The sequence below is a fragment of the Streptosporangium sp. NPDC051022 genome, assembly GCF_040683035.1.
GTDB lineage: Bacteria > Actinomycetota > Actinomycetes > Streptosporangiales > Streptosporangiaceae > Streptosporangium.
Map to the genome: position 1 here is coordinate 267455 of NZ_JBFBCF010000005.1, position 56478 is coordinate 323932.

At 70.7% G+C, this 56478-nt stretch carries 53 protein-coding genes and 1 pseudogene (2 of these 54 only partly in view); 18 read left to right on the forward strand and 36 right to left on the reverse strand.

Annotated features, from left to right (window positions below; all coding sequences use genetic code 11):
- A protein-coding gene (gene fahA, locus AB0N02_RS12375; RefSeq protein WP_363945240.1) for a fumarylacetoacetase crosses the window boundary here: on the forward strand, positions 1–1129 show its 3' portion. The gene continues 8 nt to the left of window position 1, outside the view; the window shows 1129 of its 1137 coding nt (coding positions 9–1137); its start codon lies off the left edge, out of view; its stop codon occupies positions 1127–1129.
- 58 nt (positions 1130–1187) lie between these two features.
- Here fahA and AB0N02_RS12380 read toward each other — a convergent pair whose 3' ends face one another.
- Both AB0N02_RS12380 and AB0N02_RS12385 read right to left on the reverse strand, forming a co-directional pair.
- The gene (locus AB0N02_RS12380; protein WP_363945241.1) at positions 1188–1517 is read right to left on the reverse strand and encodes a hypothetical protein; all 330 of its coding nucleotides are present in this window, start codon (positions 1515–1517) and stop codon (positions 1188–1190) included.
- Positions 1518–1657: 140 nt separating this feature from the next.
- Positions 1658–3325: an ATP-binding cassette domain-containing protein gene (locus tag AB0N02_RS12385; protein ID WP_363945242.1), complete on the reverse strand. Its 1668-nt coding sequence runs from the start codon at positions 3323–3325 to the stop codon at positions 1658–1660.
- Between the two features lie 91 nt (positions 3326–3416).
- Here AB0N02_RS12385 and AB0N02_RS12390 point away from each other — a divergent pair, with 91 nt between their 5' ends.
- The 6 genes and pseudogenes from AB0N02_RS12390 to AB0N02_RS12415 all read left to right on the forward strand — a co-directional run.
- Positions 3417–4214: a TetR/AcrR family transcriptional regulator gene (locus AB0N02_RS12390; RefSeq protein WP_363945244.1), complete on the forward strand. Its 798-nt coding sequence runs from the start codon at positions 3417–3419 to the stop codon at positions 4212–4214.
- A gap of 299 nt (positions 4215–4513) precedes the next feature.
- Positions 4514–4948, forward strand: coding sequence for an NfeD family protein (locus AB0N02_RS12395; protein WP_363945246.1), 435 nt, complete (start codon positions 4514–4516; stop codon positions 4946–4948).
- Between the two features lie 2 nt (positions 4949–4950).
- The gene (locus AB0N02_RS12400; protein WP_363945247.1) at positions 4951–6054 is read left to right on the forward strand and encodes an SPFH domain-containing protein; all 1104 of its coding nucleotides are present in this window, start codon (positions 4951–4953) and stop codon (positions 6052–6054) included.
- A gap of 210 nt (positions 6055–6264) precedes the next feature.
- Entirely contained in the window at positions 6265–7293 is a 1029-nt protein-coding gene (gene tdh, locus AB0N02_RS12405; protein ID WP_363945249.1) for an L-threonine 3-dehydrogenase, read from the forward strand.
- On the forward strand, positions 7293–8465 hold the full coding sequence (locus AB0N02_RS12410; protein ID WP_363945251.1) for a glycine C-acetyltransferase: 1173 nt from the start codon (positions 7293–7295) through the stop codon (positions 8463–8465). Before tdh ends, AB0N02_RS12410 begins: the two co-directional genes overlap by 1 nt.
- Before the next feature lie 18 nt (positions 8466–8483).
- Positions 8484–8603, forward strand: a pseudogene (locus AB0N02_RS12415) (LysR family transcriptional regulator); the annotation flags it as partial.
- Between the two features lie 64 nt (positions 8604–8667).
- Here AB0N02_RS12415 and AB0N02_RS12420 read toward each other — a convergent pair.
- From AB0N02_RS12420 to AB0N02_RS12485, 14 genes are all read right to left on the reverse strand, one after another.
- The gene (locus AB0N02_RS12420; protein WP_363945253.1) at positions 8668–9378 is read right to left on the reverse strand and encodes an IclR family transcriptional regulator C-terminal domain-containing protein; all 711 of its coding nucleotides are present in this window, start codon (positions 9376–9378) and stop codon (positions 8668–8670) included.
- Positions 9379–9634: 256 nt separating this feature from the next.
- A complete protein-coding gene (locus AB0N02_RS12425; RefSeq protein ID WP_363945254.1) occupies positions 9635–10771 on the reverse strand; it encodes an ABC transporter substrate-binding protein in 1137 nt (378 codons plus the stop codon).
- Positions 10772–10846: 75 nt separating this feature from the next.
- The gene (locus AB0N02_RS12430; RefSeq protein WP_363945256.1) at positions 10847–11701 is read right to left on the reverse strand and encodes an ABC transporter permease; all 855 of its coding nucleotides are present in this window, start codon (positions 11699–11701) and stop codon (positions 10847–10849) included.
- Between the two features lie 3 nt (positions 11702–11704).
- Complete coding sequence (locus AB0N02_RS12435) at positions 11705–12496, reverse strand: ABC transporter ATP-binding protein (protein WP_363945257.1); 792 nt, start codon at positions 12494–12496, stop codon at positions 11705–11707.
- Between the two features lie 92 nt (positions 12497–12588).
- Positions 12589–13677 carry a Gfo/Idh/MocA family oxidoreductase gene (locus tag AB0N02_RS12440; protein WP_363945259.1) on the reverse strand — a complete coding sequence of 363 codons (1089 nt, stop codon included), beginning with the start codon at positions 13675–13677 and terminating at the stop codon, positions 12589–12591.
- Between the two features lie 79 nt (positions 13678–13756).
- Positions 13757–15049: an acetyl-CoA hydrolase/transferase C-terminal domain-containing protein gene (locus AB0N02_RS12445; protein WP_363945261.1), complete on the reverse strand. Its 1293-nt coding sequence runs from the start codon at positions 15047–15049 to the stop codon at positions 13757–13759.
- Positions 15046–16191, reverse strand: a complete 1146-nt coding sequence (locus AB0N02_RS12450) for an NAD(P)-dependent oxidoreductase (RefSeq protein WP_363945263.1) — start codon at positions 16189–16191, stop codon at positions 15046–15048. Before AB0N02_RS12450 ends, AB0N02_RS12445 begins: the two co-directional genes overlap by 4 nt.
- Complete coding sequence (locus AB0N02_RS12455; RefSeq protein WP_363945265.1) at positions 16188–17000, reverse strand: enoyl-CoA hydratase-related protein; 813 nt, start codon at positions 16998–17000, stop codon at positions 16188–16190. Before AB0N02_RS12455 ends, AB0N02_RS12450 begins: the two co-directional genes overlap by 4 nt.
- Before the next feature lie 20 nt (positions 17001–17020).
- Positions 17021–18544, reverse strand: coding sequence for an AMP-binding protein (locus AB0N02_RS12460; protein ID WP_363945267.1), 1524 nt, complete (start codon positions 18542–18544; stop codon positions 17021–17023).
- A 14-nt stretch (positions 18545–18558) separates the two neighbouring features.
- On the reverse strand, positions 18559–19995 hold the full coding sequence (locus tag AB0N02_RS12465) for an aldehyde dehydrogenase family protein (RefSeq protein WP_363945269.1): 1437 nt from the start codon (positions 19993–19995) through the stop codon (positions 18559–18561).
- A 72-nt stretch (positions 19996–20067) separates the two neighbouring features.
- A complete protein-coding gene (locus AB0N02_RS12470; RefSeq protein ID WP_363945271.1) occupies positions 20068–20883 on the reverse strand; it encodes an SDR family oxidoreductase in 816 nt (271 codons plus the stop codon).
- 2 nt (positions 20884–20885) lie between these two features.
- The gene (locus tag AB0N02_RS12475) at positions 20886–21320 is read right to left on the reverse strand and encodes an OB-fold domain-containing protein (RefSeq protein ID WP_363945273.1); all 435 of its coding nucleotides are present in this window, start codon (positions 21318–21320) and stop codon (positions 20886–20888) included.
- Complete coding sequence (locus AB0N02_RS12480; RefSeq protein ID WP_363945275.1) at positions 21317–22501, reverse strand: thiolase family protein; 1185 nt, start codon at positions 22499–22501, stop codon at positions 21317–21319. Before AB0N02_RS12480 ends, AB0N02_RS12475 begins: the two co-directional genes overlap by 4 nt.
- Positions 22494–24683 (reverse strand): CoA transferase, encoded by a 2190-nt coding sequence (locus tag AB0N02_RS12485; RefSeq protein ID WP_363945277.1) that lies wholly within the window; start codon positions 24681–24683, stop codon positions 22494–22496. Before AB0N02_RS12485 ends, AB0N02_RS12480 begins: the two co-directional genes overlap by 8 nt.
- Before the next feature lie 231 nt (positions 24684–24914).
- Between AB0N02_RS12485 and AB0N02_RS12490 the strand changes: the two genes are divergently transcribed.
- Together AB0N02_RS12490 and AB0N02_RS12495 are read left to right on the forward strand one after the other, a co-directional pair.
- Positions 24915–25823: a LysR family transcriptional regulator gene (locus AB0N02_RS12490; RefSeq protein WP_363945278.1), complete on the forward strand. Its 909-nt coding sequence runs from the start codon at positions 24915–24917 to the stop codon at positions 25821–25823.
- Positions 25824–26041: 218 nt separating this feature from the next.
- Positions 26042–26428 carry a hypothetical protein gene (locus AB0N02_RS12495; protein WP_363945280.1) on the forward strand — a complete coding sequence of 129 codons (387 nt, stop codon included), beginning with the start codon at positions 26042–26044 and terminating at the stop codon, positions 26426–26428.
- A gap of 444 nt (positions 26429–26872) precedes the next feature.
- Here the strand turns inward: AB0N02_RS12495 and AB0N02_RS12500 are convergent, their stop codons facing one another.
- Positions 26873–27604, reverse strand: coding sequence for a hypothetical protein (locus AB0N02_RS12500; RefSeq protein WP_363945281.1), 732 nt, complete (start codon positions 27602–27604; stop codon positions 26873–26875).
- A gap of 125 nt (positions 27605–27729) precedes the next feature.
- Positions 27730–28515, reverse strand: coding sequence for an FAD-dependent thymidylate synthase (gene thyX / locus AB0N02_RS12505; protein WP_363945283.1), 786 nt, complete (start codon positions 28513–28515; stop codon positions 27730–27732).
- Positions 28516–28814: 299 nt separating this feature from the next.
- On the opposite strand from thyX, the gene AB0N02_RS12510 reads away from it, so the two are divergent.
- A complete protein-coding gene (locus AB0N02_RS12510; RefSeq protein ID WP_363945284.1) occupies positions 28815–29186 on the forward strand; it encodes a hypothetical protein in 372 nt (123 codons plus the stop codon).
- Between the two features lie 132 nt (positions 29187–29318).
- On the opposite strand, the gene AB0N02_RS12515 is transcribed toward AB0N02_RS12510, so the two are convergent.
- Positions 29319–29996, reverse strand: coding sequence for an ATP-binding protein (locus AB0N02_RS12515; protein WP_363945285.1), 678 nt, complete (start codon positions 29994–29996; stop codon positions 29319–29321).
- Positions 29997–30256: 260 nt separating this feature from the next.
- On the opposite strand from AB0N02_RS12515, the gene AB0N02_RS12520 reads away from it, so the two are divergent.
- Together AB0N02_RS12520 and AB0N02_RS12525 are read left to right on the forward strand one after the other, a co-directional pair.
- Positions 30257–31111, forward strand: a complete 855-nt coding sequence (locus AB0N02_RS12520) for a helix-turn-helix transcriptional regulator (RefSeq protein WP_363945421.1) — start codon at positions 30257–30259, stop codon at positions 31109–31111.
- Entirely contained in the window at positions 31099–31311 is a 213-nt protein-coding gene (locus tag AB0N02_RS12525; RefSeq protein WP_363945287.1) for a DUF397 domain-containing protein, read from the forward strand. The genes AB0N02_RS12520 and AB0N02_RS12525 overlap by 13 nt, the downstream gene beginning before the upstream one ends.
- Before the next feature lie 267 nt (positions 31312–31578).
- Here AB0N02_RS12525 and AB0N02_RS12530 read toward each other — a convergent pair whose 3' ends face one another.
- Complete coding sequence (locus AB0N02_RS12530; protein WP_363945289.1) at positions 31579–31896, reverse strand: hypothetical protein; 318 nt, start codon at positions 31894–31896, stop codon at positions 31579–31581.
- A gap of 586 nt (positions 31897–32482) precedes the next feature.
- On the opposite strand from AB0N02_RS12530, the gene AB0N02_RS12535 reads away from it, so the two are divergent.
- The gene (locus AB0N02_RS12535; protein ID WP_363945291.1) at positions 32483–32695 is read left to right on the forward strand and encodes a DUF397 domain-containing protein; all 213 of its coding nucleotides are present in this window, start codon (positions 32483–32485) and stop codon (positions 32693–32695) included.
- Positions 32696–32780: 85 nt separating this feature from the next.
- Complete coding sequence (locus AB0N02_RS12540; protein ID WP_363945293.1) at positions 32781–32948, forward strand: hypothetical protein; 168 nt, start codon at positions 32781–32783, stop codon at positions 32946–32948.
- Between the two features lie 482 nt (positions 32949–33430).
- Here the strand turns inward: AB0N02_RS12540 and AB0N02_RS12545 are convergent, their stop codons facing one another.
- Together AB0N02_RS12545 and AB0N02_RS12550 are read right to left on the reverse strand one after the other, a co-directional pair.
- The gene (locus AB0N02_RS12545) at positions 33431–33880 is read right to left on the reverse strand and encodes a hypothetical protein (RefSeq protein ID WP_363945294.1); all 450 of its coding nucleotides are present in this window, start codon (positions 33878–33880) and stop codon (positions 33431–33433) included.
- Positions 33870–34739: a hypothetical protein gene (locus tag AB0N02_RS12550; RefSeq protein WP_363945296.1), complete on the reverse strand. Its 870-nt coding sequence runs from the start codon at positions 34737–34739 to the stop codon at positions 33870–33872. Before AB0N02_RS12550 ends, AB0N02_RS12545 begins: the two co-directional genes overlap by 11 nt.
- 72 nt (positions 34740–34811) lie before the next feature.
- Between AB0N02_RS12550 and AB0N02_RS12555 the strand changes: the two genes are divergently transcribed.
- A complete protein-coding gene (locus tag AB0N02_RS12555; RefSeq protein ID WP_363945298.1) occupies positions 34812–35024 on the forward strand; it encodes a DUF397 domain-containing protein in 213 nt (70 codons plus the stop codon).
- Positions 35025–35100: 76 nt separating this feature from the next.
- On the opposite strand, the gene AB0N02_RS12560 is transcribed toward AB0N02_RS12555, so the two are convergent.
- Positions 35101–35568 (reverse strand): hypothetical protein, encoded by a 468-nt coding sequence (locus AB0N02_RS12560; RefSeq protein WP_363945299.1) that lies wholly within the window; start codon positions 35566–35568, stop codon positions 35101–35103.
- A 512-nt stretch (positions 35569–36080) separates the two neighbouring features.
- Between AB0N02_RS12560 and AB0N02_RS12565 the strand changes: the two genes are divergently transcribed.
- Positions 36081–37073, forward strand: coding sequence for a winged helix-turn-helix domain-containing protein (locus AB0N02_RS12565; RefSeq protein ID WP_363945301.1), 993 nt, complete (start codon positions 36081–36083; stop codon positions 37071–37073).
- Between the two features lie 138 nt (positions 37074–37211).
- Here AB0N02_RS12565 and AB0N02_RS12570 read toward each other — a convergent pair whose 3' ends face one another.
- The 3 genes from AB0N02_RS12570 to AB0N02_RS12580 form a co-directional block, all read right to left on the reverse strand.
- Positions 37212–37904 (reverse strand): GPP34 family phosphoprotein, encoded by a 693-nt coding sequence (locus AB0N02_RS12570; RefSeq protein WP_363945303.1) that lies wholly within the window; start codon positions 37902–37904, stop codon positions 37212–37214.
- Positions 37905–38129: 225 nt separating this feature from the next.
- Positions 38130–38435 (reverse strand): hypothetical protein, encoded by a 306-nt coding sequence (locus AB0N02_RS12575; protein ID WP_363945305.1) that lies wholly within the window; start codon positions 38433–38435, stop codon positions 38130–38132.
- Between the two features lie 304 nt (positions 38436–38739).
- The gene (locus AB0N02_RS12580; RefSeq protein ID WP_363945307.1) at positions 38740–39348 is read right to left on the reverse strand and encodes a TetR/AcrR family transcriptional regulator; all 609 of its coding nucleotides are present in this window, start codon (positions 39346–39348) and stop codon (positions 38740–38742) included.
- 134 nt (positions 39349–39482) lie between these two features.
- Here AB0N02_RS12580 and AB0N02_RS12585 point away from each other — a divergent pair, with 134 nt between their 5' ends.
- Entirely contained in the window at positions 39483–40337 is an 855-nt protein-coding gene (locus tag AB0N02_RS12585) for an SDR family oxidoreductase (RefSeq protein WP_363945309.1), read from the forward strand.
- Between the two features lie 87 nt (positions 40338–40424).
- On the opposite strand, the gene AB0N02_RS12590 is transcribed toward AB0N02_RS12585, so the two are convergent.
- The 10 genes from AB0N02_RS12590 to AB0N02_RS12635 form a co-directional block, all read right to left on the reverse strand.
- Positions 40425–41312 (reverse strand): hypothetical protein, encoded by an 888-nt coding sequence (locus AB0N02_RS12590; protein WP_363945310.1) that lies wholly within the window; start codon positions 41310–41312, stop codon positions 40425–40427.
- 234 nt (positions 41313–41546) lie between these two features.
- Entirely contained in the window at positions 41547–42209 is a 663-nt protein-coding gene (locus tag AB0N02_RS12595) for a hemerythrin domain-containing protein (protein WP_363945312.1), read from the reverse strand.
- A 224-nt stretch (positions 42210–42433) separates the two neighbouring features.
- Positions 42434–46048 carry a WD40 repeat domain-containing serine/threonine-protein kinase gene (locus tag AB0N02_RS12600; protein ID WP_363945314.1) on the reverse strand — a complete coding sequence of 1205 codons (3615 nt, stop codon included), beginning with the start codon at positions 46046–46048 and terminating at the stop codon, positions 42434–42436.
- A 275-nt stretch (positions 46049–46323) separates the two neighbouring features.
- Positions 46324–48324, reverse strand: a complete 2001-nt coding sequence (locus AB0N02_RS12605) for a GTPase (protein ID WP_363945316.1) — start codon at positions 48322–48324, stop codon at positions 46324–46326.
- Positions 48321–50225: an ABC transporter gene (locus tag AB0N02_RS12610; protein WP_363945318.1), complete on the reverse strand. Its 1905-nt coding sequence runs from the start codon at positions 50223–50225 to the stop codon at positions 48321–48323. Before AB0N02_RS12610 ends, AB0N02_RS12605 begins: the two co-directional genes overlap by 4 nt.
- Before the next feature lie 259 nt (positions 50226–50484).
- Positions 50485–51156: a response regulator transcription factor gene (locus tag AB0N02_RS12615; protein ID WP_363945320.1), complete on the reverse strand. Its 672-nt coding sequence runs from the start codon at positions 51154–51156 to the stop codon at positions 50485–50487.
- A 98-nt stretch (positions 51157–51254) separates the two neighbouring features.
- Positions 51255–51887 carry a hypothetical protein gene (locus AB0N02_RS12620; protein WP_363945322.1) on the reverse strand — a complete coding sequence of 211 codons (633 nt, stop codon included), beginning with the start codon at positions 51885–51887 and terminating at the stop codon, positions 51255–51257.
- Between the two features lie 27 nt (positions 51888–51914).
- Positions 51915–53168: an ABC transporter permease gene (locus AB0N02_RS12625; RefSeq protein ID WP_363945324.1), complete on the reverse strand. Its 1254-nt coding sequence runs from the start codon at positions 53166–53168 to the stop codon at positions 51915–51917.
- On the reverse strand, positions 53165–54001 hold the full coding sequence (locus tag AB0N02_RS12630; protein WP_363945325.1) for an ABC transporter ATP-binding protein: 837 nt from the start codon (positions 53999–54001) through the stop codon (positions 53165–53167). The genes AB0N02_RS12625 and AB0N02_RS12630 overlap by 4 nt, the downstream gene beginning before the upstream one ends.
- Positions 53998–55194: a biotin/lipoyl-binding protein gene (locus tag AB0N02_RS12635; protein WP_363945326.1), complete on the reverse strand. Its 1197-nt coding sequence runs from the start codon at positions 55192–55194 to the stop codon at positions 53998–54000. Before AB0N02_RS12635 ends, AB0N02_RS12630 begins: the two co-directional genes overlap by 4 nt.
- 145 nt (positions 55195–55339) lie before the next feature.
- On the opposite strand from AB0N02_RS12635, the gene AB0N02_RS12640 reads away from it, so the two are divergent.
- A protein-coding gene (locus AB0N02_RS12640; protein WP_363945327.1) for an efflux RND transporter periplasmic adaptor subunit crosses the window boundary here: on the forward strand, positions 55340–56478 show its 5' portion. The gene runs 862 nt beyond the window's last position; only the first 1139 of its 2001 coding nucleotides appear in the window; its start codon is at positions 55340–55342; its stop codon lies off the right edge, out of view.

Here is a 56478-nt window from a genome sequence, read left to right on the forward strand (position 1 = left end):
GGGCCTTGAACACCTGCCGTACGGGGTCTTCTCCCGGCACGAGGGTGAGACCCCGCGCGTCGGCGTGCGGTACGGCGACCACGTCGTCGACCTGGCCGGCGCCCTGCACGACGAGGTGTTCGCGACCGGCTCGCTCAACGCCTTCATGGCCAGGGGCGCGACCGCCTGGCGGGACACCCGGGCGGTGATCCAGAACAAGCTGAGCACCGACAGCAGCGCCGTCGAACCGCACCTCGTCCCGCTGGACCAGGTCACGCTGCACCTGCCGATCGAGGTGGCCGACTACGTCGACTTCTACTGTTCGCTGGAGCACGCCTCCAACCTGGGCCGGATGTTCCGGCCCGACGAGGAGCCGCTGAAGCCGAACTGGCGGCACCTTCCCGTGGGCTACCACGGCAGGGCCGGGACGGTCGTCGTCTCGGGCACCCCGGTGGTCCGGCCGTCCGGGCAGCGCGGCGCCGGGGTCTTCGGCCCCTCCGCCAAGCTCGACATCGAGGCGGAGCTGGGGTTCGTGGTCGGCGCGCCGACCGGTCTCGGCGAGCGGGCGGGCCGGTTCGAGGACCACGTGTTCGGCGTGACGCTCGTCAACGACTGGAGCGCCCGGGACATCCAGGCGTGGGAGTACGTCCCGCTCGGCCCCTTCCTCGGCAAGTCCTTCGCCACCTCGATCTCACCGTGGATCACCCCGCTCGCCGCCCTGTCCGAGGCCCGCGTGCCGGGCAGGGAGCAGGAGCCGGAGCCGCTCGACTATCTGCGGCGGCGGGAGCCGTGGGGGCTCGACCTGACGCTGGAGGTCGCGCTGAACGGGGAGGTCGTCTCGCGGCCGCCGTACCGGAACATGTACTGGACCCCCGAGCAGATGCTCGCCCACATGACCGTCAACGGCGCGAGCCTGCGCGTCGGGGACCTGTACGCCAGCGGCACGATCTCCGGCGCGGAGCCGGACCAGCGGGGCTCGCTGATCGAGCTGACCTGGAACGGCTCCGAGCCGCTCAAGCTGCCCGACGGCTCCGCCAGGGCCTTCCTGGAGGACGGCGACACGGTCACGATCACCGCCACGGCTCCCGGCCCCGGCGGGACGGTGATCACCCTAGGTGAGGTCTCGGGCACCGTACTGCCCGCCCGTTAGACCGCCGTCACGGCGTGGCACGCCTGTCCGGAAACCCCGGACGGGCGTGCCCGCCTGATCAGACGTCGGGGTCGAACCTGACGGAGTGCGCGAAGGGCGGCAGGTCGAACGCCGGGCCCGGCGACAGGAACACGAAGGGGCGGTGGCAGGTGGCGTCGCTGTAGAGGATCGCCGTGACGACGGCGCCGTTGTACACGGGCTTGAACCCTTCGCCCTGCTCGCCGGTCAGGTCGTAGCAACGCCGCTCCTCCGGGCTCTCCAGCGTCTTCCTCTCCCCGGACTGGAGGTAGACGAAACCGCTCTCGACGGCGTGGGCGGGCGTGGTCGTGGCGCAGGCGAACGCGGCGGAGCCGAGGACGGCCGCGACGGCGGGAAGGACACGCTTCATGGCGCTCCAATCACTGAGAGTAATCGTCGCCGCCTTTCTCTCCCGCGCCACTCCGGCGAAAACCACGCCCCGGCGGAGTGGCCGGTTGTGGCCAGCACGGGGACCCGCGTCGCGGATCCGTGAGCGGACCTGCGAGCGGATCAGCGGGCGCGGTCGACGCGGCCCTCGTCCCACACCGGCTCGTCCGCCTCGTAGACCCGCCCGTCGGCGCCGAAGACGAGGAAGCGGTCGAAGTCGGCGGCGAACCAGCGATCGTGGGTGACGGCGAGAACGGTGCCCTCGAAGGCGGCCAGGCCCGTCTGCAGGGCTTCGGCACTGACCAGGTCCAGGTTGTCGGTCGGCTCGTCGAGCAGGAGCAGAGTCGCCCCCGACAGTTCGAGCAGCAGGATCTGCAGCCTGGCCTGCTGTCCGCCGGAGAGCGTCTCGAACGGCCTGCCTCCGGCCGGCGCCAGCTCGTAGCGGGCGAGCGCCGCCATGGCCTCGTTCAGGGTCAGCGCGTGCCCGGCGGTCAGGATCTCGGCGGGAGTACGGCCGTGCAGGTCGGAACGCGCGTTGGTCTGGGTGAAGTGCCCCGGCGTCACCCTCGCGCCCAGCCGGACCAGGCCGGTGTGGCGCACCGAGGGGACGGCGCCGCCGGCCGCTCCGGCGAGACTGCTGGCCACTCCGGCGAGACTGCCGGCCGTTTCGGCGAGGAGCCTGAGGAAGCAGGACTTGCCCGAGCCGTTGGAACCTAGGACGCCCACGCGCTCGCCGTACCAGATCTCGGCGTCGAAGGGCCGCATCAGGCCGGTGAGCTCCAGCCCCTCGCAGACGACCGCCCGTTTCCCGGTCCGGCCGCCTCGCAGCCGCATCCGGACGTTCTGCTCCCTGGGCGCCGCCTCCGGTGGTCCCGCCTCCTCGAACCTGCCCAACCGGGTGCGGGCGGCCCGGTAGGCCGACGCGACCGAGTCGTTGCCGGCCGCGCTCTGGCGCAGGGTGTGCACCATCCGCCTGAGCCTGGCGTGCTCCTCGTCCCAGCGGCGGCGGAGCTCGTCGAGCCGGTCGACGCGGTCCCTGCGCCCCTGGGCATAGGTGGCGAAGCCGCCGCCGTGGACCCAGACCTTTCTCGACTCCACGGTCACGACGCGGTCGGTGGCGCCGGCCAGGAGCCGCCGGTCGTGTGAGACCAGCAGGACGGTCTTGCCCGTCGCCCGCAGCCGCTCCTCCAGCCACTGCTTGGCGGGGACGTCGAGGTAGTTGTCGGGTTCGTCGAGCAGGAGGAGCCGGTCGGGGCCGCGTAGCAGCGCCTCCAGGACCAGCCGCTTCTGCTCCCCGCCGGACAGGGTGTTCAGCGGGCGGTCGCGGACCCGGCCGTAGGAGGCGCCGAGGGCCTCGGTGGCGCAGGTGTCCCAGACGACCTCGATGTCGTATCCCCCGGCGTCGCCGTAGTCGGCCAGGGCCTGGGCGTAGGCGAGCTGGGTGCGCTCCTCGTCGCGCCCGGCGAGCGCGGCCTCGGCGTCGCGCAGGCCGGCGACCGCCGTACGGACCCGGTCGGGCGCGACGGACAGCAGGAGGTCGTGCACGGTACGGCCGTCGCGGACGCCGCCGACGAACTGCCGCATCACCCCGAGCCCGCCCGAGTGAGCCACCCGCCCCGAGGTCGGCCGGAGGTCCCCGGCGATCAGCCGCAGCAGGGTGGTCTTCCCTGCCCCGTTCGGGCCGACGAGCCCGGCCTTGACGCCCTCGCCGACGCGGAAGGACACCTCGTCGAGCAGCGGCCGCCCGTCCGGCAGCAGGTAGGTCAGGTGGTCCACCTCGACGTGTGCCATGGCCGCCCCCTTGCTACTTATCAGTAATAGACCAACGGTCGAGTAACCGGATCGTCGATCCAGCGGGTGATCACCATACTAGACTCGTGCCGTGAACATCGGTGAGACGGGCGCGTCCCGGACGGGTGGAACCGGCGCTCCGAAGGCGGCGGGACAGGGCGCCCCGGGCGCGGGAGACGTGTGGTTCCGGCCCTCCCGCTCCCGGCGGGAGACTCCCCCGCTCACCCGGGAGCGCATCGTGCGGGAGGCGGTGGCGCTGCTGGACGAGGAGGGCGCCGAGCGGCTGACCATGCGGCGTCTGGCCGAACGCCTGAACACCGGCTCGACCACCCTGTACTGGCACGTCAAGACCAAGGACGACGTGCTGGACCTCGCCCTGGACGCGATATTCGGCGACGTCGGGCTGCCGCCGGCGCACACCGGGGACTCGGGGGACATCGGGGATGCCGAGAAGGCGGGCGGCGGGCGCTGGCGCGAGGACGTCACCGCCCTGATCCACGGGTGGCGCTCCGCGCTGCTGCGCCACCCCTGGTCCGCGGCCATCCTGGGACGCCCCCTCATGGGCCCCAACGTCCTCGACCGTACCGAGTTCCTGCACGCCACCCTGATCGCCGCGGGATTCACCGAGCCGCATCTCACCGCCGCCGCGTACGGACTGTCCAACTACGTCATCGGCTCGGCCCTGATGCAGGCCACCTGGAGGGCGAGGAACGAGGAGGAGGCGCGGCGGGTCGCCGAGGAGCATCTGCGGACGCACCGCGACCGCTACCCCGTCCTCGCCGAACTCGGACCCCCGATCGGCAAGGACTGGGACGGCTCCTTCGCCCTCGGCCTCGCCTACCTGCTCGACGGCATCGAGGCCGTCAGGGGAACCGCTCCGGACGCGTGAACGCGGGATGACACCGGACGCCGCCCCACGGGCGACGCCCCCGAGGCGGGAGCATCGCCCGGCGGCGGGCCCGGGTTCCACGCCGTGCCACGACTCCGCCGGGATCTCGGAGTGTCTCCCCTGGAAGGGACAAACCACTGACGGACAAACCTGCAGGTCCCAGACGATGTGCCTCGCATCCCCCGCCTCGCTCCCACTCCGCTCGGGGTTCGCTCTCACAGCCCTGCGAATAACGGCATACCGTGGAGAAGGGAACCTCCTGGACATCCGAGCCGTTCATCTTTGAGGAGGGCCGGAGCATGGACTACTGGGTCATCTGGTTGATTCTCGCGGTGGCGCTGGGTGTCGCCGAGATCTTCACCCTGACCACCGCCCTCGGCCTGCTCGGCGGAGCCGCCCTGATCGCCTCCGTCACCGCCGGTCTCGGCCTGCCGTTCCCGCTCCAGCTCCTGGCGTTCGTGGCCTCCCTGGCGGCCGGGGTCGTCGTGGTGCGCCCCATCGCCAAGCGCCATCTCATGCCGCCGTCCGCGGACCGGCGGTTCGGCGTCCAGGCCCTCGTCGGCAAGTCCGCCTACGTCCTGCGCGAGGTGACGGGCAGGGACGGGCGGGTCCGAATCGGCGGTGAGGAATGGTCCGCCAGAGCGTACGACGAAACGCTGGTGATCCCAGCGGGGGCGGTCGTCGACGTCATCGAGATCGAGGGCGCCACCGCGCTCGTCTACCCCCGGGAGTGATCATGGACGCACTGTTGATCGCCGGACTGCTCATCGTCCTGTTCGCCGTCTTCACGGTGATGCGTTCGGTGCGCATCGTTCCCCAGGCCCGGGCGCGCAACGTGGAACGGCTCGGCCGCTATCACAGCACGCTCAAGCCTGGGCTGAACTTCGTCATCCCCTACATCGACCGGGTCTACCCGATGATCGACCTCCGCGAGCAGGTGGTCTCCTTCCGCCCGCAGCCGGTGATCACCGAGGACAACCTCGTCGTGGAGATAGACACCGTTCTGTACTTCCAGGTCACCGATCCGCGCGCGGCGGCCTACGAGATCGCCAACTACATCCAGGCCGTCGAGCAGCTCACGGTCACGACCCTGCGCAACGTCGTCGGCTCACTCGACCTGGAGATGACACTCACCTCCCGCGACACCATCAACAGCCAGCTGCGCGGGGTGCTGGACGAGGCGACCGGCAAGTGGGGCATCCGGGTGAACCGGGTAGAGATCAAGGCCATCGACCCGCCCAAGAGCATCAAGGAGGCGATGGAGAAGCAGATGCGCGCCGAGCGTGACAAGCGCGCCGCGATCCTCACCGCCGAAGGTCAGCGGCAGTCCCAGATCCTCACCGCCGAAGGCGACAAGCAGAGCGCGATCCTGCGCGCCGAGGGCGACCGCAGCGCCGCGATCCTCAAGGCCCAGGGCCAGTCCCAGGCCATCGACGAGGTCTTCCAGGCGGTCCACCGCAACGACCCGGACCCCCAGCTGCTGGCCTACCAGTATCTCCAGGTGCTGCCCGAGCTGGCCAAGGGCCAGGGCAACACGTTCTGGGTGATCCCCAGCGAGGTCACCTCCGCCCTCCAGGGCGTCTCGAAGGCCTTCACCGAGTCCCTGCCCCGCTCGCCCGCGACCCGCGAGGTTCCCGCCCTCGGCGAGTCCGGCGGCGGAGAGACGAGCGCCAGGGAGACGGCTGCCAGGGAGACGGCCCAGGCGGAGCGGGCCGCCGCCGAGGCGGTCGCCGAGGCCACGGAGGCCGACACCATCGGCCCCCGCCAGCTCGGCCCCGCCACCGCCGCCGCCGACCCGCTGGCCGACCTGCAGAGGGACCGCCACCGCACCACCCCCTGACCCGGCCGGTTCCCCGCCTCTCCTCCCCTCCCCCCGCCCCCGTACGGCCTCCGTCCGGGGGCGGCGGCCGTACGGCGCGCCGGAATGGCCGCGCGTCCCCCGGGCAGAGCGTGAAGCAATGCTGTTGGCCGGATTAAGAAAACCGCGATGGACACCTCCGGAGCTGACCGGGCACAGTGCGTAAGGTCGGGAGCTGAGGGGGGATCTGTGATGAAAGCGCTGGTCAAGGAGAAGGCCGAGCCCGGCCTGTGGTTGGCCGACGTGCCGGAACCGGCCGTCGGAGCGGGGGAGGTGCTGATCAGGGTGCTCCGTACCGGCATCTGCGGCACGGACCTGCACATCCGGAGTTTCGACCCGTGGGCCCAGCACACCCTGCGGACGCCGATGATCATCGGGCACGAGTTCTGCGGCGAGGTCGTCGAGGTCGCGCCCGGTGTGGAGGACATCGCGATCGGCGACCTGGTCAGCGGGGAGGGGCACCTGGTCTGCGGCAAGTGCCGCAACTGCATGGCCGGGCGGCGGCACCTGTGCCGCAACACGGTCGGGCTCGGGGTGAACCGCGACGGCGCCTTCGCCGAGTACGTGACGCTCCCCGCCTCCAACGTCTGGGTGCACCGGGTGCCGGTGGACCTCGACGTGGCGGCGATCTTCGACCCGTTCGGCAACGCCGTGCACACCGCGCTGACCTTCCCGATGGTCGGCGAGGACGTGCTGATCACCGGGGCGGGGCCGATCGGGCTGATGGCCGCCGCGGTGGCCACGCACATCGGGGCCCGCAACGTGATGGTCACCGACGTCAGCCCCGAGCGGCTGGCCCTGGCGGACAAGCTGGGGGTGAACCTGGCGCTGAACGTCGCCGAGCGGTCCATCGCGGACGGCATGCACGACCTGGGCCTGCGCGAGGGCTTCGACGTGGGCCTGGAGATGTCCGGGAACCCCCGGGCGCTCCGTGACATGATCGCCAACATGACGCACGGCGGGCGGATCGCCATGCTCGGGCTGCCCGCCCAGGAGTTCGCGGTCGACTTCGCGACCGTCGTGACCTCGATGATCACCATCAAGGGCATATACGGCCGGGAGATGTACGAGACGTGGTACTCCATGTCGGTGCTCCTGGAGAAAGGCCTCGACCTGTCCCCCGTCATCACCGACCGCTTCTCCCACCGCGACTTCGACGCGGCCTTCGACACCGCCGCCAGCGGCAAGACCGGCAAAGTCATCCTGGATTGGACCGCCTGATGTTCGACAACGTCCGTGCCGACCTGCGTGCCACCCTCGACGAGATCGCCTCCGCCGGGCTGCTCAAGCCCGAGCGGGTCATCACCAGCCCCCAGCGTGCCGACATCGCCGTCGCCGGAGGCGGCGAGGTGCTGAACTTCTGCGCCAACAACTACCTCGGCCTGGCCGACCACCCCGAGGTGGTGGACGCCGCCCGGGAGGCCCTGGACCGCTGGGGCTACGGCATGGCCTCGGTCCGCTTCATCTGCGGCACCCAGGAGGTGCACAAGAAGCTGGAGGCCCGCCTCGCCGAGTTCCTCGGCCAGGAGGACACGGTCCTGTACAGCTCCTGTTTCGACGCCAACGGCGGCGTGTTCGAGACGCTGCTCGACGAGCGCGACGCGGTGATCTCCGACGCGCTCAACCACGCGAGCATCATCGACGGCATCCGGCTGTCCAAGGCCCGCCGCCTGCGCTACGCCAACCGCGACATGGCGGACCTGGAGGCCAGGCTGAAGGAGTCGGCCGACGCCCGGCGCAGGCTGGTCGTCACCGACGGGGTGTTCTCCATGGACGGCTACCTCGCGCCGCTGGACGAGATCTGCGACCTGGCCGAGCGGTACGACGCCATGGTCATGGTCGATGACTCGCACGCGGTCGGCTTCGTCGGCGAGAACGGCCGGGGCACCCCCGAGCTGCACGGCGTCATGGACCGGGTGGACATCATCACCGGCACGCTCGGCAAGGCGCTCGGCGGGGCCAGCGGCGGCTACGTCGCCGCCCGCAAGGAGATCTGCGAGCTGCTGCGCCAGCGTTCCCGCCCCTACCTGTTCTCCAACTCTCTCGCCCCGATGATCGCCGCGGCCTCGCTGCGCGTCCTCGACCTGATCAGCGGCTCCGGCGACGCCCGCGAACGGCTGCGCGCCAACACCGCGCGGTTCCGCACCCGGATGGCCGAGGCCGGGTTCGACCTGCTGCCCGGCGACCACCCCATCGTCCCGGTGATGATCGGCGACGCGGCCGAGGCCGCCGCGATGGCCGAACGGCTGCTCGAACAGGGCGTCTACGTGATCGGCTTCTCCTACCCCGTCGTACCGCACGGCAAGGCCCGGATTCGGGTGCAGCTGTCGGCGGCGCACTCCACCGAGGATGTGGACCGAGCCGTGGCCGCTTTTGTAGCGGCCCGGAAATAATCCGGGCAAAATGGACAGGTGATAGACACGCGGCGACTCAGGACCCTGCGCGCGGTGGCCGACCACCGGACGGTCACCGCCGCCGCCGCCGCACTTCACCTCACGCCCTCGGCCGTCTCCCAGCAACTCGTCGCCCTCAAGCACGAGGGAGTCACCGGCTGCTCGAACGACGTCCGCCTCTCGCCCGACTCGGCGAGTTCCGTCAGGGGATCATCTGCCCGATGGCGCTCGCCGCGCGACGCAGCGTCGAGGCCAGCGGAGAAACATGGTCCATCTGGTCGCCGAGGTCGATTCCGGAAACGCTGATGGCCGCGATCGGCGTTTGCCTCCGCGACAGGATGACCGCCGCGATCGCCTCGACACCGGGTACCGCCTCGCCCTTCGAAAGGCCGACGCCACCGGCCGCCCGCACACTTTCCAACACCGGGGCCAGCTCCGCGCTCCGCTCGGCGCCTATGGTCTCCACGAGCTTGTCCGGCTCGTAGTACGCGAGCATGCTGCGCCCGGTCGCCGTGCTGTGGACGGGGAAGGTGTCACCGAGGCTGAGCACGAGGTCGAGTGGCGTGCGGGGCGTCCAGATGCGCTCGATGACCGCGGAGACGTCATCGACCACGATGGACAGGTTCGCGGTCCACGGCTTGTCGGCGATGTCGTTCGCCTGCAGTTCGACCATGTAGGGCAGCGCCAGTCGCCGGACGAGCAGGTCGTCGTGATATCGGTTGGCGAGCAGGACCGACGCGGGTCCGATCCGGAACAGGCCGCGCTCCTCGATCACCATGGACTGCTGGAGCAGCGACCGGAGCAGCCGGTGGACCACTGTGCGATCCAGGCCGGTCTCGCGGGCGATCTCCTGGACCGACAGCGGAAGGGAGGTGTCGCGCAGCAGGTAGAGCACCTCGAAGGCCCGCGTCACCGATTGCACCACCGACCGCCGGGACGCCGGCGAATCGGCGTTCGCCCCGGTCCTTTCCGCTGCCACTACCCCTCCATCAAGTTAGGCACACCGTCAGGATAAAGCATATCGCGTGCGGAATGCGCATGATCTGTGCGCTGAAAAGCCGCGGGAGACGGTGACCGTTCACCTCACCGCTCGCCCGGCTCACCCCTGGCGGGACCAGGGGCGTCGGTGACGACGATCTTCTGGGTCGGCGAGGCGAAGGGGGGCTTCATCACTTTTTGGCGGGCGGGGTCCAGCCTGTCGCCTTGAGGGCCTCGTCGACGAACCGCATGTCGAGCACCTTGTCGAAGGGGAACCCCTCGACGCTCACCCCGGCGACGAGCCCGTTGTCGAGCCATGCGGCGAGCGAGTCCTGAGTGACGTACGGGGAACCCCATGACTTCTGCAGCAGCTTCCACGCGTAGTTCCAGATCGGTTCCTCAAGCTGACCGAACCTGGTCTTGCGCAGCAGCGCCCCGGCCCCTTCGGGATCCTCGACGAGCGCGCGCATGGCGCGGGCGTCGGCGCGGACGATGGCCCTGTACAGCTCCGGGTTCGCCTCCACGTCCCGCGTACGGGCCTGCATCGTCATGCCCTGCACACGGTCGGCGCCGTTGATCTCCCCCGTCTGGTTGACCAGCAGCGGTACGGCCTGCAGTTCGAGCACCGCCTTCTCCGCCGAGGGGGGCACCCCGATGAAACCGTCGATCTGGCCGTTGGCCAGCGCGGCCAGCGAGTTGGCCCCGGTCTGCAGTGGCACGATCTGCGCGTCGCTCTTGGGGTCGAGACCGGCCTGCTTCAGAGCGAGGCGGGTGAACCCGTCGGTCTGGCTGCCGGGAGCCGTGATGCCGAAGCGTCCGCCCTTGACCTTGCCGATGGCCGCCTGCCGCTCCTTGAGCGGGCTGTCGGCGGTGACGCCGATCCGCTCGGCGAACTTCTTACTGACGACGAGCACGCACGGCATGCTGTTGGTGTGCGCGAGCAGGGTCTTGAGTTGCTGCCCCTTACCGACCGCGGACAGCAACTCGCCGGGCGCGGACAGGTTGGCGTCCCCGGCTCCGGACAGCAGCCCGGTCAGCGCCGCGGGACCGCCGGCGAGGAGGACCCGCTCCACGCTCAGCCCTTCCTCCTTGTAGAAACCCCGGTCCTCGGCCAGGTAGGTCACCGACCACAGCACGAGAGGGTCCTTGGAGGCGTGGATCAGCTTGACGGCGCGGGACTTTCCCCCACCGGTCGCGGGAGCGCTCGAACAGGCGGACAGAACCGGGGCGGCCGCGACCGCGGCGCCGGCTGCCGCCGCCCATCCGAGAAACCGGCGACGCGACGTCTGGATGACCGGGGGCTTCGTGCCGGGGCTCTGGGGAATCATGATGGATCGTTCCTTCCTGCGGTGATGAGAGTCGGGAGACCGTCCCCGATCGGGCATCCCTGATGAATCGGTTGCTCAGTCGGTGTTCGGGCGCCAGCGGAGAGTGCGGCGCTCCAACTGGGTCAGCCCCCAGGTGAGGGCGAGGCCGAGCATGGTCGTGACGAGCAGACTGGCGAACGAGCCCGCGGTGTCGTACTGGTTCGCGGTGATCGCGATCAGGTATCCGAGCCCCTCGTCGGAGGTGAACATCTCGGCGATCACCGCACCGATGAGCGCGAACGGGACGGACATCCGCAGTCCGGCGAACACCCACACCAGGGCGGAGGGGACGAGCACCCGCCGTACCGCGTCGACTCGTGAGGCCCCCATCACCCTGATCACATCGATCAGGTCGCGGTCGACGTCGCGGGCACCGGCAAAGGTGTTCATGAAGACCGGGAAGAACACCAGGGTCGCCGCGAAGATGACCTTCGTTTCGAACCCGATGCCGAACCACAGGATGAACAGCGGGATCAGCGCGACCCTGGGAATCGAGTTCAGCGCGGTGAGGAAGGGGTCGAGCACACGGGCGACGAGAGGGCTGACGCCGAAGAGCAGGCCGACCAGGATGCCGAGGCTCGCCCCGGCCGCGAAACCGACGGCGGTCTCGATCAGGGTCACCCACACGGCGGGCAGGAGCTGGCCGTCGAGCGCGAACCGGACCAACGCCTCACCTATCGCGCTCGGCCTGCTGATCCAGAAGTCCGAGACGAGCCTGCCGCTGGTCAGTTCCCACGCGAGCAGGCCCAGGACGGCGAGCGCGAGACGGGAGACCGCCACGATGATCCGCTGCCGGCGGCGGGCTGTGATGCTGGGATCGACCAGGAAGACCTCGTCGACCGTCGGCGACGGGGGCTCGACCACGGTCCGCTTCACCGTTGTGCCGGTCATCGCTCATACCTCCTGTCCATGCCGGATGTCCTCGCGCAGCGCCGACCACAGCCGTTCGAAGTAGTCCCCGAAGCCGGGGGCGAACCGGATGCCGAAGACGTCGCGTGGCCGCGGGAGGTCGATGTGCTCGATGGCCTGGATGCGGCCCGGCCTGGACGACATCACGATCACGCGATCGGCGATCGAGATGGCCTCGGTGAGATCGTGGGTGACGAACACGAGCGTCCTGCCGGTCCCTTCCCACGTCCGCAGCAGTTCCGCCTGAAGTACGAGCTTGAGCTGCGCGTCCAGTGCGCCGAACGGCTCGTCCATGAGCAGGACCTCGGGTTCGTAGACGAGCGACCGGGCCAGTTGCGCTCGCTTGCGCATGCCGCCGGACAGCTCGCTCGGGTAGTGCTTCTCGAATCCACCGAGGCCGACCAGTTCGATGTGGCGGGTGACGCGCTCACGGCGCTCGTCCTTCGACAGCCGGACGCGGTCGCCGAGTTGGAGGGGAAGGGCGACGTTGTCCTCGACGGTGCGCCACGGCAGCAGGTTGTCCTTCTGGGTGACGTAGCTGACCTGGGTGTTGACGCCGGTGAGCGGCCGGCCCCGATAGAGCACGTCCCCGGTGCCCGGCTCCATGAGCCCGGCGCTGAGGTTGAGCAGCGTCGACTTGCCGCAGCCGCTCGGCCCGACGATGGCGAGCAGCTCGCCCTCCTGCACCTCGGCCGTCACGTGGTCCAGAGCGTGGACCTGCTGGTTGCCTTTGAAGAAGATCTTGGAAAGGTCCCTGTATTCCAGAATCGGGGCCATACACACCGTCCGCGTTGTGGTTCCGTGGGGCAGAGCGGGCATTGCGATCAACTACTGTGCGCATTGCGCTTATTTTGTGCGCTCTAGTATGTTCATTGGCTTACGGCGGTGTCAACGGCCTTCGCGGCAATAATGTCCAGGAGCTCATGCTGGCTTACGGCCACCCGAAAATCGGGCAGCAGCGCGTCGGGGCGCCCGGTGCGGACAGCCTCGGCGAGCGCGGCGTAGGCGGAGGCCACGTTGTGCCCGGGATGCCCCGGGGGAAGCGGTGAGGCGTACGGCTCCCGCCCCGGCTCCAGAACCTCCGGGGTCCCGGAGCCGAACGGGGTGACGCTGAGCGTCAGCCCGCCGAACTGCGGCTGGCCGGTTCCCTCAAGGCGCAGGAGGCCTTCCGTCCCGAGGATCTCCAGCTCGAACGACTCGTTGGGGCCGGTCTGGGAGAACTGGGTGACGGCGACGACGCCGCCGTAGTCGAGCACGGCGACGAGATTGTCCGGCGCGTCCCGGGGCAGCCGCTCGCCGGTGTCCAGGAGGAACTCCGGCACCGCCGACCACAGCCGCGCGGAACTCACCCGGGCCCGCCCGAGGACCGTGCCCAGCATGTCCAGCGTGTGGCCCGCCTGGATGGTCAGCACGTTCGCGGCGACGCTGCGATGCCGCAGATGCGCCCGGTGCGCGGGCCGCGCCATCAGCCCGTGAGGAAGGAAAAGGCGCAGGTTCGCCGTCAGCGGCCTGCCGATGCGCCCTGCGGCCAGTGCCGCCGCCGCCGCGCGCAGGGGCGGGGAGAACCGGCCCTGCAACCCGGTCAGGTGAACCCCGCCGGGACTGCCGTCCGACAACGCCGAGAGCTTCCTGGCCTCCTGCAGGTCGACCGCGAGCGGCCACTCGCAGTAGACGTGCTTGCCTGCGGAGATCGCCGCCTCGACGATCTCCGCGTGCCGTGGCACGCGGACGGTCACGGCGACGACGTCCACGGTGCCGTCGTCCAGGGCCTGGCTCAGCTCGTGTGTCGCCTCGACCCCCCACCGCCGCTCGGCGGCGGTCGCCGACTCCGGCGTCGAGGTCACCAGGCGGCGCAGCCGTACGCCGTCGGAGGCGGTGATGGCGGGGATGTGGGCGATGCCGCTCCAGTGGTCGGCGCCGGCGCCGACCACCGCGACACCCAGTGGGGGTGCGTTCATCGAGGAACTCCAGGAATCAGATGCGGTACTCAGGGGTTGGCCGCGAGGCCGGGCTTCTCTTGCCGGTGACCGATGACTCTCAGCGGTAACCGACGACGTGATCACGGGCCTGCTCGCCGAGCGACTCGCGGTCGTCCGGGTGAGCGATCGCGATCATGCGGCGTGTCCGCTCCGCGATCGACCTGCCCCGCAGCTCGGCGACGCCGTACTCGGTGACGATCACATCGGCGTCGGCCCGCGCGGTGGTGACGACGCCGGAGACGATGCGGGACACGATCCGCGCACGGCCGGAGGCGGTGCGCGAGGGCAGGGCGATGATCGACCTGCCGCCTTCGGAGGCGAAGGCGCCGCGAACGAAGTCCACCTGCCCCCCGATCGTGCCGACGTAGGACGACCCGGCGACCTCGGCGGCCACCTGCCCGGTCAGGTCCACCTCCAGGGCGGAGTTGATCGCGGTGAAGCGGGGCAACCGGCGCAGAACATCCGGATCGTGGGTGTGGGTCACCGGTTCCACCCGCACGCGGTCGTTGCCGTGCGCGAAGTCGAACAGCCGGCGTGTGCCGATCAGGCCGCCGGTCACGCTCACGCCCCGGTCGATCGGTTTGAGGGCGTTGGTGACCGCGCCGGAGGAGATGAGGTCGACGACGGCGTCGCCGATCACCCCGCTGTGCAGGCCGAGATCGCGCCTGCCGGCCAGCAGCCCGGCGACGGCGTTCGGCACCGCGCCGATCCCGATCTGGACGGTCGCCCCGTCGGCGACCAGGTCCACGACGTTCTCGGCGATCGCCGTGTCGGTCGCCGACGGCGCCCGCGACGTCACCTCGACGAGCGGCCGTGACGTGCGGACGACGACGTCGAGGCGTCCGGCGTCGACCGGGTGACGCGAATGGGTCCACGGCGCCTGGTCGTTGATCTCGGCGACCACTGTCCTCGCGGAGCGGATGGCGGTGTCGACATAGCCGCCCGCCGGTCCGAAACTGAGCGTTCCGCGTTCGTCCTCGCTGAGTTGCGCGATCACGACGTCCACGCGGAGCACCCCGGCGGTGATCAGTTTGGGGATGTCGGACAGGTGGCTGGGCAGGATGTCGGCGGCCCCGGCGGCGCACAGGACCCGGTTGCCGCCGACGGCGCCCGGCGTGAGAAAGGAGATCACGTCGGCGTGCTCGGGCCGCACCACGTCGGCGTAGCCCGCGCCGCCGTAAAGGACCGAGAATCCGCCGATGTCGTGCCGCCGCGCGAGCAGACGCTCGACGAGGGGCAGTGGCTCGCCGACCCCCTGCGTCCACAGCACGGTGTCGCCGGGCCGTACGAGCCGTGTGAAGTCGAGGTCCGCGAGCGCGACGGTCCGCGGTGAGCGGTCGGAGGCCGTCATCCCTCACCTGCCACGCGTCCGTGCGGCGGCGGGTCCGAGGCCAGCGCGTGCCGGATGTTGTCGAACATCCGGGCGACCTCGCCGAGGACCTCCAGCCGGGAGCCTCCCGCGATGTGCGGCGTGAGCACGACGTTGCCGAGGGCGCAGAATCGATCGCTCCCGGGGCGGGGTTCCACCCGGTGCACGTCGAGTCCCGCTCCGCCGAGCCTGCCCTCGGTCAGCGCGTCGTAGAGCGCGTCCTCGTCGACCAGCCAGCCACGGCTGGTGTTGACGAGCAGCGCGCCCGGCCGCATCGCGGCGATCTCCGCCCGGCCGAGGACCGGTTCGCGCACGGTCGCGCCCGGCGCGTGCAGGCTCACGATGTCGGCTTCAGCGAGCAGGGCGGCGAGCGGGCGGTACCCTGCGCCCGCCGGGTCCGCCGGGTCCGCCGGGTCCGCCGGGTCCGCCGGGTCCGCCGGGTCCGCCGACGACGGTGAGCGGCCGGAGTGGAGCACGCGCATCCCGAACGCCCGTGCCCGCTCGGCGACAAGCGCGCCCACCTCTCCGAACCCGACGATGCCGAGCGTTCGTCCGGCCAGGCCGCCGATTCCGGTGAGCCCGGCCCAGTTGTAGACGACCCCGTCGACCCGGCCGCCATGACCCGCGTCGGCGCGGACCGCGCGATCGGCCTCCGGCAGACGTTTGGTCAGGGCGAGCATCAACAGCAGGGTGTGCTCCGCGGTGCGGACCAGGCTCGGCCGTCGCAGGCACGAAACCTCGACACCGTGCTCGCGTGCGGCGTCGAGATCGATCCCGTCGTGGCGCGCGCCGAGCCGCTGCACGAGCCGCAACCGGGGGCTCGACTCGATCAGCTCTCGGGTCACCCGGCCGCGGCGGAGCACGAGCACCGTCGCCTCGGCCGGCTCCGGATCGATCTCCACCTCGCCGGGCCCCAGGCCGGCGCGCATGCTCCGCAGCGCGGGAACATCCACCGTGTCGGGCGCGAAGAACGCGGCCACGCCCGCCCAGTCCTGGTCCGTGCGCGCGGTGAGCAACCGCCGTGTCATCCGGAGCACGTGGTCGTCGTCGAGAAAGGCGATCCGCGCCGCCGAGTCGCCGCCGGTCCTGGCGGGTACGGCACGCGACACCGGGAGGACGGTCACCTCATCGCCCCATGGAAGTCCGGCCTGCGCTTCTCACGCAGCGCGTTGCCGCCCTCCTTCGACTCCTCGGTGCCGAAGTACAGCGCGAGCGCCTGGAAGCCCAGCAGCCCCACACCGCGGATGTTCTCACTGTCGGCGTTGAACGACCGCTTCGCGATGGCGAGGGCGGTCGGGCTGAGCTCGTTGATCTCACGGCACCACTGGTCGACCTCGTCGTCCAGCCGGTCGTCCGGGACGACATGGTTGACCAGCCCCATCGCCAGCGCCTCGCGCGCCGGGTACTTCCGGCACAGGAACCAGAGCTCACGTGCCTTCTTCTCACCGATGCCCCTGGCCAGCAGGGCGGTGCCGAAGCCGGGGTCGACCGACCCCATCTTGGGGCCGGCCTGCCCGAAGATCGCGTTCTCGCTCGCGACCGCCAGGTCGCACAGGGTCACGATGACGTTGCCGCTGCCGATCGCGTACCCGCGCACCTTCGCGATGACCGGCTTGGGCACGTCCCGGATCGCGCTCTGCATCTCCTCGACGGCGACGCCCACCGCGCCCCTGCCCCGGCTCACGCGGTCCGACTTCTTCTCCGACGAGTCGCCTCCCACCGCGAACGCGCGCTCGCCGGCCCCGGTGAGAACGATGACGCCGATGTCACGGTTCCATCCCGCGCGGAGCAGCGCGTCGGTGACCTCGGTGTAGGTGTGGCCGCGGAAGGCGTTGAGCTTCTCCGGCCGGTTGAACGTGATCGTGGCGACGTGGTCCTTCTCCTCGTAGACGATGTCCTCGTAGACGACGTCCTCGTGGGCGTGTTCGGTCATGGTTTCCTCCACGATCTGGATCAGCGCGCGGTGACGATCTCGCGCAGTTCGGTCTTGAGGACCTTGCCGTAGGCGTTCTTGGGCAGGCCGGGTACGACGTGGTAGCGGCGGGGCCGCTTGAATCTGGCGATCAGATCGCAGCAGTGGTCGTCCAGCGCGCGCTCGTCGATGTCGGCGCCCTCCGCGGGCACGACGAACGCGATGACCGACTCGCCCCACTCGGGGTCCGGCACCCCGATCACGGCGGCCTCCGCGACGGCCGGGTGCGCGACGAGCGCGTCCTCGACCTCGCGGGGGTAGACGTTGGAGCCCCCGGAGATGATCAGCTCCTTCGAGCGGCCGACCAGGGTGAGGTACCCGTCCTCGTCCAGTTGTCCGAGGTCCCCGGTGCGCAGCCAGCCGTCGCGGACGGCTTCGGCGGTCGCCGCCGGGTCACGCCAGTACCCCGCCATGACGGTCGCGCCCTTGACCTCGATCTCGCCGGTCCGTCCCGGGGGGACAGGGCGGCCTTCGGCGTCGCACACCCGCACCAGCACGGCGCTCTGGGCGGTGCCGACACCGGCCAGCCGGTGCTCGTACCTCGGGTGCCCGGTGTCGCGATGCTCCTGTACGGACAGTGCGGTGATGGTCATCGGCGACTCGCCCTGGCCGTAGATCTGCGCGAACCGCTGTCCCAGAACGGAGATCGCGTCCTGGATGTCGGCCAGGTACATCGGACCGCCGCCGTAGATCACGGTCTTGAGCCCCTGCCCGTCCTCACCGCGCGACCTGGCGGCGTGCACGAGCCGCCGGACCATGGTCGGCGCGGCGAACAGGGACACCCGCCCCGCCGCGCGGGCGAGGTCGAGCACTTCGTCCGGGTCGAACCGGCCGCTCGGCGGGAACATGTGCCGAGACCCCGTGCGCACGTGGACGAGTCCGTAAAGACCGGCGCCGTGGGAGATCGGGGCGGCGTAAAGCACCGTCTCGTCCGGTCCGATCGCGTCGACGTCGGCGACGTGGCACAGCGACATCGCGATCAGGTTGGCGTGGGTGAGCATGACACCCTTGGGGTGTCCGGTGGTGCCCGAGGTGTAGAACAGCCAGGCCACGTCGCCCGGCTCCCGCGCCATCGGGGCCGCCGGGGCCGCCGGGGCCGCCGGCGAGGGCGTGGCCTCCTCGGGCCGGACGTCGCCGGTGACGCGCAGGAACGTCGTCTCCGGTATGGCGGGGACAGCCGGGTCGTCGGTGAACACGACCGAGGCCCCCGCGTCCGCGACGATCGTCGCGACCTCGTTCCGCGCGAGTTTCCGGTTGATGGGCACGGCGATCGCGCCACACCACCAGATCCCGTAGAGACACTCCAGGTAGTGAGTGGTGTTGGCGAGGTAGAGGCCCACTCGATCGCCCGGCTCGACGCCGTGCTCCTCGGCGAGCCGGGCGGCGATCGACGACGCGGTGGCCGCGAAGCCCGCGTAGTCGGACACCACCCGGTCGCCGACGAGCAGCGCCGGTGCGTGCGGCCGACGCCGTGCCGTCGCGGCGAGCCATTCTGCGATGTTCATGCGTGGCGCCGTCCTTACCGCAGGAGGATCTGCACGGTCTTGAGCTCCTGGAACTCCTCCAGACCGGCCTGGCCGAACTCGCGGCCGGTGCCGCTGTCCTTGTAGCCGCCGTGCGGCATGTCGTCGATGCCCGCGGTGTTGTAGCAGTTGACGAACATCTTTCCGGTGCGCACGCCCTTGGCCACGCGCAGCGCGGTGTCCATCGAGTTGGTCCACACGCCCCCCGCCAGGCCGTAGGCGCTGTCGTTGGCCAGCGCGACGGCCTCCTGCTCGGTCTCGAACGAGATCACCGAGAGGACGGGGCCGAAGATCTCCTCCTGGGCCAGGCGAGAGGAGTTGTTCACCTCGGCGAAGACGGTCGGCTCGACGAAGTAGCCGCCCCGCAGCGCTGGATCGGCCGGCACGCCGCCGCCGGTGACCAGTTTGGCCTCGGCGTGACCGATGCCCACGTAGCCGAGTACGCGCTCGTGCTGCTGTGCGCTGATGAGCGGGCCCATGGTGGTTCCCCTGTCGCGGGGATCTCCGAGCACCTGCGCCGCCGCGTGCTCCGTCAGCATGGCCAGGAACTCGTCATGGATGTCGCGGTGCAGCAGCAGCCTGCTGCCGGCCGAGCACTGCTGGCCGCTGTTGAAGGTGAACGCGCCGATCGCGGTACGCGCGGCATCGTCGAGGGGCGCGTCGGGGAAGACGATGTTCGCCGACTTGCCGCCGAGTTCGAGTGTCACCCGTTTGGTGTTCACCGCGGCGGCGCGCATGACGGCTTGGCCGCCTGCGGTTGACCCGGTGAAAGCGATCTTGTCGACCTTACGGGACGACGCGAAGTGCTGGCCCACCACCGCCCCCCGTTCCCGCTGGGAGGTCACCACGTTGAAGACGCCGTCGGGCAGTCCGGCCTCGCTGAGGTAGCGGGCCAGGAGCAGCGCCGGTCCCGGGCACAGGTGCGACGGTTTGGCGACGACGGCGCAGCCCGCGGCCAGTGCCGGTGCGAGCTTGCAGACCACACCGAGCAGGGGGAAGTTCCACGCGGTGATGAACGCGGCGACCCCGATGGGTTCGCGCAGAATGAGGCCGAGCGCGCCGGGGTTGCGCTCGTTGATCGCCGATCCCTCGACGGACAGGGCGAGCCCGCCGTAGTACTCCAGGCAGCGGGCCGCGGCCCCCACCTCGCCGAGAGCGAGGGCGAGCGGCTTGCCCGACTCCAGCACCATGCGCTCGGCGACCGCGTCAGCGTTGGCCGTCAGCAGCCGGGCCGCCTCGGTCAGCACTTCGTAGCGGCGGCGGGAGGGACTCCTGGGCCACGTGCCGGTGTCGAACTCGCGCCGGGCGATCTCGACGGCCCGCTCCGCGTCCTCCTCACCGCCGTCGGCGAAGACTCCGACCAGGGCGCCGTCGAAAGGACTGTGCCGCTCGAATCGGGCACCGGACAGGGCCGGGCGGCTCGCACCGTCCAACCATAGGTCGAAATGGGATGATATGTGCTGAGTAGTCACGGCATCCTCCTTGTCGGATGGTGAGCGGAATGGTCAGGTGTGGGTGAGTCCGCCATCGCACGCGATGGTCTGACCGGTGATGAAGCCCGCGGCCGGGGTGCACAGGAACATCGCGAGACCGACGAGGTCCATCGGCACCTCCTCGCGGGGGATGCACTGTCCGGCGATGAGCCGGGCCTTGCCCTCGGCGGTCACCGTCTCGCGCGGAACCTCGGTGAACGTGCCTCCCGGCTGTATGGCGTTGACCGTGATGCCGTCCGCGCCCAGCTCCCTGGCGAGCGAGTTCGTCATGCCGACCAGCGCCGCCTTGGAGGTCACATAGTGCAGGTAGTTCCTGACGCCGAGGGGGACCGCGCCCGACATGATGTTGACGACGCGTCCCCATCCGGCCTCGCGCATGTGCGGGGCCACCGCCCTGGCGCACAGGAACGCACCGGTGACGTTGACCCGCAGCACGGCGTCCCATTCTTCGAGGGGGATCTCCTCGAACGGCCGCATGGTGAGGCTGGAGAAGATCGCCGCGTTGTTGACGAGCGCGTCGATCCGGCCGAGCTCACGGGTCACCGTCTCGACGAGCGCGGTCACGGACGCGGGATCGGCCACATCGGTCTCCACCGCGATCGCCCGGCCGCCCTCCTGCTCGATCTCCTTGGCCACTTTTCGAGCGGAGTCGCCGTTGAGCTCCGCGATCACCGGCACCGCGCCCGCGGCGGCGAACTCACGGGCGTAGGCGCGGCCGATTCCCTGCCCCGCGCCGGTGATGACGACGACGCGGTCGCGGACGTTGAAGTCACGCCCGCGCGACACGATCGCTTCGGGCTCACGGGCGGGGGTGATGACGGGGTTCATGTTCACTCCTCGAAATGTGATGGGTCGTCCAGGCAGGTCCACTGGCAGATGCGCAGTGGGCCGTCGGTTGTGTCGACGTCCTCGTAGACGGCTCGCATCGGCATGCCGTGCGAGAGACGGGAGTCCCGTGTCCCGACGACGTTGCCGATGAGGATCGGGCCCTCGGGCGTGCGGATCGCGGCGACGACGTAGGGCACCGGGATCTCGGGGAAGTACCGGCGGTGGAACACCGTCCAGGCCAGCAGCGATCCGGTTCCGGACAGCGCGGCCCAGTCGTGCTCCTCCGCGAGGCATTCCGGGCAGACCGGGCCCGGCGGGTAGCGGAAGGCGCCGCATCCGGAGCAGCGCTGCAGCCGCAACTCCCCCGCCGCCACGTGATGCCAGTAGGGTTCGTCGAAGACGCCCCGCTGCGGTGCGGGACGGTGCGGGACGGTCATGCGCCTGCCTTCCGGTAGATCAGCGAGGTCACCTTGCCGGCGACGTCGGAGACGTACTGGGCGATCCCCGCGTCGCGGACCTGCCGTTCGCCGGCCTGTCCTCGGAGCTGACGCACGCACTCGACCTGGTGTCCCCAGCCCTGCATGTAGCTGCCGGACAGATGACCGCCGGAGGTGTTCACCGGCAGCCGCCCACCCGGCCCGAGGTCACCGGAGCTCAGCAGCCTGCCGACCTCACCCTCGGCGCAGAACCCGAAGCCCTCCAGCGCCAGCGGGACGTGGACGCTGAAGCTGTCGTAGACCTGCAGAACGTCCACGTCGGAGGGACCGGCGCCGGCCATCGCGTAGACCTGCTCGGCCGCCTGTCGTTGCGCCGGGCGGTAGAAGTCCTCAAGCCTCGGGCGCAGGCTCGTCGCCTCACGGTTGTGGTCGCTGCGCCCGATGCCGTGCAGCAGCACCGCCGGCCGCTTCAGGCGACGGGCGCGTTCGGCGGTCGTGACGATCAGTGCCACGCCTCCGTCGTTGACGAGGCAGTAGTCGAAGAGCCGCAGCGGTTCGCAGATGTACCGTCCGGCCAGGTACTCCTCGACGCTCAGCGGCCGCCGCATGACGGCGTTGGGATTCAGCCGGGCGAAGGCGCGCTGGGCGACGGCGACCTCGCCGAGCTCGCGCTCGCTCAGGCCGGTGAGGGCCAGGTAGCGGTTGGTGAGCAGCGCGTACAGCGCTCCCTGCGAGGTGAGACCCCACGGCGCGTAGTAGGTGTAGGCCAGGTGACGCTCGCCGCCCATGGCGTTGCGGCCGCCGTACGCGGTGGCGGCGGTGCGCTGGTCGTTGCCGTAGACCAGGGCGACGCATTCGGCGACACCGGAGTGGATCGCCATCGCGGCCTTGAGCACCGCCTGGACGGCGTCGGCCTGGTCGGCCCAGCGCACGTCCATGCCGAGCACCTCGCCGAGGCGTTCACCGGCGACGGCCGGACCCGCGACGAGGCCGTCGATGTCCTGGCGAGAGAGGCCGGAGTCGTCGAGGGCGCGACGGAAGGCGGTCGCGGCGTAGCCGTAGGCGTCCTGGTACCGCTCACCTCGACGGGCGCGGGCGTAGTCGCCGGGATAGTCCGTCTCGCCGACGCCGACGATGGCGACGGTGTCCTTCAACGCTGAGAGGCGGTCGAGGTCAGGCATGATCAGGACTCCCTTGTCCCTGGAGCGCCGGAGCGCCGGATTCGCGCGCCCGGCCGTCGCCCGCCGCCACCAGGGGGAATTCGGCGGCGAGCCCGGGATCCAGCACACCGAGCCGGGGCATGGCGGTGGACACGACGGCGGGAGTGGACAGCAGGCGCATCGGAGAGCCGAGAACCGTCCAGGAGCCGCCGTCGGCGGTCGGCCGGTCGAGGATCAGGCCACGCGCCGAGGTCTGGGGGTGGGCAAGGACGTCGTTCACCGTCGACACCGACGACACCGACGTACGGCCGCCGCCCTCGTCGCCTGCCGGACCGTCCACCGGCGGCGGGATCCGGGCGGGCTCGGCGCCGCCGTTCCAGAGCCGGTGGGTCGCCCACGCCGACCCGTCCTGCATGGCGAGGTCGAAGGTCACACCGAGCCCGCCGTGCCTGTCCCGGTGTTCGAGCGCGGCCAGCACAGCCAGCAGGCCGAACAGTCCGCCGAGCTGGTCGGAGACGGAGATGCCCGCCTTCGTGGGAACGCCGTCGGCCGTCGTCGCGCTCATCACCCCGGACATCGCCTGCACGACGGTGTCCAGGGCCGGCCGCTCGGGGTACACCGTGTCGTGGCCGAAGCCGTTTATCGAGCAGTAGACGAGGTGCGGCAGAACCGCCCGAACCTCTGCAGGCCCGAAACCCAGGCGCAGCAAGGAACCCGGCTTGAGATTCTCGATGAGCACGTCGGCCGAGCCCAGCACGTCCCAGAGCACCCGCCGGTCCGTCTCTTGGCGCAGATCGAGGACGAGCCCACGCTTGTCGGTGTTGAGCAGGGCGAAGATGTAGGACTCCCCGTCGGAGCGCAGGGGGGCGTTGTGCCGGTTGGAATCTCCTCGCGGGGGCTCCACCTTGATCACGTCGGCGCCGAGCGCTCCGAGCTGGCGACCGGCGAGGGGACCGACGGTGTTCATGCCGATCTCCACCACCCGGATTCCCTCAAGCGGTCGCGCCCGGGACACGCGATCGCCGGTCACCTCCGTCGTGACGGGCGGCCGAGAGGCGACAAGGGCACCGACCACGGCCCGGTCCGCGTCCCTGGCCGGGATCGGCCTGACCGCCCGGTCCACGTCTCCGGCCGGGATCGGGGTGACGGGCACCGTCCCGTGCCACCGGATCGGACAGCCCGGCAGTGACACGCGACGCCCGGATTCGGGGTCGATCGCGGAACGCACCATGCCCCGATGCCGCAGGTTGGGTTCGTCGGCGAGTTCGCCGACGGGTACCACGGGACCGCTGGGGATCACATGCCGGGTGAGCGTTTCGACGCACTCCGCCACCGACTGCCGGGCGGTCCAGGCACCGACCACGTCGTCGATCTCGTCGGTGTGGTCCATCCGGCTGCTCGGCGTCGCGAACCGCGCGTCACGAACCACCTCGGGACGGTCCATCGCGTCGCACAGCCGCGTCCACTGCTCGTTGGTCGGCGCGCAGATCAGCACCCACCCGTCGAGGGCTCGGTAGGAGTTCCACGGCGCCAGCGTCGGGTGGCGATTGCCGTTGCGGGTGGCGACCCGGCCGGTGAACGCCAGCGGGAGGAAGGTGGCCAGGGCGTTCACCGCCACGTCGTAGAGCGCGATGTCGACGCGCTGGCCGAAGCCGTGCCGACGCCGGACACGGAGCGCGGCGATGATCGCCGAGGCGGCGTACACGGCGGACTCCATCTCCAGCAGCGGCGCGCCGAGCAGGAGTGGCGGCCCGTCGCGCCGCCCGGTGGTTTCGGCGACGGCCGAGACGACCTCGACGAACGCCTCCGATCCCGGTGCCCCGGCGAGCGGGCCATCGTGGCCGAAGGCCGTGATGTCGCACACGACCTGCCCGGCGGGCCGGGCGGACTCCCACAGCGCGCGATCCTCATCGGCCAGGTCGCTGGAGAGCAGGACGACGTCGGCCCTGGCGACCAGCGCCTGGAACAGCTCTCGGTCTCCGGGCACGGCCTGATCGATCACGACGCTGCGTTTGCCCGCGGCGGTTACCGGACGGTCGCTCCATTTGTGGTCCGCGCTCAGCCGTGATGGTTCGACGAGTACGACGTCGGCGCCGAGCTGTGCGAGCAGCCCGCCACAGGCCGCCACCGCGACACCGTCGCCGACTTCCACGACGAGACAGCCGTCCAACAACCCTTGAGCTGCGTGGGTCGCAGTTTCCATCTCCACCTCTTGTGCGCAATGCGCATATTTCGTGCGCGTTGCGTTGAGATTACTGCAGTTATACGCGACCGTCCAGAGGCACACAGCACCGTTTGCCGGAGCAGGCGCGGGCGTGATTCGGCAGGCCGCCGCGGGAGTGGACACCGGGCCGTCACCGCGGGCGCGTTCGTCGCAGCCGGGAAATAATCCCGGTTCATGGCGGCCCGGAAATAATCCGGGCAAAATGGACAGGTGATAGACACGCGGCGACTCAGGACCCTGCGCGCGGTGGCCGACCACCGGACGGTCACCGCCGCCGCCGCCGCTCTTCACCTCACGCCCTCGGCCGTCTCCCAGCAGCTCGTCGCCCTGGAACACGAGGTCGGCCATCGCCTGCTGGAACGCGACGGCCGGGGCGTCCGGCTGACCTCCGTGGGACGGATCCTGCTCGGCCACGCCAACGAGGTGCTCGCCCAGCTGGAGCGGGCCGAGGCCGACATCGCCGCCTACACGACGGGCACGGCGGGCGAGGTGAAGACGGCCTCCTTCGCCACCGCGATCGGGCTGGTCGTCGCCCCCGCCGTGGAGAGGCTCGCGGCCAAGGAGCCGGGCATCCAGGTGCGCGTCCTGGACGCCGAGGGAGACCAGAGCCTCACCATGGTCCTAGACGGCGTGGTGGACGTCGCCGTGGCGGTCGAGTACCGCGGCGCCCCCGCCGAGGACGACCGCAGGCTGTCCCGCATCCCGCTGTACTCGGAGCCATTCGACGTGGTCCTCCCCCGCGACCACGCCCTGGCGGGCGGCGAGGTCACCGTGGCGGATCTGGCCGGGGAGACGTGGATCGGCCCGTACCCGGGCAACCCCTGCCACGACGTGATCGCCCTGGCCTGCGAGCACGCGGGCTTCACTCCCGCCTTCGCCCACTCCTCCGACAACTTCAGCGCCGTGGTCGCGCTGGCCTCGGCCGGGGCCGGGGTGGCGATGGTGCCGCGCCTGGTCCTGCGCGGCATGGACCTGTCCGGCGTGGTGATCCGTCAGGTCGCGGGCCCCGAGCGCCGCGTCTTCGCCGCCGTGCGCCGGGGCGCCGAACGCCACCCCCTCCTCATCCCCCTCCTGGACGCCCTCCAGGACACCGCCACGACTCTGCGTCAAACCTCCTGACCTTTCCCCGCGTCCCGTTTCCGCCCGGCCGCCACCCGGGACGCCGGAACGACCCCGGTGAAATCCGTCGATTCTTTTTCTCACATCGTCTCGCCGATTTCCGGCCCGCCCCGGGATTTCTTTTCGGACCAAACCCTACGGAATAACTTCGGCTCCCTCATGCCCGCTGATCCGCTCACCGACATAGCGTGATCGATGAACACGTCAACGGGGGTTTCATGGGATTCATCAAAGGCCGGGGTCAGAAGATCGCGCTGTTCACAGCCGGGGTTCCGGTGGGCGCGGCGCTCGCGCTGGGCGGGATAGCCGTGGCGGACAGGATCGACGAACCGGAGGTGACCGTGATGAAGAAAGTCCACACGCTGGCGGGGCAGGAAATCCTGTCCACCAACGTTCTGTGCAAAGAGGGCCAGCGGGTCATCAGCGGTGGACACGCCTTTCTCGGCACCTACCAACCGGAGCAGCCGGTGACGTTTCCCGTCAGTTCTCCCCGCCGCGTGAGCGACACCCCGGGCCCCGAGGACTCGTGGAACTTCGTCGTGCAGAACGCCTCGGACGAGAGTGCCTACATCGAGCTCTACGCGATCTGCGTCCCCCTCCGCTGAAACAGCGCGCGGCCGATGCCGGGACGTCGGCGTGTGCCGCGTTCGTCACGGTGGGCGCGAGCAGCGTGGCGACCGCCGTGGCGCAGAGGGCGATGAGACCTCGAAGACGCATGAAGACTCCTTGGGACGAACCGAGGTGATCTCCGTACCTCCGGGAGGAGGTCCGGCGCCTCCGATGAGGCGTGAGATCACCATGCGGGTGCCGTCACGCCGTCCACCATGCCGAGCCAAGGACTTCGGACACCCCTGGACACGCGCGGACAAGGTCGGACAGCAAGGGCTTGCGCAAGTGAACGTGGCGCACGCGGAACCCGCTGAGCGGGGTCGCCCGTGGCAGCGTCCTCGGTCGCCCGCAGTCCCCCTCAGGCCCACAGTCGCCCGCAGTCGCTCTCAGACCCAGTCGCTCTCAGGTGTCCTCAGGCCCGGAGTCGCCCTCGGGTGTCCTCAGACGTCGCCCACGCGGTCGGCCACGAGGAAGTCCGCTCCGCAGTCCGTGCAGCGCGCGTTCCCGAAGAGGTAGGTCATCGCGGTGGCGATGTCCGGGTGGCCGTCGGCCAGGGCGATGTCGTGCAGACGTCGGCCGATGCCGTACAGGTCTCCGGGGGCGGTGGGACGCAAGGGGGCCTTCTCGACGTCGTCCTCCAGGGCGTGGTCACCGGCGGTGGAAAAACATCCGTGGTCGCCGATGACGATGAACAGATCGGTCTCGCAGTCTGGGCAGGAAACCTCGTACTCCCCGCTGTCGAGCTCCCACGCCAGCTCTTCGGACCACACGGGGACGCCCTCGAGTCCCAGGACGGCCTCAAGCAGATAGAGGTAACCGGTGCGGTTACGCAGCGTCCGCAGGTGCCCGTTCGCCATCCGTAGCAGTTCTGCGATCTCAGCCGCGTACGTCGCGCGGACCTCGCCGGCCCCGTGGGGCTGGTCGGCTCCCGCCATGATCGCGCCTGCCAGGAACAGCACGTGCAGCTGCGCGTCCGGGGCACCGCTGACGGCGATCGCCGTCAGCCTGGGCAGGGCCGCGAAACTGGCCGAGTAGACGGTGCCCTGGTGGCACAGGGCCGATCGCAGACCGCTCCAGTCCTCGTCGCTCGGGTCCGTCTCGATCCTGTCCAGCAGGGAGGGGATGTCTTCCGCGGAGCCGTAGGCGTGGCTGAGGCTCGACCAGTCCGTCATGCGGAAGATCCAACCAGGTCGATGCGACAGTCGACCATCGATGCCCCGCGGGAGCGGCGAACGCGCAGGTGGCGCGTCTCGGTGGAGGCGGTACGGCAGCGGCACGGCGGACGACGCGGCGCGGATCAGACCTTGCGCCAGCCGGGGATCCAGGCGCCGTCCTGGACGGTGTAGTCGCCGAACAGGGCCGGGGCCTCCTTGACCATCAGTTCCGCGACCTTGCCGAACAGCAGGCGGATCTCCTCTTCGGCCCCGGGTGCCGTCCGGTTCTCGATGACGTGACGCAGGGTGCGGACGTTGGCCGTCCACACCAGGCCGGTCGCGACGCCCTCGGGGGCGAAACGTCGCATGAAGGAGGTCTTGGCCTTCTTCTCGGCGAAGGGCACGCCCTCCGCGTCGAGGTCGAAGCGCCCGGCCATCCAGTGCTGGAACTGCTCCATCTGCTCCAGCAGGGAGGTGGCGCGCCGCATCAGCTCGGGGTCCTCACGCGCCCAGTCGGGGAACCAGAACGGCAGGTCGTCCAGACGCACGAAGCGCAGCGACTCCTGGGAGACCGCGGCACCGGCGCGGTGCCGTACCAGTTCGTGGGTGGCGACCCGGCTGACGTTGTGCAGCGCGAAGGAGAAAGTGACGTGCTCCAGAACCGAGCCGTGGGCGCTGGCCAGGATGTTGCGCAGGTACTCCTCCTGGTCGGTGCGGATCCGGGTCACGTTCGGGTTCAGGCCCGGCTCCCAGGAGCGGTAGCAGATGCGACCGGCGAACTCCGCCAGGTTCTGCGCGTCGTCCGGCTCCCCGCGGTCCACCCGCTCCAGCCACCTGTCTCCACCGACCTCGGCGAGGTAGGCGGCGATCTCGTCGTAGTCCAGGCGGGGGCGGGCGATGAGACGGACCTGGGGCTCGACATGGCGCACGATGATCCTCCGAAGCGGCTCGGGAACGGGCGGGTCGAGTCTGCCACGCACCGCCTTCGACGAGACGGGACACGGGGACACGGGGACACGGCGTGCCCGGTCCGCACGGAGCCGTGCGCGGGCTCAGGGCGTCCATGTCCCACAGCGGCGCGTTGAAGTCGTAACCGTGGCCGCCGGAAGCGGCGCACATTGCGAAGAAACCGCGAAGGGGTACTCCGTTTGTGGAGATCCGATGGAGGTTCGCCCCCTTTTCTACGATCATCGGGATCTCGGCTGTGGCGCGTCCCTACGCTCAAGGCGTGGACATCGTCATCGGAATCGTCCGACGAGGAGCACCGCTCCTGGGTGCTCTCGCCGCCGACATGCTGCTTCTGCTGCTGGCAGGCCAGATCACGATGGGCGCGTACCTGCGGGGCGAGTTGTGCGACGGGGCGAACGTGTGGTGCACGGGCGGGGATCCGAGCTACGCCGAATGGGTCGCCGAGATGGACTTCCGAACAGTGGTGACCTTCTGGGCGTTCGGGGGCGTGGCCGTGATCATACTGGCGAGTGCCGTCTGGGCGTGGCGCCGCCACTTCAGGGCCTTGGCCGCGGCGCAGTTCCTCGCCCTGGTCATTCCTCTCCTCGCCATCGTTCTCCGAGCACTGAATCCCTACCCTTCACTCCATTGAAGGTCCGAACTCGGAAACAATCCTGAGCCCCGGCGGGGCGCTCCGATGGGGGAAGGGGAGCGCCGGCACATGCCGGTTCGCGGGGACGACCGGGGTGCCGCTGTTTCCCGCCGGGGTGGTTCAGAACGGCCTTCACTCCGGCCGGGGCGGCTGCCACCACACCCGGGTCGAGAGCCCGCCGTACTCGGACCAGACGGAGTGAGCGGGGCGGGCGGGACGGGCGAAGGTGTTCGAAAGGTCTCCGGTGAGGTTCTCCGGGGAATCTCCGGCGAGCTTCTCCGAAAGGTCTCCCAGAAAATCTCCCGGAAGGTCCCCCTGGAGCTCCTCCGGGAGATCGCCCGAAAGCGGTGGATCGGCGGGGATCTCGCACCACACCGTCCGCCCGAGCCCTGGCCCGTGCGAGCGGTATCCCCAGTTCCCGCCGGAGAGCGCGCTGACGATCGCCAGTCCCCGGCCGCTCTCCACCGGTTCACGCGTCGGATCCGCCCGAAGCACCCGGGGCTCTCCCGTGCTCCACCCCGGATCGACGACCTCGATGCGCAACGCGTCACCGCGCGCCGTCAACCGCAGAACCAGCGCACCGGCCCCGGAACCACCGACAGTCCCGGATCCTCCGTACGGCCCGCCCCCACCCTCCGGTCCGCTTCCGGCGTGCCGTACGGCGTTGGTCACCAACTCCGACACGGCCAGTCGCGCGCTCTCGTAGGCGGGATGATCCCTCCCCAGCCATTCTCGGACTTTGCCACGCGCCTGCGAAACGCTTTCCGGGGTACCGGGAAAACAGATCTCGCCGAACGTCTCCGGGTTCATGGGTTGCCTCCCTCGGCCGAACAGAGCGGCTTTCCGTATCGATCACGCCATTGGCGCCGAGACGCCGCCGCGCTTTCTCTCGCGGCCCTCATAAGGTCGCAAGTCCCCGGGTTCACCGCGCTGGGAATCGGGTCCGCAATCCGTTCACACTTCTGTGAACACGGCCCCGAGCAGCCAGGGCTCCGCTGACAATGACCTCAGACCGGCCCGCGACACCGAGAGGAGCCCGGCAGATGACCGTCCCCCCGGAACCCCAGGAAATGGAACAGGAAGCAACGACAGAACCGACACAAGTCATCGATCCCTACATTTCACCGCGCATTAGATTCGGGACAGAACTACGCAAATTCCGACTTGCCGCCGGATTCAGCCAGCGGAAACTCAGCGCGACGCTCCACCTGTCGGTCAGCCAGCTCAGCATGCTGGAGAACGGCCACCGTTCGCCGACACTGGCCCTGGCACGCAAGGTGGACGAGGCCCTCGACCTCGGCACGACGCTCGCCGGCCTGCTCGACCGCCTCAACCGCGCCGAGGCCCAGCTTCCCCGCTGGTTCCGCCCCTGGCTGGAGTTCGAGCGCGAGGCGGACTCCCTGCGCATCTGGGAAGCGCTGCTCGTGCCTGGCCTGCTGCAGACCGAGGACTACGCGCGGGCCGTCCTGAGCCGCAAGCCGGGCGCCACCGCCGAGCAGGTCGAGGACAAGGTCGTGGCCCGGATGGAGCGGCAGGGGATCCTGAAGCGGCGGATGCCGCCGATGCTCTGGATCGTCATCGACGAGGGCGTGCTGTATCGTCCCGTCGCCGAGCCCGACGTGATGCGGGGCCAGTGCGAGCGCCTCCTCGACGCCGGGGAGGAGCTACGCATATCCCTGCAGATCCTTCCGTACGCGGCGCGGAACGTGCTTGGCTTGTTGGGCAGCTTCACCCTCGCGGACCTGACGAGGGAGACCCACCCGGTGGCCTACATCGACTCGCAGAGCCTGGACGACCGCGTCACGGACCGGGCCACCGACATGAAGAACCTGGCGTTCCTGTACGACGCGATCCGTGCCGACGCCCTGTCCCGGCACGAATCACTCAACCTGATCAAGGAGACGATGCGCAGATGGACGACCTGACCAGGGAACTCCCCACCGCCCGGTGGCGCAAGTCCAGCCTGTCCGGTCACGACGGAAGCAACTGCGTCGAGATCGCGGCCCTGTCCGGCGGACACCACGCCCTCCGCGACACCAAGGACCGCACCGGCCCCACCCTCATCCTCACCCCCACCGCCTGGACCAACCTCCTGACCGCCATCGAAACCGGCACCCTCGACTGACGCCGCCGACGTTCCCACGTTTCACCGAGCAGCCCTCCGGGACATCCCCCGGGGGGCTGCCGAGCGACATGACGGCCGGGCACGGTCAGGCGGCGGAGGTCCGGGGTGTCAGGCGGACTTCGAGATCAGCATCCAGGGCACGCGCCAGGCGTTCCAGGACCGGCAGCGTGGGGACGGTTTCCCCCTCGTCGGCGGTGTGCGCCGGTCGGACGCGGCGACGCATCGCTCACCGGGCCCGCTCAACCTCACGATCACGAAGAGCACGGGTCAGGGCACCGCTCGCTGTCGTTCTCCTCTCAGATCCGCGGTGGCAGGCTGCCGTCCAGGCGCATAGTCGTCGAGGCTCAGGCGGGGCTCGTCCCACCAGTCGCGCCGCCCGTGCTGCGTGGCGAGCCGGTCGTCCACGGCGTTGCGCAGCACGACCTCCAAATACTGGAGAGCCCCCGCGAAAGCACAACTCACCTCAAGGTTCCACACGTACAGCCGCAGTGTCGCTCCGAGGTCGCCACCTGAGGCCGCGGAGTAGGGACCCAGGCGGGGCCGGGAAATCACGTCCGCGATCCGCTTGGCCTCGTTGGCGTTCATCGTGCACCCCCCGCTGTGACCGGGAGTGAGTTACGATGACTCATGTGGGCCCCGGGTATCGCCACTGCTCTGCATGCGACCCGGGGCAAGCTTTTTCCCGACAAGGGCCCATCTTTGCCCTGCCCCCGACTTCGCGGTGATACTCAAACACTGAGGAAACAGTCCTCCTCATCACTTTCCGGCGAAGTTAGCGTACTGCAAAGCGATGGTCGAACACCTCATCAAATCGTTAGGCCACCTCAACGAGAAACCACTTCGAATTATAAATCCCCAGAAAAGACGGCATAAACGATTCCGCGTCGATCAAGCTCGAACGGGGAAGAAGTCCAAGGTGGCCCGGCAAGTCCCAATGACCCAAAAACGGGATGGACAGCCATGAAATCAGCCTTCTTGATGTTCCAGCCTCGCCTGTCAGACTGAAAGCATGCTTTGGCCCGTCGGGTCGGGAAGATCCGGCCAGCACGTGGAGATCGCCTCAGCGCCCGGCGCGACACGCCGGAGATCCATCGTTCCGACGCGCCGCGATCCGGACCGACGCCCTGTCCCGGCATGAGTCGCTCAACCTGATCAAGGAGACGATGCGCAGATGGACGACCTGACCAGGGAACTCCCCACCGCCCGGTGGCGCAAGTCCAGCCTGTCCGGTCACGACGGAAGCGACTGCGTCGAGGTCGCGGCCCTGCCCGGCGGACACCACGCCCTCCGCGACACCAAGGACCGCACCGGCCCCACCCTCATCCTCACCCCCACCGCCTGGACCAACCTCATCACCACCCTCAAAACCAACACCCTCGACTGACCCCATCACCTCCACCGCGAGCCTTCCGGGGTCTTCCGGAGGGCTCGCCCCCTCCGGAAGACCCTCTCCAGCTCACGGGAGACCTATGGAGGACGACACGGAAACCGTCGCTCCCAGGAAACGGGCAACAGACCCGACCACACCGGCAAGGCGCCGCCGCCTGCCGTTCATCGGCACCATGAACTCGGGCGTCGGAGATCTCGCCGAACGCCATGAAGAGATCCTGACCGAAGGGGCAGATCGTCCGATATGACGACGATTGTCGGCAGCGGCTCACTCAGGACGCGGGCCAGGCATCCAGAACCGGCAGCGTGATAATCCATCGCCTCGCCCGTCTCGAAACCGGACCACAGCCGCTGCACGCGCCGCCGCGGTCTCGCATACGCGCCGCTCCGGCTGTGACGCACGGCTTTGGAGACGGGCCCAGTCTCGCATCCGGGCCAGTTTCACGAGACGCTGCGCGCTGCCTCCCGAAACAAGCCTGAAGGTGGTGCCCTCTGGTCTGTGTCCTCCACCGACCGGAGACCGAGCCTTCTGTCTCCAGTCGTGGCTAAACCTCGTCCTGGCCAGCCGAGCCCGAAGGGCATCGCTCACCCCTGGCTGTTCGGCACAGTATCCGCTGCCTTCGGCCGGCGTTTGGCCTGCCCCCGCAGATCTACGCCTCGCCGGAGATCAAGCCCACAGAACAGACAACGCCCGTTCCGCCCAGTGCACGACTGCCGTCCGGTGCGGAAGTCAGTTCGCGCGTTTACGCCGCCGAGCCCGTTTGGCCAGATCACGGCAGCGAGCCACCAGTTCCTCGATTTCGGGCAGGTTCGGGTCCGCGCCGTCACGGTCACAGCAGGCGGGCTTGGTGCGTTCGCCCACCGGTGGTGCGTCCAGCCCGCACACTCCCCACAGCGAGGCGTAGACGTCATGCGTCCGGCTGCGCTCACCGTGCGGCCCGACCATCAGAATCCACGCACGTCGCGGTTCCTCGAACGCGACCACCGCGCGCATGGCGCCTCTCAGATGTTTGACGCACAGCCGATTCACCGGAATCTCCCCGGTGAGCCGATATCCGAGGGCCGCGCAACCTCGCGCTTCCAGATCTCCGACGAAGGCGACGAACGACTTCAGGTCCGCTCCGCGCAGGGTCTCGGCCTGCTTCTCCGCGAGAACCGAAAGATAGACATCAAGCCTCACCGGCGGCCGTCTCCGAGTTCTTGGAACCCCATTCCGCCTTGATCTCTCGCCATGGGCGGCCCTCGCCCTGCTTCATCTGCCGAAGCCCATCAGCCAGCCGGTCGTCTTCCAGGAGCTCCTGATCCTGCAGATGGTGCCAGAGCAGCTCGGCGAGGTTGCGCGTACGACCGGCCCGGCGCAGATCCCTGACAACCGTCGCCACCTCGTACAGACGGTCGGCGTCGAGCATCAGCCGAGGCTTCCCCTTGACCGAGGTGAGGAGTCCCTCCTTCACCCACGCACGGACCGTCTTCTCGTCAACACCGAGAATCTTCGAAGCGATCGTCGCCCGCACCGGCTCGGCGTGGGCCAGCAGATCCTGGACGACCTCCCTGACCGTGTCACGGGTTTCGGTCTCATGAGTGCTCGCAGCCACTCCGTACAGCCGCTGTGCTTGATCGAACAGAGCCAGCGCCGCTTGCTCCTCGGCCTCTTTTCTGCGAGGAGTCCGTGTCGCACCGGCCTGCCCATGATCACGCTGCACCGAGAGCGTCGGATGCTTTCGCTTCCAGGCCACATCTACCGGAGACTTCCTGGACCTGACATCAGCCATGAGGACGGCCTCCCTTCGCTCCCATGCTACTCCTTTTTTCAGCTCAAAAATCGGGAGTCGACCCTGACCATCCGCCGGAACGGACCACCCGTCGCCGGTGACGTGCTGACAAGGACGCAGGCCGTTGAAGGCGGTTCCGATGAGGGTGTCGACGTACTCGGGAGTGGGCGGAACCACGGTCGACCGGGTCGTCGGTTCCAGCTCTCCTCCACCCCACTCCAGAACGTTGATGCCGCGAGGCAGATTTCTGTGACGCTCCGCCTTCACGTGGGAACGGAGAGTATGAGAACTTCATCGTCGGCAGAGTCCAGATCATGAGCTCAGGGAGATGGTGCGCAGATGGACGACCTGACCAGGGAACTCCCCACCGCCCGGTGGCGCAAGTCCAGCCTGTCCGGCGACGACGGAAGCGACTGCGTCGAGGTCGCGCCCCTGTCCGGCGACCGCCACGCCCTCCGCGACACCAAGAACCGCACCGGCCCCGCCCTCATCCTCACCCCCACCGCCTGGACCAATCTCCTGGCCGCCATCGAAACCGGCGCCCTCGGCTGACGGGATCGGCGGGAAACGCCTGCCACGGGAAACAAGTGTGGCGTGAGGGTGCCGACAGCACCCTCACGCCGCGCTTTCACCTGGTGACGCAGATGTTCGGCGTTATCTGGATGTAGGAGCCGTTGCGGAGTTCCCAGAACCGGGCACACCACTTGTCGCCCCAGCCACCGGTCATGAACTGGTTCCAGCCGAAGCCCTGGCCCGTGGAGAAGTATCCGTTGGCGCTGTCGGCGATGTGGCCGTGCGGGCCGAAGAACTCCCAGTGCCCGTAGGGGGACGAGCCGTGCACGGTGGTGGTCATGCGGAACACGTCAGTGTCGAAGTAGTCCTCGAACGACACACACAGCGTGAACCACACACCCGGGCTGTTCGATTCACACTTGACGTACTCGACCATGGCGGCGCTGTTCGGGGTCTTCACCGCCGCCGACTTGGCGGAGGAGGCCAGCGCGGAGCCGGGGGCCGCCACCAGGCCGGCGAGCAGCAACATGAACGCCGCCGCGACCATCGTCAGCCGACGTCGAATGGTTGATGAATTACTCATGAGTTCCTCTTGCTCTCTCGATTGGGATCTCGCTTGGGGACGAGAGCGCCGTTTCGCAGCGCGGTACGAAACAGCGCGCGGGGGTGAAAAGGTGGTGCGAGGTTTTTCCGCATGAACGTGAGCACCAGAGGTGCCGCATTCGGGGCCGTTCGGGTGGCCGTGGACACACGGAACGTCATCGCACCGGCGTCGGTTTCCTGCTCTCACCGCGGTGGCCTGCACACGGGGCCGTGTCGGTGGATCACGTTCTTCGAGGACTGCCGTCACCAGGTCACCCGTCAAGCGAAAGCTGCCGGGATCGGTGCGTCCGGTGCGACGGGAACATGGAATTTCGGGCCGCCGTTTTTGCTTTTTCTTCCCTTCTCTCCGGAGAACCGGCCTGTTCACTGTCTCAGGAAGAAATCACGTGCCGCGAGCCTTGTAAGTCCTGCCTTAATCGCGCTGCTCAGCACCTTCCGTGACCGCTCGGCGGTGTGCTCGGTCAGTGATGTCGACGTGTCCCGGGAGAGCGAATGCACAGGATTCACTTCACCCCCGCCGATCTGACGCGGGTGCGGGTGGCGCCGACGATGGGCCCCATGGCCGAGACCCTGTTCAGCCTGAGGGCGCTACGCAGACGGACGGAGGAGACGATGTTCGGCGCGTGGCGGCGTCGCGTGCGCGACGCCCTTGACCCCGGCTACGCGGTCCTGGCCGCCATCGCGCCCGTACGAACACCGTGCTTCGACATGACCGTCCTCGCCGGGCCGGGCAGCGATCTCGCCGAGAGCGCCGAGAACTTCCTGGCCAGCAGTCGGCACGCCGTCCAGGCCGAGCTGGACTTCTACGTCAACCGCCACGGCCGGATGCCGACCGCGCTGGCCGGGCTCGACGACACCCTCGCCGTCCGGCGAGAGGTGCTGTCCAGGGTGGAGGCCTACCATCGGATCGCCGTCGGCCCGCACTGGAGGGGCATCCGCGCGCACCTCGACGGCGAGCGCGCCCGGCGCGGCACGATCCTGCTCGACCACGGTGTGGACGGCCTGCTGTCCAGGTTGCACCCGGACATTCACTGGGCACCGCCGATCCTCCACGTCCACAACCACAGCGCGTCCGGTGCCGACCTCACCCTTGACGGGCGCGGGATACTGCTGGCGCCGTCGTTCTTCCTGCGGGTTCCGATGCTGATATTCGACTCGACGAATCCCTCCGACTGCACCCTGATCTATCCCGCTCAGCTCGATCTCGGCCAGGCCTCGGACATCTGGACGGCCGGCGCGTCGACGCGGGCGCTGTCCAACCTTCTCGGGCGCACCCGGGCGTCGGTGCTCACCGCCATCGCCGACGGTGTGGTCACGACCGGCGCCCTGGCCCGTCGCCTGGACATCTCATCGGCCGCGGTCAGCCAGCACACCGCCGTTCTTCGCGAGGCGGGCCTGATCACGACGCGCAGGCACCACGGCAATGTCCTGCACACCCCCACCCAGGGTGGCCTGACCCTTCTCGACCACCGCCACAACGCCTGAACGGCCGGACCACGCCCACGAGCCGAACGGCGATCCCGGCGATCCCGACGCGCTCCACGCACGAACGGCCCATGGCCGAATCGGCACCGAGCACTGTCAGGGGATACAGCCGGTTCTGTTCCGTCGCCTGCCGCTCTCCTAGTCACCGAGGCCGTGCAGGGACACCAGAAAGCCGAGTGTCGTACTGGTGTCCCGCAGGTCTTCGGGCAGTGCCCCCGCCGCCCCGGCGCCCCGGGCGCGATCCAACCGCTGGCGTCCACTCATGGTGAGACGAAAATCCTTGCTCAGCCTGGTGCCCTCCACCAGGTCGCACAGGAACAGCATGTGCTCGTCCAACGGTCTCCGCTCGCCGTACGCGGCACGGACCTCGTCGATCAACACGTCACGGACAGCCGTATCGGGGTAATGGCGCTCCCGGCCGAGCAGCCCGCCGCTCCGGCGGCGTAGCACTCCGCGTGCGGTGAGCGCGGTCCGGTGCAGGGTGAACGCCTTCCGGCCGCGTTGCCGTAGCCACCGCTTCACGGTGACGGGCCCGCGCTCGGAGGCGGAGCGGTCCCCCAGTTCGGCCATCAGCTCGTCGGCCCAGACCAGACCGGTGGGGCCGGTGTCGAGCAGTTGGATCTCGCCGTGATCCCGGTAGACCTCGAAACCGAATTTCCTCGACTTTCGAGACCGGACAAGCAGCTTCCGGCGTAAAGCGAGCTCGCCGAGCTCGGCGGCCGCGCAACCGACCGCCGTCTGGGCGGAGTCGTGCACCTTTCCGGAGTTCGTGTGCGAGAGCAGAGCGAATTCTTCGGGCAGTGACAGCCACCAGGGCACGGAATCAGACATGCATCGAACTCCGATATGAGTCTCGACGTTTCCACGCAGGTCTCGGCTACAAGACTCCCCGAGCCTACATCGCGAACCTGAGGCGTCGGCCCGCCGGATGAATCAGGGCCGCTGAACGGCCGTCCGGAAAACACGGGACCTTCACTGAGGCTGTGACCGAATCAGTCGAGGCGGTGGCTCCCGGCGGTGCCACCGCCGAGCGGGCTCGGCGGTGGCGTTCGCCTGTCAGGGGTGGTCGGGCTGTTCCTCGTTCCAGTAGGAGGTCTGGCGGAAGGGGAACGGGCAGCGTGCGGCGGACTCGGAGGTCCCGCCCACCCAGGGGCCGAACCGGGTGACGACGTCGGAGCCGACCTCACATCTCAGGCCCACCCTGTGCTGGTGCATCCACGTCCCCGGCGGGCACTTGGAGACGGCACCGTGCGCGCCGTCCTCCTCGGCGAAGCACAGCGCCCTCTCGGCGACCGCGGAGGGCGGCGCCACGACGAGAACCGATGCGGCCAGAAAGGCCGCCGCGACTCCGGAAAGTGCCATCTTCTGCATGCTTCCAACCTCCGTTCCTTGTATGGACATTGAGGATGGTGGGTCATCGAGCATCGCCCGGTCAACGGATATCTATTACCAGGAATCACAACATAAGGCGACATGGCGACGCACGAAAGCACGATTCCGCATGGCGGGGAAACGTTCACGAAAAAGGGACGACCTCCGGAGGAGGATGTCTTTTCAGTGCGTCAATTCGTGAAGCCCGCACGTTGTCACATGTCCCGGCGCGCATTCAGGTGTGGTCACGGACGACGCGACCTCACACCGGACGAGGCCGCCCGCGCCCCGGCCGTCATCCCCGGGGGCGCAGGCCGTTGAGGGCGGTCTCGACGAGGGTGTCGGCGTATTCGGGGGTGAGCGGGCCGCCGCGTTGCAGCCAGCGGTTGAGCAGCGGTCCCCACAGCATCTCGACGGCCACGTCGAGATCGAGGTCCTCGCCCAGCTGGCCGGCCCGCTGGGCGGCACGCAGCCGTTCCTTCTTGATCCGCTTCATGGGGCCGTCCAGCTGTTCGGCGTAGGCGGCGGCCAGCTCGGGGTCGTGCGCGATCTCGGTGGTGAGCGCGCGCATCGGCTCGTCGTAACGCGGGTCGTTCAGCTCGGCGACCGTGGCGCGCATGACCGTCTTCAGGTCGGCCTCCAGGTCGCCGGTGTCGGGCAGGGCGACCTCCCCGTCCGGCCCCTCGCTGAACATGAGGAAGGCGTCGAAAAGCACCGCCCCCTTCGACGGCCACCATCGGTAGATCGTCTGCTTGCCGACGCCGGCCCGCGCGGCGATGCCCTCGATGCTCAGTTTGGCGTATCCGACCTCGCTGACCAGGTCGAACGCCGCGGTGAGGATGGCCCGCCTGGAGGCGTCGCTGCGGCGGGCCGCGTTGGAGGAGGTCTTGCGCTGCGTCGTCACGCGCCCAACCTAACAAACAGCTAGACGAGACGGACCGTCTTGACTTGGCGGAGACGACCCTCGTACGATCGCCGCAACGAAACGAGACGAACCGTCTCGGTTCGTATGAATGCCGAACGATCGGAGTCCCGCGTATGCGCACCACCGCCCCCTCACGCACCTGGTTCATCACCGGTGCGAGCCGTGGCCTGGGCCGCGCGTTCGCCCTGGCCGCCCTGGAGCGCGGCGACCGGGTGGCCGCCGCCGCACGCACCATCGCCTCACACGACTTCGGCGATCGGTACGGCGACCGCCTGCTGCCCCTGCCCCTCGACGTGACCGACCGCGCCGCGGTGTTCGCCGCCGTGACCACCGCCGCCGAGCACTTCGGCCGCCTCGACATCGTGGTCAACAACGCCGGAACACTGTCCATGGGCATGATCGAGGAGTTCACCGAGGCCGAGGCCCGCGCCCAGCTGGAGGTCAACCTCTTCGGGGCGATGTGGGTCTGTCAGGCGGCGCTGCCGCACCTGCGCGCCCAGGGCTCGGGGCACATCGTGCAGATCTCCAGCATCGCCGCGCTCGGCGGCTTCCCGAGCACCGGGATGTACAGCGCGAGCAAGTTCGCCCTGGAGGGCATGAGCGAGGCCCTGGCCATGGAGGTCGCCCGGTTCGGCGTCAAGCTGACCGTCGTCCAGCCCGGCGGCTACTGGACCGACCTGTACACCGGCGGCCTGACCACGACCACGCCCCTGGAACCGTACGGGCCGCTCCGCGCCGAGATGGAGAGGCAGTGGGCCGAGGGCTCGGTGGACAGCGAGCCGCGCCTGGCCGCCGAGGCAATGCTGGAACTGGTCGACAGCGACGACCCGCCGCTGCGACTGCTGCTCGGCAGCATGGTCTACGACCTGGCCTTCGACCTCTGCCGTCGGCGGATGGACACCTGGGCCGGGTGGGAGCGGGTCAGCCGCGCCGCCGAGCACGCCGTACCCGCTCCCGAGCCCGCCTGACACGCGCCTCTCAGGACGGGGACGCCCATCTCAGGACCGGGACGCCCATCTCAGGACGGGGACGACGGAGCGGACGGGGCCGGGGAATCAGATCCTGGCGTTGCGGCGCAGGATGTCGAGGGCGCGGACGGTGGTGTGGCCACGCCAGTCGAGTACGCCCGCGGGTGAGATCTTGGCGTAGTCGACGGTCCATCCGCCGTCGTCCCGCTGCAGGCCGGCCAGGCGGTCCAGATCGGCGGCGATCACCTCCGGGGCGAACAGGGTCCGTGCCGGGCGGCCGGGGAACGGGGCGAAGTCCAGCGGGCGGAGCGCCTCGTCCTCGGTGCCGCCCTCGACGTGCATCAGGCCGTCGGCGGGGATGTGGCCGCCCAGGCGTGCGAGGAGACCGGCCGCCTCCGGGTGGGTGTCGTGCACGGCGTCCAGGAACCGTACGGCGAAGGCCAGCACGTACGCGTGAGGCTTCTCCCCAAGCGCCTCGATGGCGGCCAGGCAGTAACGGCTGGCCCGCCGGAGCCAGGGATGAGCGGCGACGGCCGGGTCGTGCGCGGCGACGCGGTGCGCGGCGGCCGCGGTCACGGCGGTGATCTGCAGCGAGGAGGCGGTGAGGTCGGCGTCCGCCCACCAGGGGGCGGTTCCGGCGGTGACCGTGAGGGGCAGCGCGAAAGGCAGTCCGCCGTCGGGCCGGGAGACCGACTCCAGCCAGTCGCACAGCGCGCCGGCCTGTACGGCGACGGCCGGGGAGATGTCCTCGAACACCTCGAAGGCGTGCAGCGCGGCACCGGGCTGGCTCTCCGGCGAGCGCAGGTCGGGTTCCAGGCCCCAGCCGTAGCCGCCGTCGGGATTGCGGTAGCCGTCCAGCGCGGCCAGTGCGGCGGCGGGATCGGCCTCGCCCGTCATCAGCTGGAAACGACGGCGGTCCAGGACGCGAGCGTGGGTGGCCATGAAGGAGGCCGCCGCGGAGAGGTCGACGTTCATGAGCCCATCGTGTCCCACGCGGAGGAGAGCGGTCTTGCAGGAATCGGTCTCGACCGGCGTGGCATCGTGTCCCGGCCGGAAAGGAACGGTCTCGCGTGAACCGGCCCAGGTCGGAGGAGGGCGTCTCCTGGGAACCGGCCCAGGTCGGCGGGGGCGATCTCGTGGAACCGGTCCCGGCCGGCGGGGCGACGCGGCCGGTGCCGCGCCGGCCGGGACACGGTCAGGGCGCGCCGATCACGGCGTGTGGCCGTACTCCTCGGGCGGGATCCCCCCGGCGCGCCCGGCGCCGTCGTCCCGCTCCGCGCCGTCGTCCCGCTCCGCGCCGTCGTCCCGCTCCGCGCCGTCGTCCCGCTCCGCGCCGTCGTCCCGCTCCGCGGCGGCGAAGGCGAGCCAGGCGGGTGGCCGGAAGTCGGGTTCCGAACCGTCCAGCCCCGGAGGACTCAGCGCGTTGAGGGCCGCGGCGATCTTCTTCTCCTCGTAGACGAAGTGCGACTCCAGCAGCGCGGACAGGCCGTCCAGGTCGGCCCGCACGCGCTGTGCCTCGGCCAGGCCCGGATCCGCCGTGAGGTCGCCGAGCAGGTTCTCCAGGCTGCGCAGGATCCCGGCCACGGCGTGGTGGTCGTGGACCAGCTCCTCGATCACGGGGCGCAGTTCGGGGTACTGCTCCGCCAGGACGGGGAAGGCCCCGCCGTCCTCGCCGGTGTGGTGCAGGGTCAGTGCGGAGCAGAACGCCAGGCAGTGCGCCCGCAGCTCCCGTGGCCGTCCGCCGCGGCCTTCGAGGTAGGAGTCGACGTCCTCGCGGAGCCGGTCCAGCTCCTCGCGGAGCCAGATGTGCACTTCGATCAACTGGGTGCCGAACGCCGTGACACGGCCGCTCGATCGGGTGGGTGGTTTCATGGTCGTCCCATGATTCGGCGCCTCCATGCCCTCGGCGATCTCTTTGCCGGGTACACCGCGACGCTGAGGCGGGATTCCATCACCCTTCCGACGAACCGTCAACCTTCCGACAGACCGTCAAGCGGGACCTGCGACGCGTCCGGCTCACGACGCGTCCGGCTCACGACGCGGTCGGATCCCGTACGACTCGGTCACCGGCAGGCCCGGCGGCGTGGAGGCGCCCCTCACTCCGCGAAGCGGTGGCCGTCTCCCTTCGCTCCGCACAGATCGAGGCCCTCGATCTCCGGGCTGTACCGCTTCAGGTCGTTCCCCTCCGGCGGGTTCCCCACCCGGTCGCAGACGGCGGCGGCGACGGCATCGCCGTCGACGGAGTACACGCGCAGGACGCCGTCCGGGGTGGCGCCGAACAGCGTCCGGCCGTCCGGGCTGAAGGCGAGCGCCGCGTAACGACCGGCCCCCTCCTCGGTCCGGCCGTCGAACACGAGGCCGAGCACCCGCTGGGCGCCGACGTCCCACAGGCGTATCCGGTCACCGTCCTCGTAGGAGGCGACGAACCGCCCGTCGGGTGACCAGACGAGTGAGACGGCACCGTTGGCGGCCTGTAGGAAGGGCGGGCCGGTCGCGGCGGTGAGGTCCGGCCTCCACAGCGACAGCTGTCCCTCCGTGTCGGCGACGGCGCGCGTCCCGTCCGGGCTGAACGCGTAGGGGCCCTCGATCCGCGCGGATCCGGCGGGACCGGGCCGCCGGGCCGCCGTCGCCGGGTCCACGAGCGTCACATCGGACGATGTACGCACCGCCAGGAGGCCACCGTCGGGCCGGTAGGCCATGCCCTCCGGATCCGTCACCTCCTTCACCAGGCGCACGCTCATGCGGTTCAGGTCCCACAGCTCCAGGGGAAACCCGGTACCGGGCAGGTAGGGAGCGACCGCGAGGTGGGTTCCGTCGGGGCTGAACGTCAGATCGCCGATCTGCTCGGCGGCTCGGGCCGAGACCTGGAAGGAGCGCAGCACCGTCCCCGAGCGCGCGTCCACCAGGACCACCCCGGCGCGCGGGCGGCCGCCGCCGGACGTCACGAGCCCGCCGGCGGCCAGCGTGCCGCCGTCCGCGCTGAAGGCGAGGGCGGGACGCACCCATACGGGAACGGGCACGGAGATCGGGCCGCCGATGGTCCGTCCCCGCACCACGTCCCACAGCCGCACCTCGCCGTTCCCGAGGACGGCCATCGTCCGGCCGCCCGGCGAGAGCGCGGCCGTGCCGTTCGGCGCCCCCCGAAGGACGGGCCGGTCCAGGAGGAAGCGGACGTCCAGCGTGAACATCGTCCCCGTCTCCGACCGGATCCGCAGCACCCGGTCGGCCTCGTCGAAGCGGACCTCGCCGACCAGCACGCCGGGCCGGCGCTCCATCACGACCTGCCCGTCCGCCAGACGCAGCACCATCAGATTGTCGCCTCCCCACAAGGCGAGGAAACGGTCGTGGTACCCGAAGGCGGCCGCGTCCCACACGGGCCCCGCGCCGTCACCCGGCACCAGGACTCCGGACGGCACGCGCCGCAGCTGCAACCGCACGCTGCGCACCGACGGGAGGTACTCCGTGACGGCGAGCGACCGGCCGTCCTCGCTGAACACCGCGCCCTTGACACGCTTCCTCTCCGGCAGCCGACCGGCCGGCAGCCGCCGGCCCGCTCGCAGGTCCCACAGCTCCGCCCGGCCCTCATCGCCGGAGTAGACGAAGCCGAGGGTGCCCTGGGGGTTCACCGCGTCGATCTCCGCTCCCGAGGGCGTGCGCAGGGGGCGGCGCGTGGCGAGGTCCCACCAGTGGGATCCACGAGGCAGGGCGAGCGACAGCAGCCGTCCCGTGGGGTCGAACTCGACCTGGCCCAGGTCTCCCCGGTACGCCGCGGGGCCGAAGGCCTCTCCCATCGGACGCGCCGACCGCGTGTCCCACAGACGCACCCCGCGGTCGTCCTGTACGGCCAGCACGTCACCTCCGGGGCTGAGCGCGGCCCTCACCACGGCCTGGCCGACCCCCGCCACACGGCGCAGCATCCGGTGTCCCCGGACGTCCCAGAGCGTGGCCGTTCCGGACCACACGGCCGCCAGCACCCGGCCGTTCCGGTTGGTCGCGTACACGGTGCCGGCCGTGGCCTCGGGGTCGGTGAACGCGTCGAGCCACGCCTGGGAGCGCGAGTCGTACAGGGCGCCGAGCGACTCGGGCAGGGACGGCGCCAGCCGCCACGCGGCCACGCTCAGGAGCATGGCCGCGCGCGGGTCTCTCTCGCGCAGGCTCCCCGCGTACTGGGCGAGCGAGCGGGCCGTCGCGTCGTCGTGTTCGCGGGCGGCGAGGCGGCTCTGGCGTTCGGCCAGCCCCAGCCCGCCCAGCGCGACGACCAGGAGCGCCGCCAGGGCCGTGGCCAGCAGGCGGCGGCGCCGTGACCGGTGCCGGGCGAGGTCGGTCGCGGCGTCGAGGAACTTCCGTTCCAGCCGGGTCAGCACGATCTCCCGCGGCCGGTCGGCGGCCCAGCGGACCGTCCGGTCCAGGGCGGAGCCCCGCAACAGGTCTCCGGACTTGCGCCCGTGCCCCTCCCAGGAACGCGCGACCTCGGTGAGCCTGCGGTGGACGGGCAGGCCGTCCCGGTTGTCCGCCACCCACGTCCGCAGGCGCGCCCACGCCCGGATGAGCGCGGGGTGGGCCAGGGTCACCGTCGAGTCGCTCTCGGCCACGAGCCCGGCCGCGCGGTACAGCGCGAGCAGCGAGACGACGGCCGCGCCGTCCGGCACGTCCAGGAGTTCCTCGCGCGGGACCCGCCTGATCGTCTCGTCGCTGTCCTCGGTGACGGCGACCATCCGGAGGAAGACCTCGGGCGCCACCGCCCGCTCGTCGTCGGACAGCTCCGCGTAGATCTCCTCCGCGACCGTGCCGAGGTCGGGCTCGGCGGGCCGTACCTCGTCCGGGGAGCGCAGCCCCGCCGCCGCCCGGCCGCCGTCCGCGAGCAACCGGCCGCCGTCCGCGAGCGGCTCTCCCTCGTCCGTGAGTGGTCGTCCGTCGTCCGGGCCCCGCAGCAGGCCGAGCAGGATCTCGGGGGCGACGGGCCTGTCGGCGGGGTCGTGGGAGAGCGCCCGCCCAGCCAGCGTCCGCAACGGTTCGGGCAGGCCGTCCAGGTCGGGCCGGAATCCGAGCACCCGGGTCACGACCGACAGCGGCTCCCCGCCGGGCAGGGGGTCGCACCCCCGCGCGGCGAACAGGACGACCAGCGCCCAGGCCCAGATGTCGGCGGCGGCCGTCGTCCTCCTCCCGGCGAACGCCTCGGGGGCCATGTAGTTGGGCGTTCCCAGGATGGGTCCCGTCGTCGTGGGCGGCCCTGTCTCCCGTGCCACCCCGAAGTCGATCACCCGCGGACCGTCCGGGCCGAGGACGATGTTGTCGGGCTTGAGGTCACGGTGGACGACGCCCGCCTGGTGGATGGCGGTCAGCGCGGTGGCGACCCCCACGGCCAGCCGCCGCAGCGCGTCCTCCTCGTACGGCCCCGCCTCGTCGATCACCTGGCGCAGGTTCGGCCCGGGGACGTACTCGCTGACGATGAACGGCCGTTCACCGTCGGTCCTCGCCTCGATCACCCTCGCGACGCAGAACGGGGCCACACGCCGGGCGGCCGCCGCCTCCCTGGCCAGCCTGGCTCGGGAGACCTGGTCGTCGAAGCGGGGCACCTTGACGGCCACTCGCTCGCCGTCCTCGCCGTACGCCTCGTAGACCACGCCCTGGCCGCCCGCGCCGAGGCGGCCGGCGAGCCAGTAGCGGCCCAGGCGCTGAGGGTCGGAGGGGGTCAGGGACACCAGGGGCACCAGGTCCTCCCACGGTAGGAGAGTCACGGTCCGTGACCGCCCACGACGCGGAGGATTCGCCGTGGATTCCCTGAACATGGGTGCGCCGAGAGCGAGGGACGGCACAGGCGACCGTACCCCGGCCGCCCCCGAACATCGAGACCCTCCGGCGATCCCGGCGCGGGACACGGGGCGGCCGGAGCCCCTCGCCGTTCCCGCCGGTCGCCCCGCCTGGGACGGGACTCCTCACCGCTGAGACGACCGTTCCGGCGGCACGACGGCAGCCGAACGGTTCCTCACTCCTTCCTCGCCAGGGTGACCGCCTCGGTGAAGCGGTGGTAGCGGGACAGTTCCTCTCCGACCGGTTCCAGCACGAGCCCGCGGGCGACCCGCTCGACGCTCACCCGCAGGGCTCGGGCGGCCTTGCGGGCCCGGCGGCGTCCGCCGATCCACGCGGCCGCCCGCGACAGTCCGGCGATCAGCAGGCCGAGGACGACGCCGCCGATCAGCAACACCGTGGGCCAGGGCAGCTCGCCCGCCGTCGGCATGTACGGCCGCGGCAGCCGGAGGTAGTCCAGGCCCAGCAGTCCGAGCAGCCACAGGCCGCCCGCCAGCGTGACCGCGAACACCAGCCACTGCGCCAGCCCGGTCACCCGCCACCACACGGGCCGCCGGGACGTGCCCAGCGAGGTGGTCGCGACCGCCCGGTCGAGGCCGTCCTCCAGTTCCTCCGCCCGGGACCGGGCCGCCCGCCGTACGGCCGCCGCCCACGGCTCGGGCAGTCCCGCGGACGCGGCGCCCGCGACCTCCCGGACGGCGGTGTCCATCCGAGAGCGCTGGACGGCGGTCGTGACGGGCATCGAGGTCCGGCCGACGGGCACGCGCAGGACCTGGGCGGAGTCCCGCTCGGACTCCCCGGCGGACTCGCGGACGGTGTGCCAGACGGAGTCCCCCGTGGACTTCCCGGTGGATTTTCCGCCGGAGTCCCGGCCGACACCCGGGATCACGGACATGCCGATGCGGAGGCGGCGCAGCGGGTCGGGGCGGAACCGGCGGATCCAGCGGGTCGGCGGCCAGCCGGTCGCGGCGACCGAGCGGTGCCGGTGCGCCTTGGCCACGGCCGCCACGACGACCGGTACCCCGGCCGCCTCGGAGAGCGCGTCGGTCAGCGGCCCGGCGAGGCCGTCCACGGACACCGTCGGCGCGGGCGACGCCGGGGAGCCGGACTCCGGGGCGGTGAAGAACGAGGCGGCGGACGGCGAGGCGGTGGACATCCCGCCGGGGGACATCCTGCCGGGGGTCGTGCCGGGGGACACGGTGGCGGTGGGAACGGTGGCGGTGGGCACCGCGCCGGAGGGAACCGTCGCGGCGTGCGCCTGGGCCGTGGACGCGGGGGCGGTGGGGGACGGGACGGCGGGCGCCTTGGCGATGGGGGCCGGGGCGGTGGGGGTCGTGCCGCCGGCCGCCGGGGCGGTCGGCACCGGGCCGATGGACGCCCCGGCGAGGATGTCGGCGGCCCTGCCGACGTCGGCGGCCAGGCGGGCGGCCCACGACCGCCGGGCCACGACCCGGGAGACGAGCAGGGCGCGCAGTTCCGGCAGTCCTGTCCCGGTGCGCGCGGAGACACCGGCCAGCGGCACCTCCGCCAGGCCGTCCCCGTCGAGCAGCCGCCGCAGGTCCTTCAGGCAGCGCTCGGCGGCGGCCGGAGGGAGGCGGTCGGTCTGGTTGAGCACGACGACCGTGACGTCACGGTGGCGGGCCAGCGGGCGCAGGTAGCGGTCGTGGACGGCCGCGTCGGCGTACTTCTGCGGGTCGAGCACCCACACCAGCACGTCGACCAGCTCCACCAGCCGGTCGACCTCAAGGCGGTGCGTCAGCTCGATCGAGTCGTGGTCGGGCAGGTCGAGCAGGATCAGCCCGGCCGTTCCGTCCTCGGGGTGCGCCACCTCGTGACGGCGCGGGATCTCCAGCCAGTCGAGCAGCGGCCCGGCTCCCTGTCCGTCCCAGAGCGCGGCCTGCGCGGTGGAGGTGGTGGGACGGGTGACGCCGACCATGGCCAGGGAGGTGCCGGACAGCGCGTTGAACAGCGACGACTTGCCGCTGCCGGTGGCTCCGGCCAGCGCGACCACGGTGTGCTCGACCGACAGGCTCCGCCGTACCCCGGCGCGGGAGACCACGGAGCGCGCCCCGGCGACCGCGTCGGCGGCCAGCCGTCCATCGGCCAGGTCCGCGGCCAGGGCCAGCCCCCCGAGCCGGTCGTCCAGGGAGACGGCGGTCTTGCGCCGCGGCAGCTTCACGGCTCCCCCGCCTTCCGGTCGCCCGTACGGGAGCCGCCCGGGAATCCGGGTGAGAGGCCGAGCCCGGGGTCAGGCGGGAGGCCGGACCTGGATTCGGACGGAGATTCAGTCGGGGATTCGGGCGGGGATCCGGGAGGGGGTTCGGGCGGGGATCCGGGTGGAAGGCCGGACCGGGATCCGGGTGGGAGGTCGCGCCGGTGCTCCCGTACGGCCCGCGCCGCGGCGCGCAGGCCCGGGCCGGCGTCCTCGGGCGGCTCGACGGCGTCGAGGAGCGCGGTGAAACGGGTGGCCTCGGCGTCGAGCAGGGCGGCGACGCGGGATCGCAGGTCGGCGCGGGCCTTGACGGTGAGGGTGCGTACCGCCTGGTCGCCGAAGACGGCCTCCAGGAGTTTCTGGCTCAGCACGCTGGTGCCTCCGGCGATGCCGACCTCGATCCCGGTCAGGCCCCCGGTGGAGGCGAAGACCGCGAGCATCAGCAGCAGCCCCGCGCCGTTGACGCCGTAGGAGGTGAACCTGGCCAGGCTCCGCCTGTCGGCGCCCTCATCGCGGACCAGGTCGAGCACGTATCCCTGCCAGCCCCGCAGTACCGCCTCCGCCTCGGCGGACAGCCCCGCCGAGGCCCTGCCGAGGCGACCGGCCCGCAGGACCCCGGCCTTCTCGAGCAGGTCGCGCCCCGACGGGTGCGCCGACCACGACTCCAGCGCGCGCTCGGCGGCGCCGTCGGCCGAGGCCCTGATCAGGGCCTCGACCCCGCTCTCCAGCGCGACCCGCAGCTCGCCGGCCGACGTGGGCCGCCCGGTGAACAGCGCGACCATGCGGTCCCTGAACCGGCCGACCCGGCTCTCCAGGGAGCGCATCAGGTCGCCGGTCCCGATGAAGTCCTGCCAGCGGGCCAGCACCTCGCCGCGCAGCAGCGACCCGTCCAGCATGCCCGCGTCGAAGACGGCCAGGCCCGAGGCGTAGGCGGCGTCCGTCATCGAGCGCAGCTCCTCGGCGGCGGCGCGCTGGTCGTCGACGGCGTCGGCGAGGGCGGGCACCCGTACGGCGAGGCTCTCCAGCGCGCCGGACAGGGTCTGGCGCACCACGTCGGCACGGGCCCGGGAGTCGGCGGCGATGCCGGTCAGCCAGTCGGCGACGGCCTGGACGGCATGGCGCGGCAGACGGGCGTTCTCCTCGGGCAGCACCAGCTCGGGAACCTCGAACAGGCGGGTCCCGCCCAGCCCGTTGGCGTCGAGCAGCCGGGCCAGGTCCCGCTCGACCACGCCGAGGGCCTCGGGAGGCACCCTCGACAGCACGATCGCCAGCGCGGTGCTCCGTTCCCTGGCGGTGCGCAGGAAGCCCCACGGCACCTCGTCGGCGTAGCGGGCCGCGGTCGTGGTGAACAGCCACAGGTCGGCGGCGGCGAGGAGCTGGGCGGCCAGCTCGCGGTTGGCGGTGACGACCGAGTCGATGTCGGGCGCGTCGAGCAGGGCCAGTCCCGGCGGAAGGGAGGGGACGGTGACCACGCGGAGCGTGCCCGGCTCGCCTCTCGCGCCGCCCGTGACGCGGGGCAGGCCGGGCAGGACGTGCAGACCGGTGAACCACGCCTCGTCCGCCGGGCTGGTGACCAGGGTGGGGGCCAGCGTGGTCGGCCGCAGCACGCCCGGCTCGGAGACGTCCGCGCCGACGACGGAGTTCACCAGGGTCGACTTGCCCGCCCCGGTCGAGCCGCCCACGACGGCGAGCAGCGGGGCGTCGATCGCGGTGAGCCGGGGGATCAGGTAGTCGTCGAGCTGTCCGGTCAGCTCGCGCAGCGCGCGGCGCCCGGACTCCGCGCCGACGGCCGCCAGCGGGAACAGGTCATGGTCGAGGTGACGCCGCAGCTCGCGCAGCGCGTCGAGCAGACCGTCGCTCTGGCTCATAGAGCGACCCTTCCCTGCTGGAAGGCCCCTAGACATGGTTTTGCCCCATCGCCCGACCGGGTCACGGGGGCGAACCCGGTCGGGCGATGGGGCCGTTACCCCGGATTCCGCGTGGGGCCACACCGGGCTCGTCTCCCCCGCAGCTGGAGACGAACCCGAACCTTCACGCGATCACGGGGTGATCGGGGGTCATTCGCCGCCTATTGGAACACCCGAAGCTCAGGGTCACTTGAAGCGAAGCTGAATGTCCGCTGAAGATTCAACCATTTTGGGGAGGTCTCAGGACATATCCCACACCGCGCAGGGTGTGGATGAGCCGGGGCTCGGACATGTCGACCTTGCGCCTGAGATAGGACACGTAGGACTCGACGACCCCGGCGTCGCCGCCGAAGTCGTAGTTCCAGACGTGGTCCAGGATCTGCGCCTTGGACAGCACCCTGCCGGTGTTGACCATGAAGTAGTGCAGCAGCTTGAACTCGGTCGGCGACAGCCGTACCGGCCTGCCCGAGCGCCAGACCTGGTGCGCCTCCTCGTCCAGCTCCAGGTCGCCGACCTTCAGCCGGACGGGCAGGTCGAGGTCCCCCCTCGTACGGCGCAGCACCGCCCGGATCCGGGCGAGCACCTCCTCCAGGCTGAACGGTTTGGTCACGTAGTCGTCGGCCAGGCGCAGACCGGCCACCTTGTCGTCGGTGGCGTCCCGCGCGGTCAGGAAGACCACCGGCATCTGCCCACCCATCGCCCGCAACCGCCCGGCCACCGTGAACCCGTCCATGTCGGGCAGCATCACGTCCAGCACGACGAGGTCGGGACGGACCCGCTCGGCGAAGTGCACGGCCTCCCTGCCGTCCGCCGCCGTCACCACCTCGAACCCGGATCTGCGCAGGCTGGCGGAGAGCAACTCACGGATGTTCGGCTCGTCGTCTACGATCAACAGCCTTGCCTCGACTCTGTCAAGCACAGAATGAGGCTTACTCACCCTCCTGGAACGCAGCTCAGCTCCGGCTGAACGTTTCCTGAGAGGGGAGAGCGTCATCGTCGACCGCCGCCCTCGTTGATCGAGGTCGCGGTGATCGAGCCGTCCTCTCCCCTGGCGCCCTGGACGACCACCGTGCCGCCGGACCTCAGGTCGGCGACCTTGCCCTCCTTGGAGACGCGCACGGCCGTCTGCCCGGTGGTGTTCACGGTGACGACGGTGCCGTCCGGCTGCTGCACGTAGACCTTCGTGCCCTCCACCTTCTGCACGGTGCCGAAGGTCATACCGCCCCGGGCGCCCTGGTTCCCCTGACCGCCCTGGCCGTTCTGGGTGTCCTGGCCGCCGTCCCGCTGCCTGCCGCCGAACCCGCCGTAGCCACCTCCGTAGCCACCGGGGCCCTGGCCGCCGCCGTACCCGCCGTAACCGCCGGGACCGGCCGTGCCCTGCCGCATCATGGCGCCCGGCATCGCGCCCTGACCGCCGCCGCCCAGCGCCTTCTCCGCCTGGATCCCCAGGATCACGCCCGCGACGAGCATCACCCCCGCGCCGAGCACCAGCGTGAGCGTGGACAGGCGGCGCCGCGGCGGGGCCGCCAGCGCGCTGTCCAGGTCCCCCTTGAACGGGGAACTCTCCAGCAGTTCCCCGCCCTGGGCCTTCTCATCCGGCCGCTCTCCCGCTCCGGCGCCCATGTTCTCTCCTTGCGTAAGCCGTAAAGGTCATTCGTGACGCAGTGCCTGGATGGGCCTGAGCTTGGCCGCCCGGTTGGCCGGATAGCCGCCGAAGAACAGCCCGATGCCCACCGAGACACCGAGGGCCAGCACGATGGAGGACGGCACGAGCACGGGTTCGATGCCCGCGATCGTGAAGCGGGTGCCGACGAACGCGATCACCACCCCGGTGAGCCCGCCCAGCAGGCTCAGCACCGTCGCCTCCAGCAGGAACTGGCCGAGGATGGCGCTCCTGGGCGCGCCGATGGCCTTCCTGATGCCGATCTCCCTGGTCCGTTCGGTGACGGTGACCAGCATGATGTTGGTGATGCCGATGCCGCCGACGAGCAGGGAGATCGCGGCGACCGCGCCGAGCAGCGCGGTGAAGATCCCGACGGTGGAGCTGACGGTCTCCTGCAGGGTGGCCTGGTTCAGGATCCGGTAGTCCGCGGTGCCCGTCGGGGTGATGCCGTGCCGCTGGTCGAGCACGGCGGTCACCTCCGCCTGGGCCGAGGACGTCGTGTCGGTCCCCGTCGCCTGCACGATGATCGACCCGAGCGCGCCGAACCCGGTCAGGCTCTGCTGTACGGCGGGCAGCGGCACGATCGCCACGTCGTCCGCGTCCTGCATGCCCGAGGAGCCCGACTCCTTGAGCACCCCGATCACGGTGAACGGCACCCCGGAGACGCTGATCTGCTCCCCGACCGGGTCCGCGGTGCCGAACAGGTCGTCGGCGACCGTCTGCCCGATCACCATGACCTTCCTGGCGGCGAGCACGTCGTCGTTGACGAAGTAGGACCCGGTCCTGACGGGCTTGTTCGTCGCCTCGAAGTAGCTCGGGTAGGTGCCCACGAGCTGGGAGATCGTGTGGCTCACCCCGTCGCGCACGGCGGTGGCCCCGGAGGTGGTCACCACCGGGGACACGCTCTTGGCCGACGGCACCTGTTCGGGGTCGGCGAGCGCCTTGGCGTCCTCCAGCGTGAGCTGCCTGGCCTGGGTGCGCGGGCCCGTGCCCTGCCTGTTCCCGCCCGCGCCGCCGATGCCGCCGAACCCCCCTCCGGAGAAGGAGGCGGAGATCGTCAGAGTGTTGGCCCCCAGGCGCTGGATGCTCTTCTGGATGCTCTGCGAGGCCCCCTCGCCGAAGGCGACCAGCAGGATCACCGCCGCCACCCCGATGAGGATGCCCAGCGTGGTCAGGAAGCTGCGCAGCTTGTTGGCGGCCAGGCCGCGGAGCGCGAAACGGAGGATCTCCAGCCTGCTCACGAGGCGCCCTCCGGCACGCGGGGCTCCTGCCCGGCCTCCGGCGTCCGGGAGGCCTCAGCCGGCGTACGGGTGACCCGGGTGGTCTCGGAGGACGCGCGGGAGGCTCGCGCGGCCTCGGACATGCGGGGTGGCGGGCCGTCCACGGGGGCCTGGCGGTCGTCGGCGACGACCAGGCCGTCGACCAGGCGGATGACCCGTTTGGCGTGCGTGGCCACGTCGTCCTCGTGGGTGATGAGCACGATCGTGCGGCCGGAGCCGTTCAGCCGGTCGAGGATCTCCAGCACGTCCTCGGTGGAGCGGGTGTCGAGGTTGCCGGTGGGCTCGTCGGCGAGCAGCAGGGCGGGCGAGGTGACCAGCGCCCTGGCCACGGCCACCCGCTGCTGCTGGCCGCCGGACAGCTCGTTCGGCTCGTGGCGGACCCGGTCGGTCAGGCCGACCTGCCGCAGGGCCTCCATCGCGCGGGCCCGGCGCTCGGCGACGGGGACCCCGCCGTACGCCATGGGCAGTTCGACGTTGGCGAGCGCGCTCATCCTCGGGATGAGGTTGAACGACTGGAAGACGAATCCGATCTTCCGGTTGCGCAGTACGGCGAGCCTGCCCTCGTCGAGGGTTCCGACGTCGGTGCCGTCGATGAGGTAGCGCCCGGAGGAGGGGATGTCCAGGCAGCCCAGGATGTTCATGAGCGTCGACTTACCGGAGCCGGAGGCGCCCATGACGGCCACGTAGTCGCCCTGCTCGACGGTGAGGGAGATCCCGCGCAGCGCCTGGACCTGCGCCTCTCCCCTGCCGTACACCTTGGTGATGTCCCGGAGGGACAGGACGGGGGTGGTCATCGGCCACCGCCACCGGGACCGACGGGGCCGAAGTTCCCGCCGCCGCCCCGATTGCCGCCTCCGCCGAGACCGGGGAACCCGCCCTGCTGCTGGGTGGATCCGGTGCTCACCGGGCGGACGACCTGGTCTCCTTCGGCGAGTCCCGAGGTGATCTCGGTGAGCGTGTCGCCCTTGACCCCCACCTCGACCTGGACGGGCGCCTGGGCGCCGTTCCGCAGGACGGTCACGGTGCTCCGGCCGGCCGCGGTGGTGACCACCGTCGAGGGGACGGCGAGGGCGTTCTCCGCCTGCCCGACGACGACCTTGACGGTGGCCGTCTGGCCGAGCCGCACCTCGGGCGGCACCTCGACGAAGGAGATCGTCACCGGATACTGGACCACGTTGTTGCTGGTGGAGGCCGTCGGCTGGATCTGGGTGACCTTGCCGGTCGCGGTGACGCCGGTGAGCGCGTCGAACCCGATCGACGCCGTCTGGCCGACCTTGAGCTTGGTGATGTCGGACTCGGTGAAGTTCCCGACGAGCTGGAGCTTACGGGTGTCGGCCAGCTCGACGAAACCGCCCGCCGTACCGCCGGAACCCGATCCCGCGCCCGAGCCCGCGCCCGAGCCGGAACCCGAGCCCGCCCCGGAGCCGGACCCGGAACCCGAGCCGGAGCCCGATCCCGCGCCCGACGACGCTCCCGAGGAACCGGCCGAGCTGCCCGCCGTACCGTTGACGGCGGTGACCGTTCCGGCGAACGGCGCCTTGATGACGGTGGCGTCCACCGCGCGCCGCGCCGCCCGGTAGGTGTTCCTGGCGGTGATGTACTGGGCGTACCCGGCCGCGGTCGAGGTGTCGTCGTCCGCGGAGTCGAGCGCCGCGGCGGCCGCGTCCAGGCTCTCCCTCGCGGAGGTGTCGTCCAGCCGGGCGAGGATCTGCCCCTTGGAGACCTTGTCCCCCACCTCGACGTAGACCTTCTTGACGGTGCCGCTCGTCCCGAAGCCGAGTGACCGCGCCCGGGCGCTGGCCACGGCCCCCGAGGCGGAGACCGACGCGGTCACCGTGCTCCGGGTCACCGAGACGGTCCGCACCGCGGTGTCCGCGGAGGAGGCGGATCCCCCGAGGGAGGAGAAGGCGATTCCCGCGCCGCCCAGCAACAGGACCCCCAGGGCCCCGTTCACGATCAGCGCTCCGCGCTTGGTCGACAGCTTCACAGCGCTCGACCCTGGCGTACGAGTCTTGGGCTAACCCCAACTATTCCTGAGTGTTTGCTGCAAACGAGGGATAAAACTCGACATACAGGAAACATTCAGGTGTTTGTGAGCAGGCAGTGAATCGGGCAGGCCAAGATGGTCGGCCATGAGACCGACCAACCTCTCGAAACCCGTGCGCGTGGGAGGACTCGCCCTGGCCGCCCTCGTCCTCGTGGGTGCGGGCGTGTTCTACACGCTCGACGACGGCTCGGGGCAGGCCCCCCGGGTCGAACTCGTCGCCACCCGCCGGGGAACGGTGACCGCCGCGGTCTCCGCCGCGGGCAACACCGTGGACGTCGACACCCGGGAGCTGTCCTTCGGCGGCTCCGGCACGGTCAGGAAGGTCTACGTCAAGGCGGGAGACAAGGTCTCCAAGGGGAAGGTGCTCGCCTCCATAGGCTCCGCGCCCGCGCGCGAGCGGTACGAGGCCGCCAAGGCGCAGCTCGCGGCGGCCGAGGAGGCACTGGACGCGGCCGAGGAGAGGGCCGCGTCCCCCTCGGCGTCGCCGTCCCAGGGGCAGGGACAGAGCCAGGGACAGCAGCAGCAGGCGCAGAACCAGGGCCGGAACGGAGATCTGGGCCAGACGGGCTCGGATCCCTCCCGGCGGGGAACGTGCGGGCCCACCGCGACGCCGACGGGCGCGCCGACCGGGCCGGCGCGCGCCACCCCAACCCCCGGCGCGAGCGGTACGGCCACGCCGACGCCGGGCCAGGGCCGCACTCCCGCACCGGTCATGACGGTCGTGCCGGGCGCGACGGCCACGCCCACCGATCCCGGCCGGTTCAAGGCGGCGGTCCCCGCGGGCGGGATCGCCCTCGCGGGTTATCTCGTCAAACCCACGCCGACACCGACGCCGACGGCCACACCCACACCGACGGCGACGGCGACGACCCCGGCCTCGACGCCCACGACGGGCGGAACGGCGGAGACCGGGCCGAAGACGGGGACGGGGGCGAGAACGGGACCGGGCTCCGGTGAGGAGTCGCCCCATCCCGCTCCGGTGGTCACCGTGACCGTGACGGCCACCCCGGTCGTGACCGTGACCGCCACGGCCACGGTCACCGTGACCGCGACGCCGGACTCGGGCGCCTCACCCTCGAACCCGAACCCCGGCCCCTCGACCCCCGGCCCTTCGAACCCGACGCCGCAGCAGAGCGCCGGACCGAGCCGGACGCCCAAGCCCGGCTCGTCTGCCAGGCCGACCACGACAGGGAAGCCGACCGGGAAGCCGACTCAGAAACCGAC

Excerpts from the sequence above, each read along its gene's own strand:
- AB0N02_RS12380 (WP_363945241.1), bottom strand. The coding sequence starts at position 1,517 with ATGAAGCGTGTCCTTCCCGCCGTCGCGGCCGTCCTCGGCTCCGCCGCG.
- AB0N02_RS12385 (WP_363945242.1), bottom strand. The coding sequence starts at position 3,325 with ATGGCACACGTCGAGGTGGACCACCTGACCTACCTGCTGCCGGACGGG.
- AB0N02_RS12395 (WP_363945246.1), top strand. The coding sequence starts at position 4,514 with ATGGACTACTGGGTCATCTGGTTGATTCTCGCGGTGGCGCTGGGTGTC.
- AB0N02_RS12400 (WP_363945247.1), top strand. The coding sequence starts at position 4,951 with ATGGACGCACTGTTGATCGCCGGACTGCTCATCGTCCTGTTCGCCGTC.
- tdh (WP_363945249.1), top strand. The coding sequence starts at position 6,265 with ATGAAAGCGCTGGTCAAGGAGAAGGCCGAGCCCGGCCTGTGGTTGGCC.
- AB0N02_RS12410 (WP_363945251.1), top strand. The coding sequence starts at position 7,293 with ATGTTCGACAACGTCCGTGCCGACCTGCGTGCCACCCTCGACGAGATC.
- AB0N02_RS12425 (WP_363945254.1), bottom strand. The coding sequence starts at position 10,771 with ATGATTCCCCAGAGCCCCGGCACGAAGCCCCCGGTCATCCAGACGTCG.
- AB0N02_RS12430 (WP_363945256.1), bottom strand. The coding sequence starts at position 11,701 with ATGACCGGCACAACGGTGAAGCGGACCGTGGTCGAGCCCCCGTCGCCG.
- AB0N02_RS12435 (WP_363945257.1), bottom strand. The coding sequence starts at position 12,496 with ATGGCCCCGATTCTGGAATACAGGGACCTTTCCAAGATCTTCTTCAAA.
- AB0N02_RS12440 (WP_363945259.1), bottom strand. The coding sequence starts at position 13,677 with ATGAACGCACCCCCACTGGGTGTCGCGGTGGTCGGCGCCGGCGCCGAC.
- AB0N02_RS12445 (WP_363945261.1), bottom strand. The coding sequence starts at position 15,049 with ATGACGGCCTCCGACCGCTCACCGCGGACCGTCGCGCTCGCGGACCTC.
- AB0N02_RS12455 (WP_363945265.1), bottom strand. The coding sequence starts at position 17,000 with ATGACCGAACACGCCCACGAGGACGTCGTCTACGAGGACATCGTCTAC.
- AB0N02_RS12460 (WP_363945267.1), bottom strand. The coding sequence starts at position 18,544 with ATGAACATCGCAGAATGGCTCGCCGCGACGGCACGGCGTCGGCCGCAC.
- AB0N02_RS12470 (WP_363945271.1), bottom strand. The coding sequence starts at position 20,883 with ATGAACCCCGTCATCACCCCCGCCCGTGAGCCCGAAGCGATCGTGTCG.
- AB0N02_RS12475 (WP_363945273.1), bottom strand. The coding sequence starts at position 21,320 with ATGACCGTCCCGCACCGTCCCGCACCGCAGCGGGGCGTCTTCGACGAA.
- AB0N02_RS12480 (WP_363945275.1), bottom strand. The coding sequence starts at position 22,501 with ATGCCTGACCTCGACCGCCTCTCAGCGTTGAAGGACACCGTCGCCATC.
- AB0N02_RS12485 (WP_363945277.1), bottom strand. The coding sequence starts at position 24,683 with ATGGAAACTGCGACCCACGCAGCTCAAGGGTTGTTGGACGGCTGTCTC.
- AB0N02_RS12495 (WP_363945280.1), top strand. The coding sequence starts at position 26,042 with ATGGGATTCATCAAAGGCCGGGGTCAGAAGATCGCGCTGTTCACAGCC.
- AB0N02_RS12500 (WP_363945281.1), bottom strand. The coding sequence starts at position 27,604 with ATGACGGACTGGTCGAGCCTCAGCCACGCCTACGGCTCCGCGGAAGAC.
- AB0N02_RS12515 (WP_363945285.1), bottom strand. The coding sequence starts at position 29,996 with ATGAACCCGGAGACGTTCGGCGAGATCTGTTTTCCCGGTACCCCGGAA.
- AB0N02_RS12520 (WP_363945421.1), top strand. The coding sequence starts at position 30,257 with ATGGAACAGGAAGCAACGACAGAACCGACACAAGTCATCGATCCCTAC.
- AB0N02_RS12525 (WP_363945287.1), top strand. The coding sequence starts at position 31,099 with ATGGACGACCTGACCAGGGAACTCCCCACCGCCCGGTGGCGCAAGTCC.
- AB0N02_RS12530 (WP_363945289.1), bottom strand. The coding sequence starts at position 31,896 with ATGAACGCCAACGAGGCCAAGCGGATCGCGGACGTGATTTCCCGGCCC.
- AB0N02_RS12535 (WP_363945291.1), top strand. The coding sequence starts at position 32,483 with ATGGACGACCTGACCAGGGAACTCCCCACCGCCCGGTGGCGCAAGTCC.
- AB0N02_RS12540 (WP_363945293.1), top strand. The coding sequence starts at position 32,781 with ATGGAGGACGACACGGAAACCGTCGCTCCCAGGAAACGGGCAACAGAC.
- AB0N02_RS12555 (WP_363945298.1), top strand. The coding sequence starts at position 34,812 with ATGGACGACCTGACCAGGGAACTCCCCACCGCCCGGTGGCGCAAGTCC.
- AB0N02_RS12560 (WP_363945299.1), bottom strand. The coding sequence starts at position 35,568 with ATGAGTAATTCATCAACCATTCGACGTCGGCTGACGATGGTCGCGGCG.
- AB0N02_RS12565 (WP_363945301.1), top strand. The coding sequence starts at position 36,081 with ATGCACAGGATTCACTTCACCCCCGCCGATCTGACGCGGGTGCGGGTG.
- AB0N02_RS12570 (WP_363945303.1), bottom strand. The coding sequence starts at position 37,904 with ATGTCTGATTCCGTGCCCTGGTGGCTGTCACTGCCCGAAGAATTCGCT.
- AB0N02_RS12575 (WP_363945305.1), bottom strand. The coding sequence starts at position 38,435 with ATGGCACTTTCCGGAGTCGCGGCGGCCTTTCTGGCCGCATCGGTTCTC.
- AB0N02_RS12585 (WP_363945309.1), top strand. The coding sequence starts at position 39,483 with ATGCGCACCACCGCCCCCTCACGCACCTGGTTCATCACCGGTGCGAGC.
- AB0N02_RS12590 (WP_363945310.1), bottom strand. The coding sequence starts at position 41,312 with ATGAACGTCGACCTCTCCGCGGCGGCCTCCTTCATGGCCACCCACGCT.
- AB0N02_RS12595 (WP_363945312.1), bottom strand. The coding sequence starts at position 42,209 with ATGAAACCACCCACCCGATCGAGCGGCCGTGTCACGGCGTTCGGCACC.
- AB0N02_RS12610 (WP_363945318.1), bottom strand. The coding sequence starts at position 50,225 with ATGAGCCAGAGCGACGGTCTGCTCGACGCGCTGCGCGAGCTGCGGCGT.
- AB0N02_RS12620 (WP_363945322.1), bottom strand. The coding sequence starts at position 51,887 with ATGGGCGCCGGAGCGGGAGAGCGGCCGGATGAGAAGGCCCAGGGCGGG.
- AB0N02_RS12630 (WP_363945325.1), bottom strand. The coding sequence starts at position 54,001 with ATGACCACCCCCGTCCTGTCCCTCCGGGACATCACCAAGGTGTACGGC.